This is a genomic window from Streptomyces sp. NBC_01296 (assembly GCF_035984415.1).
GTDB lineage: Bacteria > Actinomycetota > Actinomycetes > Streptomycetales > Streptomycetaceae > Streptomyces.
Genome location: NZ_CP130720.1, coordinates 8,298,234 through 8,355,904, shown reverse-complemented (window position 1 = coordinate 8,355,904; position 57,671 = coordinate 8,298,234). Strand labels below are relative to the sequence as shown.

Annotated in this window: 45 protein-coding genes, 1 tRNA gene and 1 pseudogene (2 of these 47 cut by a window edge); 21 read left to right on the top strand and 26 right to left on the bottom strand. The window is 71.3% G+C overall.

Annotated elements, in window-relative coordinates:
* On the bottom strand, window positions 1-1,297 hold the 5' portion of the coding sequence (locus OG299_RS37940) for a S53 family peptidase (RefSeq protein WP_266636938.1). Its footprint begins 101 nt before the window's first position; 1,297 of the gene's 1,398 nt are visible here — the first part of the coding sequence; the start codon lies at window positions 1,295-1,297; the stop codon falls past the left edge of the window.
* Window positions 1,298-1,749: 452 nt separating this feature from the next.
* Between OG299_RS37940 and OG299_RS37935 the strand changes: the two genes are divergently transcribed.
* Window positions 1,750-3,789 carry a M4 family metallopeptidase gene (locus OG299_RS37935; protein ID WP_266636939.1) on the top strand — a complete coding sequence of 680 codons (2,040 nt, stop codon included), beginning with the start codon at window positions 1,750-1,752 and terminating at the stop codon, window positions 3,787-3,789.
* 597 nt (window positions 3,790-4,386) lie between these two features.
* Here the strand turns inward: OG299_RS37935 and OG299_RS37930 are convergent.
* The 8 genes from OG299_RS37930 to OG299_RS37895 form a co-directional block, all read right to left on the bottom strand.
* Complete coding sequence (locus OG299_RS37930) at window positions 4,387-15,663, bottom strand: hypothetical protein (RefSeq protein WP_327364073.1); 11,277 nt, start codon at window positions 15,661-15,663, stop codon at window positions 4,387-4,389.
* The gene (locus tag OG299_RS37925; RefSeq protein ID WP_327364072.1) at window positions 15,660-17,105 is read right to left on the bottom strand and encodes a ComEC/Rec2 family competence protein; all 1,446 of its coding nucleotides are present in this window, start codon (window positions 17,103-17,105) and stop codon (window positions 15,660-15,662) included. The genes OG299_RS37930 and OG299_RS37925 overlap by 4 nt, the downstream gene beginning before the upstream one ends.
* Window positions 17,102-20,605, bottom strand: coding sequence for a hypothetical protein (locus OG299_RS37920; protein ID WP_327364071.1), 3,504 nt, complete (start codon window positions 20,603-20,605; stop codon window positions 17,102-17,104). Before OG299_RS37920 ends, OG299_RS37925 begins: the two co-directional genes overlap by 4 nt.
* On the bottom strand, window positions 20,602-23,727 hold the full coding sequence (locus OG299_RS37915; RefSeq protein WP_327364070.1) for an RHS repeat domain-containing protein: 3,126 nt from the start codon (window positions 23,725-23,727) through the stop codon (window positions 20,602-20,604). The genes OG299_RS37920 and OG299_RS37915 overlap by 4 nt, the downstream gene beginning before the upstream one ends.
* A gap of 75 nt (window positions 23,728-23,802) precedes the next feature.
* Complete coding sequence (locus OG299_RS37910) at window positions 23,803-23,940, bottom strand: hypothetical protein (RefSeq protein WP_327364069.1); 138 nt, start codon at window positions 23,938-23,940, stop codon at window positions 23,803-23,805.
* 37 nt (window positions 23,941-23,977) lie between these two features.
* A complete protein-coding gene (locus OG299_RS37905; protein ID WP_327364068.1) occupies window positions 23,978-24,433 on the bottom strand; it encodes a hypothetical protein in 456 nt (151 codons plus the stop codon).
* Between the two features lie 639 nt (window positions 24,434-25,072).
* Entirely contained in the window at window positions 25,073-25,420 is a 348-nt protein-coding gene (locus tag OG299_RS37900) for a nuclear transport factor 2 family protein (RefSeq protein ID WP_327364067.1), read from the bottom strand.
* Window positions 25,417-26,013 (bottom strand): TetR/AcrR family transcriptional regulator, encoded by a 597-nt coding sequence (locus tag OG299_RS37895; protein WP_266633191.1) that lies wholly within the window; start codon window positions 26,011-26,013, stop codon window positions 25,417-25,419. The genes OG299_RS37900 and OG299_RS37895 overlap by 4 nt, the downstream gene beginning before the upstream one ends.
* A 258-nt stretch (window positions 26,014-26,271) precedes the next feature.
* Between OG299_RS37895 and OG299_RS37890 the strand changes: the two genes are divergently transcribed.
* Window positions 26,272-26,979 carry a hypothetical protein gene (locus tag OG299_RS37890; protein ID WP_327364697.1) on the top strand — a complete coding sequence of 236 codons (708 nt, stop codon included), beginning with the start codon at window positions 26,272-26,274 and terminating at the stop codon, window positions 26,977-26,979.
* 42 nt (window positions 26,980-27,021) lie between these two features.
* On the opposite strand, the pseudogene OG299_RS37885 reads toward OG299_RS37890, so the two are convergent.
* Window positions 27,022-27,210, bottom strand: a pseudogene (locus tag OG299_RS37885) (HNH endonuclease); the annotation flags it as partial.
* A 332-nt stretch (window positions 27,211-27,542) separates the two neighbouring features.
* Between OG299_RS37885 and OG299_RS37880 the strand changes: the two are divergent.
* Together OG299_RS37880 and OG299_RS37875 are read left to right on the top strand one after the other, a co-directional pair.
* Window positions 27,543-27,839 (top strand): hypothetical protein, encoded by a 297-nt coding sequence (locus tag OG299_RS37880; RefSeq protein ID WP_327364066.1) that lies wholly within the window; start codon window positions 27,543-27,545, stop codon window positions 27,837-27,839.
* Window positions 27,840-27,851: 12 nt separating this feature from the next.
* Window positions 27,852-28,391 carry a transposase gene (locus OG299_RS37875; RefSeq protein WP_327364673.1) on the top strand — a complete coding sequence of 180 codons (540 nt, stop codon included), beginning with the start codon at window positions 27,852-27,854 and terminating at the stop codon, window positions 28,389-28,391.
* A gap of 154 nt (window positions 28,392-28,545) precedes the next feature.
* Here the strand turns inward: OG299_RS37875 and OG299_RS37870 are convergent, their stop codons facing one another.
* The 5 genes from OG299_RS37870 to OG299_RS37850 all read right to left on the bottom strand — a co-directional run bounded on the left by OG299_RS37870 (window position 28,546) and on the right by OG299_RS37850 (window position 32,787).
* Entirely contained in the window at window positions 28,546-29,832 is a 1,287-nt protein-coding gene (locus OG299_RS37870) for an MFS transporter (RefSeq protein WP_327364065.1), read from the bottom strand.
* Window positions 29,829-30,368 (bottom strand): ArsR/SmtB family transcription factor, encoded by a 540-nt coding sequence (locus OG299_RS37865; protein WP_327364064.1) that lies wholly within the window; start codon window positions 30,366-30,368, stop codon window positions 29,829-29,831. The genes OG299_RS37870 and OG299_RS37865 overlap by 4 nt, the downstream gene beginning before the upstream one ends.
* Window positions 30,369-30,808: 440 nt before the next feature.
* The gene (locus OG299_RS37860; protein ID WP_327364063.1) at window positions 30,809-31,273 is read right to left on the bottom strand and encodes a nuclear transport factor 2 family protein; all 465 of its coding nucleotides are present in this window, start codon (window positions 31,271-31,273) and stop codon (window positions 30,809-30,811) included.
* A 38-nt stretch (window positions 31,274-31,311) separates the two neighbouring features.
* Window positions 31,312-32,040 (bottom strand): helix-turn-helix transcriptional regulator, encoded by a 729-nt coding sequence (locus OG299_RS37855; protein ID WP_266633181.1) that lies wholly within the window; start codon window positions 32,038-32,040, stop codon window positions 31,312-31,314.
* Between the two features lie 285 nt (window positions 32,041-32,325).
* Window positions 32,326-32,787, bottom strand: coding sequence for a hypothetical protein (locus OG299_RS37850; RefSeq protein WP_327364062.1), 462 nt, complete (start codon window positions 32,785-32,787; stop codon window positions 32,326-32,328).
* 271 nt (window positions 32,788-33,058) lie between these two features.
* Between OG299_RS37850 and OG299_RS37845 the strand changes: the two genes are divergently transcribed.
* A complete protein-coding gene (locus tag OG299_RS37845) occupies window positions 33,059-33,700 on the top strand; it encodes a GNAT family N-acetyltransferase (protein ID WP_327364061.1) in 642 nt (213 codons plus the stop codon).
* 573 nt (window positions 33,701-34,273) lie between these two features.
* Here OG299_RS37845 and OG299_RS37835 read toward each other — a convergent pair.
* On the bottom strand, window positions 34,274-34,882 hold the full coding sequence (locus OG299_RS37835) for a TetR/AcrR family transcriptional regulator (protein ID WP_327364060.1): 609 nt from the start codon (window positions 34,880-34,882) through the stop codon (window positions 34,274-34,276).
* Window positions 34,883-34,964: 82 nt separating this feature from the next.
* Between OG299_RS37835 and OG299_RS37830 the strand changes: the two genes are divergently transcribed.
* A complete protein-coding gene (locus tag OG299_RS37830; RefSeq protein WP_327364059.1) occupies window positions 34,965-35,483 on the top strand; it encodes a cupin domain-containing protein in 519 nt (172 codons plus the stop codon).
* A 290-nt stretch (window positions 35,484-35,773) separates the two neighbouring features.
* On the opposite strand, the gene OG299_RS37825 is transcribed toward OG299_RS37830, so the two are convergent.
* Window positions 35,774-36,136, bottom strand: coding sequence for a hypothetical protein (locus OG299_RS37825; RefSeq protein WP_327364058.1), 363 nt, complete (start codon window positions 36,134-36,136; stop codon window positions 35,774-35,776).
* Window positions 36,137-36,663: 527 nt separating this feature from the next.
* Between OG299_RS37825 and OG299_RS37820 the strand changes: the two genes are divergently transcribed.
* The 3 genes from OG299_RS37820 (at window position 36,664) to OG299_RS37810 (ending at window position 38,216) form a co-directional block, all read left to right on the top strand.
* Complete coding sequence (locus tag OG299_RS37820) at window positions 36,664-37,230, top strand: excalibur calcium-binding domain-containing protein (protein WP_327364057.1); 567 nt, start codon at window positions 36,664-36,666, stop codon at window positions 37,228-37,230.
* A gap of 8 nt (window positions 37,231-37,238) precedes the next feature.
* Window positions 37,239-37,589 (top strand): hypothetical protein, encoded by a 351-nt coding sequence (locus OG299_RS37815; RefSeq protein ID WP_266633167.1) that lies wholly within the window; start codon window positions 37,239-37,241, stop codon window positions 37,587-37,589.
* A gap of 228 nt (window positions 37,590-37,817) precedes the next feature.
* Window positions 37,818-38,216: a hypothetical protein gene (locus OG299_RS37810; RefSeq protein ID WP_266633165.1), complete on the top strand. Its 399-nt coding sequence runs from the start codon at window positions 37,818-37,820 to the stop codon at window positions 38,214-38,216.
* A gap of 115 nt (window positions 38,217-38,331) precedes the next feature.
* Here the strand turns inward: OG299_RS37810 and OG299_RS37805 are convergent, their stop codons facing one another.
* The gene (locus tag OG299_RS37805) at window positions 38,332-38,697 is read right to left on the bottom strand and encodes an arsenate reductase ArsC (RefSeq protein ID WP_327364672.1); all 366 of its coding nucleotides are present in this window, start codon (window positions 38,695-38,697) and stop codon (window positions 38,332-38,334) included.
* Window positions 38,698-38,958: 261 nt separating this feature from the next.
* Here OG299_RS37805 and OG299_RS37800 point away from each other — a divergent pair, with 261 nt between their 5' ends.
* Window positions 38,959-39,363, top strand: a complete 405-nt coding sequence (locus tag OG299_RS37800; protein ID WP_266633161.1) for a hypothetical protein — start codon at window positions 38,959-38,961, stop codon at window positions 39,361-39,363.
* Here the strand turns inward: OG299_RS37800 and OG299_RS37795 are convergent.
* Window positions 39,351-39,488, bottom strand: coding sequence for a hypothetical protein (locus OG299_RS37795; protein ID WP_327364056.1), 138 nt, complete (start codon window positions 39,486-39,488; stop codon window positions 39,351-39,353). The genes OG299_RS37800 and OG299_RS37795 overlap by 13 nt on opposite strands.
* Window positions 39,489-39,581: 93 nt before the next feature.
* Here OG299_RS37795 and OG299_RS37790 point away from each other — a divergent pair, with 93 nt between their 5' ends.
* Entirely contained in the window at window positions 39,582-40,256 is a 675-nt protein-coding gene (locus tag OG299_RS37790) for a class I SAM-dependent methyltransferase (protein ID WP_266633159.1), read from the top strand.
* On the opposite strand, the gene OG299_RS37785 is transcribed toward OG299_RS37790, so the two are convergent.
* A complete protein-coding gene (locus tag OG299_RS37785) occupies window positions 40,226-40,744 on the bottom strand; it encodes a hypothetical protein (protein WP_266633157.1) in 519 nt (172 codons plus the stop codon). The genes OG299_RS37790 and OG299_RS37785 overlap by 31 nt on opposite strands.
* Window positions 40,741-41,994 carry a molybdopterin-dependent oxidoreductase gene (locus OG299_RS37780; RefSeq protein WP_266633155.1) on the bottom strand — a complete coding sequence of 418 codons (1,254 nt, stop codon included), beginning with the start codon at window positions 41,992-41,994 and terminating at the stop codon, window positions 40,741-40,743. The genes OG299_RS37785 and OG299_RS37780 overlap by 4 nt, the downstream gene beginning before the upstream one ends.
* 390 nt (window positions 41,995-42,384) lie before the next feature.
* Here OG299_RS37780 and OG299_RS37775 point away from each other — a divergent pair, with 390 nt between their 5' ends.
* Window positions 42,385-42,669 (top strand): hypothetical protein, encoded by a 285-nt coding sequence (locus OG299_RS37775; protein ID WP_327364055.1) that lies wholly within the window; start codon window positions 42,385-42,387, stop codon window positions 42,667-42,669.
* Between the two features lie 117 nt (window positions 42,670-42,786).
* Here the strand turns inward: OG299_RS37775 and OG299_RS37770 are convergent.
* Window positions 42,787-42,863: transfer RNA gene (locus OG299_RS37770), tRNA-Met, on the bottom strand.
* Between the two features lie 121 nt (window positions 42,864-42,984).
* Between OG299_RS37770 and OG299_RS37765 the strand changes: the two genes are divergently transcribed.
* Both OG299_RS37765 and OG299_RS37760 read left to right on the top strand, forming a co-directional pair.
* On the top strand, window positions 42,985-43,527 hold the full coding sequence (locus OG299_RS37765) for a hypothetical protein (RefSeq protein WP_327364054.1): 543 nt from the start codon (window positions 42,985-42,987) through the stop codon (window positions 43,525-43,527).
* Window positions 43,528-44,005: 478 nt separating this feature from the next.
* The gene (locus tag OG299_RS37760) at window positions 44,006-44,263 is read left to right on the top strand and encodes an early set domain-containing protein (RefSeq protein ID WP_327364053.1); all 258 of its coding nucleotides are present in this window, start codon (window positions 44,006-44,008) and stop codon (window positions 44,261-44,263) included.
* Window positions 44,264-44,695: 432 nt separating this feature from the next.
* Here OG299_RS37760 and OG299_RS37755 read toward each other — a convergent pair whose 3' ends face one another.
* Window positions 44,696-45,217, bottom strand: coding sequence for an NUDIX domain-containing protein (locus OG299_RS37755; protein ID WP_323179098.1), 522 nt, complete (start codon window positions 45,215-45,217; stop codon window positions 44,696-44,698).
* Window positions 45,218-45,635: 418 nt separating this feature from the next.
* Between OG299_RS37755 and OG299_RS37750 the strand changes: the two genes are divergently transcribed.
* The 5 genes from OG299_RS37750 to OG299_RS37730 all read left to right on the top strand — a co-directional run bounded on the left by OG299_RS37750 (window position 45,636) and on the right by OG299_RS37730 (window position 54,539).
* Entirely contained in the window at window positions 45,636-46,538 is a 903-nt protein-coding gene (locus OG299_RS37750; RefSeq protein WP_327364052.1) for an ADP-ribosylglycohydrolase family protein, read from the top strand.
* A gap of 1,312 nt (window positions 46,539-47,850) precedes the next feature.
* Window positions 47,851-49,338, top strand: coding sequence for a xanthine dehydrogenase small subunit (locus tag OG299_RS37745; protein WP_327364671.1), 1,488 nt, complete (start codon window positions 47,851-47,853; stop codon window positions 49,336-49,338).
* Complete coding sequence (gene xdhB / locus OG299_RS37740) at window positions 49,335-51,734, top strand: xanthine dehydrogenase molybdopterin binding subunit (protein ID WP_327364051.1); 2,400 nt, start codon at window positions 49,335-49,337, stop codon at window positions 51,732-51,734. Before OG299_RS37745 ends, xdhB begins: the two co-directional genes overlap by 4 nt.
* Window position 51,735: 1 nt before the next feature.
* Window positions 51,736-52,614 (top strand): xanthine dehydrogenase accessory protein XdhC, encoded by an 879-nt coding sequence (gene xdhC, locus OG299_RS37735; RefSeq protein WP_327364050.1) that lies wholly within the window; start codon window positions 51,736-51,738, stop codon window positions 52,612-52,614.
* A 392-nt stretch (window positions 52,615-53,006) separates the two neighbouring features.
* Window positions 53,007-54,539, top strand: coding sequence for a serine/threonine-protein kinase (locus OG299_RS37730; protein ID WP_405705267.1), 1,533 nt, complete (start codon window positions 53,007-53,009; stop codon window positions 54,537-54,539).
* A gap of 629 nt (window positions 54,540-55,168) precedes the next feature.
* Here OG299_RS37730 and OG299_RS37725 read toward each other — a convergent pair.
* Entirely contained in the window at window positions 55,169-55,663 is a 495-nt protein-coding gene (locus OG299_RS37725) for a hypothetical protein (protein WP_327364048.1), read from the bottom strand.
* A 183-nt stretch (window positions 55,664-55,846) separates the two neighbouring features.
* Here OG299_RS37725 and OG299_RS37720 point away from each other — a divergent pair, with 183 nt between their 5' ends.
* Window positions 55,847-56,395, top strand: coding sequence for a YcxB family protein (locus OG299_RS37720; RefSeq protein WP_327364047.1), 549 nt, complete (start codon window positions 55,847-55,849; stop codon window positions 56,393-56,395).
* A 176-nt stretch (window positions 56,396-56,571) separates the two neighbouring features.
* Here the strand turns inward: OG299_RS37720 and OG299_RS37715 are convergent, their stop codons facing one another.
* Window positions 56,572-56,889 carry a hypothetical protein gene (locus OG299_RS37715; protein WP_327364046.1) on the bottom strand — a complete coding sequence of 106 codons (318 nt, stop codon included), beginning with the start codon at window positions 56,887-56,889 and terminating at the stop codon, window positions 56,572-56,574.
* Between the two features lie 287 nt (window positions 56,890-57,176).
* A complete protein-coding gene (locus tag OG299_RS37710) occupies window positions 57,177-57,548 on the bottom strand; it encodes a winged helix-turn-helix transcriptional regulator (RefSeq protein ID WP_266633135.1) in 372 nt (123 codons plus the stop codon).
* 91 nt (window positions 57,549-57,639) lie between these two features.
* Here OG299_RS37710 and OG299_RS37705 point away from each other — a divergent pair, with 91 nt between their 5' ends.
* Window positions 57,640-57,671 carry the beginning of an SDR family oxidoreductase gene (locus OG299_RS37705; protein WP_266633133.1) on the top strand. Its footprint extends 808 nt past the window's final position, so 32 of the gene's 840 nt are visible here — the first part of the coding sequence; the start codon lies at window positions 57,640-57,642; its stop codon lies off the right edge, out of view.

Below are 57,671 nucleotides of genomic sequence, written 5' to 3'. Positions count from 1 at the left end.
CGGTGACGCCCGCGTAGCTGTTGTTCGTACCGTCGTTGACGTCGACGATGCCGGTGGAGCGGTCGTAGGCGGAGCGCCCGTACAGGCAGTACAGCGCCTCGTTGATGTTCCCCAGGCGCTTGCCCGCGGCCTGGTCGGCCAGGGCCACGATGCCGGAGAACAGCGGGCTGGACTCGCTCGTGCCGCCGGAGACGTCCCAGCCGGTGGCAGTCGGGTCGTAGCTGGTGTAGATCCACGCACCGCCGTCGACCGCGGCGGCCATCGAGATGTCCGGGGTGCCGCGCTGCGCCCCGACGATGTTCTTGACGCCGTTCTGGAAGGCCGGACGCTTGAACACGTGCGACTGGCCTCCGCCGCCCGCGCCGTTGTCGTTGTAGACGCTTTCGGGGGCGGTCCGCTTGCCCGCGTCGTTCAGGTGCAGCTGGGTGCCGCCGATGGAGGTCACCAACGGGTCGGAGGAGGGCCAGGAGTTGACGGGGTGGTCGTAGTAGGCGCTGCCGTCGGCGTTGTAGTCGGTGGCTCCGCCGTCGCCGGAGGAGGCGAGCACCGTGACGTGGTTGCGCGCCGCGGCCTCGAAGGCGTAGCGCAGGTTCTTGATGCTCGAGAAGTCGCCCTTGTCGAAGCCGGGGAAGGTGTTCTCGGTCGCGCCGAAGCTCTGCGTGATCACATCGCCGATGCCGCGGTCGATCAGGGACTTCTCGGCGTCCATCATCTCCGGCAGGCCGGTGGTGCCTTCGGTCTCCGCGACCGCCGTCTCGACCAGGACGATCTTCGCGTCCGGCGCCACCGCGTGCGCCATCTCCACGTCGAGGGTCGTCTCGCCGGCCCAGCCCAGCATGTCGGCGTTCTTCGGGTCCCACGCGGGGACGTTGCCCCACTTGACCACGTCCACCTTGGTGCTGGGTATCCCGAACTGCTTGCTGTAGACGTCCAGGTCGTGCTGGACGGTCGGCGAGCCGAAGGAGTCCACGATGACGATCGTGCGGCCCTTACCGGTGATGCCCGCCTTGTACAGCGGATTCAGGTGGTACGCCTCGCGGTACTGCAGCGGGGTGTAGCAGGCGATCTTCCACTTGGTCCGGCATTCCTCGATGGAGAGAGGGCTGCCCACGGAGCGGATCAACTGGTGTCCCGCGACGGCCGGACGGGCCACGGTGCGCGGAACCGCTGAGGTGTGCGGCGCGGAGGCGCTCGCGGTACCGGTCAGTGGGGCGGCCGCCATCGCGGTGAGCGCGAGGCCGGCGGCAGCGGCCGTTGCGGCTGCGGCACGCGGCCACGTACGACGAACTGGATGCATGGGTGACTCCCTGGGGGGGGGTGGCGCCGCGCAGAGCGGCTTCCGAGATCACACCCGGCAAGTCATGTGCAGGACAAGGGTATTTGACGCTTGATGCCGAACGCTTTACCTGAATGCGCAGTACGCCGCCTCCACGGCAGCCTCCACCGCCACTCCCCGGCCACCGGCGTGCGCCCGCAGCGGATCCGCCCCCGGCCGGAACAAGTGCCGCCCCAGGTCAGCCCGGTCGGGTATGCCCGAGCCGGCCGATTACCCACCCGAAACGTCCGGTCAGCGGACACCGAACAGCGAAATTCGGACTCGATGCGGCTGATTCATGACACGCTCCTGACAAAGATCGCGATGGCTGGCACTCTCTCCCCATCCCCGCACGGACCAGCTCCGCAACGCTCTGCCCGGCCGGCCTCATCCCAGCCGTCCGGTTTAACCCCCCACAGGCAGAAGGAGTCAGCGTGAAGTCCACGCATCGTCGCAACACCACGGCCACTGGTGCCCTGCTCGCCGCAGCCGCCCTGCTCACCGTAGGTGTCCAGGCCGGGAGCGCCAGCGCGCAGCCCGAGCCGTCCGCGAACGCCGCCGCCCCCAAGGGCCAGCCGGTGCGCAACCCGGGCGCGCTGCCCGCGCAGCTCTCCCCGTCCCAGCGCGCCGAGCTCATAGCGAAGGCCCAGAGCACCACGGCCGCGACGGCCAAGGAGCTCGGCCTCACCTCCCAGGAGAAGCTCCTCGTCCACGATGTGGTCAAGGACCAGGACGGTACCACCCACACCCGGTACGAGCGCACGTACGAGGGACTCCCGGTCCTCGGTGGCGACTTGGTCGTCAGCCGTACGGCGGCCAACACGACGCAGAGCGTCAGCAAGGCGTCCGGCGCCCAGCTGGCGGGCATCTCCACCTCCGCCCCGGCCGACGCTCCGGCGGCCGCCTCCACTCAGGCCCTCGACGCCGCGAAGGCGGTCGGCTCCAAGGCCACCAAGGCCGACGCCGCCCCGCGCAAGGTCGTGTGGATGGCCCAGGGCGTGCCGACCCTCGCCTACGAGACCGTCATCGGCGGACTCCAGGACGACGGAACCCCCAACCAGCTCCACGTCATCACCGATGCCAAGACCGGCGCCAAGCTCCACCAGTGGCAGGGCATCGAGACCGGTGTCGGCAACACCCACTACAGCGGCCAGGTCACCCTCGGCAGCTCGCAGTCCGGTTCGAACTTCACGCTGAACGACGCCGCCCGCGGCGGCCACAAGACGTACAACCTGAACCGCGGTACGTCCGGCACCGGATCCCTTTTCAGCCAGACCACCGACACCTGGGGCAACGGAGCCAACTCCAACGCCGCCACCGCGGGCGCCGACGCCGCCTACGGCGCCGGGGTCACCTGGGACTTCTACAAGAACGTCCTGGGCCGATCCGGCATCCGCGGCGACGGTGTCGCCGCCTACTCCCGGGTCCACTACGGCAACGCGTACGTCAACGCGTTCTGGGACGACGACTGCTTCTGCATGACCTACGGCGACGGAACGGGCAACAACGACCCGCTGACCTCGCTGGACGTCGCCGGTCACGAGATGACGCACGGCGTCACCGCCGCCACCGCCGGTCTCAACTACAGCGGCGAGTCGGGTGGCCTGAACGAGGCGACCTCCGACATCATGGGCACCTCCGTCGAGTTCTACGCCAACAACCCCAGCGCGCCGGGCAACTACCTCATCGGCGAGCAGATCAACATCAACGGCGACGGCACCCCGCTGCGCTACATGGACAAGCCGAGCAAGGACGGCGGCTCCAAGGACAGCTGGTACTCCGGCGTCGGCAGCCTCGACGTCCACTACTCCTCGGGTCCGGCGAACCACTGGTTCTACCTGGCCTCCGAGGGCTCCGGTGCCAAGACGGTCAACGGCGTCAGCTACAACTCGCCGACCTCCGACGGCCAGCCCGTCACCGGCATCGGCCGGGACAAGGCGCAGCTGATCTGGTACAAGGCGCTCACCACCAAGTTCAACTCCAGCACCGACTACAAGGGCGCCCGCGACGGCACGATCGCCGCGGCAACCGAGCTGTACGGCGCCGGCAGCGCCGAGGTCAAGAACGTCACCGACGCCTGGGCAGCCGTCAACGTGGGCGCCCGTTCGACCGGCACCACCACCCCGGGCAACGTCTTCGACAGCACCACCCAGGTCGCCATCCCGGACTCCCCGGGCCCCGCGGTCACCTCGTCGGTCAACGTCACCGGTATCACCGGCAACGCGCCGAGCGCCCTCAAGGTCGGCGTGAAGATCACCCACACCTACATCGGTGACCTCCAGATCGACCTCGTGGCGCCCAACGGGACCTCGTACCGCCTGCAGAACTCCTCCTCGGACTCCACGGCGAACCTCGACAAGACGTACACCGTCAACGCCTCGGCCGTCGCGGCCAACGGCACCTGGAAGCTGAAGGTCCAGGACAAGGGCGCCGCGGACGTCGGCACCATCACCGACTTCAAGCTCACCTTCTGACCGCGCTGACTGCGCATAACCTGAAGCGGTAAAAGGCCTGTTCCCACGTACGCCGACACCCCCGCCTCCACAACACAGGAGGACGGGGGTGTCGTGCCGTGGGTGGAGCGATGCCCCACGCGTTCGGCCTGGCCACGTCAGAGGAACTGGCCCGCCGGCCGCTTCTTCCCCGGGATGACCGGGGAGCTCGTGTACAGCCACGCCCTCGCGCCGGAGGAGTCGGCCGCCCTGCTCGCCCGAGTGCGCGAGCCCATCGGCTGACGCGGGGCGGGGTGAACTCCGCCTGTGTGCCGCCGCGGTCGGCCGCGATGTCCAGTAGCCGCTCGCGCTCCGGCCCGTCCGCAGCGAGGCCCCTGCGGAGCTTGGTCGGGGTCCACTCTGCGCCGGGTCCTTGTCGCCCTGAAGCGGTTCATGGCCGCCGTCATCGCCACCAAAGGTGACAACTGCCCTGGTCGTTCGCGTACGCCTCGCGCCACCACACATCAGCCTCGGCCCCGGGAGAGCAGGCCCGTGGTTCTCATGCCAACCAATCAACGCCGGGTGAGCTGGATGCTGTCCACCACCCGTGCCGCGCCGTGCGGGAGGGAGCTCCGCCTGTTACAGGATGCGGTGGGTGAGATGCGGCATCGTCAGCAGCGGCTGTACGGCGTTCGGGTCGAGCTGTGAGAACAGCGTGAGCGAGAACGTGAACAAGCGTGCGCGGGTGGCGGGCGGGTCGTTTTCCGTGAGCCAGTCGGTCGCGACCTGCCCGACCGTCGCGCCGGTCGACCGATCCATGACGACATGGGCCAGCGCGATCGGCAGCCGGCTCACGAGGCCCGTCGACCCGTCGATTCCGGGAAGGATCTCGAAGCCGTAGCCGACGCCCACCGCGGCGCCGGCGTCGGTGGACCCGCCGGTGAGCGTGGTGAATGCCGCGGTGAGTGCGTCCTCGAGCGGGCCCAGTGCGGTGAGGTCGACCGGTTCGTCCCAGACGTTCAGCGGTGTCACGACATCGGGTGCGACGGCCGGGGCGGTGCGGAACACGAACTGCTCGTCGGTGGGCGGCCCGTCGGGGACCAGGCGGGTGTTGCGGCGGACTGTGAGCGTGGCGCGGGCGTTCTGGTACGCCATGACGTGCAGCCCCGGCCAGCACAGCCGGAACTGCGGCCACCCGGTTGCGGGCAACGGCGGGTCGAACCGGTACGTGCGCGAGGTGCCGACCGGTGCGTCGGGGACGAGCGAAACGGTGTTGCCCGCGGCATCGACGTAGGCGACCTCGGGCCACGCGCCGCCGGGGCCGGGCGACGCCGTCACCGGGGTGAGCTCGACGGCGGCGAGGTACGTGGCGTCGTCCTCGACGGTGTAGCCGACCCGCACGCCGAGGGTGACCTCGACCAGGTCGGGACCGGGCGTCACCGAGGGCGGACCGAGGGTTGCCGGGGCGGCGGCCGGCTCGGCGGCGGGCCATCTGCGGTCCCACGCGTCGGCGACGAGGCGGACGAGGTCGCCGAAGGTCCTCGCGGCGTTGGCGCAGGCCGCGCCGTCGCCCGAGTCCGAGACGTACCCGGCGAGCAGTGACCACAGGCCGTCGGCGACCGAGACGTAGCGGGCCAGCGCGCTCATGACGTCGTCGGTGCCCGCGTCGGCGGGCCCGGCCCCGACGGTGACGTTGAAGGCCGCGGTCACGCGTACTTCGTCCTGCGCCGCGTGCTCGTGCGCGTAGCTGACGGCGTACGTCCACAGCGGCGCGCCGGCGAGTGTCGGCGGCTCCTGCGCGAACGTCGCGCCGGCCGTCTGCCCGAGCAGTACGGGCGATGCCGGGTACGCGCGCAGCGGCACCGGCACGTCGGCGCGTCCGAGCGAGGTCCGCAGCGCCGATGGTTTGGCGTCGCCGGTCAGCGGCGGGTAGAAGGCGAGCCACCGGGACGCCTCGTAGCCGCCGATCTGCGGCTCGGCCGCGACGTCGTACTCCAGGTCCAGGAACCCGTAGTCGAGGTCGACGGGGACGTACGCCTGCCAGCGCGGATCGGGCAGGCGCAGGAGGAACCCGACGTACGACGAGGCGGCGGACAGGTCCGTTTTCGCCGAAGACAGGGTGTACGAGGCCCCCGGCGGTGTGGCGAGGGTGCCGTAGAGCCGGGCCGGGCGTCCCCCCACGGTGTTCTCCGGCGGCTCGACGGTGGCGTCGTACTGCACGAGCGCGGCCGCGTCGTAGGCGCGGGACAGGTTCACCGAGAGCTCGTCGGCAAGCCGCGCGACGGCGGCGGCCTGCGCGGGAACGGCGTGGAGGTCGGCGACGTCGAGGACGGGCCAGAGGCCGCGGGCGACGGCGCGGGAGAGCGTGCGTTTCGCGGCGAGTACCCGGGCCAGCGCGTCGCCGGTCGCGGGGTCTGCGTGTACGGCGGTGGCGTACGCCGCGGTGAGGAACAGGTCGATGTCGGCGAGCAGGCGCCGCGCCCACACCTCGGCGTCGACGCTGTCGAAGTCGGTCGGTGTCGCGTCGGGGGCGAGGTTGCCGTCGGGGCCGAGGGCGTGAACCGGGACGCCGCTGCGGCTGACGAGCTCGTTGGACAGCGGCCGCAGGGCGAAGACGCGCGGCATCGTCCTCACTGTACCGTCCGGTTCCTGCCAGGTCAGGCCGGGCGCGACCTGTACGTCGGTGATGCCGCCCTCCGTGAACGCCACCACGGACAGATCGGTTCCGCCGTCCGGGGCGCGCCCGGTGGCGAGCCGCAGCAGGGGGAACGCCGCCCTGAAGGATGTCTCGAACGCCGCGAGTGTCAGCGATTCCTCCCCCGGCTCGCCGCTGTCCGTGACGTGCGGCGGCACCGGCGCGTCCGCACGCTCGGCGGCCCCCGCGCCGTCCCCGGTCCGGAACACGGGGTCGACGAGGACGTCGGGCCGCGCCAGCCGCAGCGCGACGGATAGGGGGAACGGCACGGTGGTGTCCGCCAGTGGCAGTTCGGCGGGCAGCACCGCGGCGACGGAGACCCGCGCCTGCGGCAGCAGCGCCCTTGCACCGCGCCGCAGGAACGCGACGTCCGCCAGGGCCGCCACCAGGCCGGCCGATGTCAGCGCTGCGCCGGCCGCGGCGAAGCGCGTGAGGACGGTGTTGAGGCTGTCGTGCGCTCCCGTGGTGACGCTCACGCCGTCGGCGGTCAGGGTCACGCCGTCCGCGACCAGCCCGGTGACACCGGCGTTCGCCTGAGCGAACGCCACCGGGTCCAGGCCGTACGCCGCCGCCGCGCCCGCAGGGGTCACCGCCGGGCCCTTGCCGGCCAGCACGGCCGGCCCGCAGACGAGCAGTGCACCGTCGGCTAGGTACGACGCGTCGCTGGCGACGGCGGCCACCGTCTGCTCGAACGTCACCTCCCCCTGCGCCGCGAGCCGTTGCCACACCGCGTCGAGGGTGTCGTCGACGGTCGTCTCGGTGGCCACCGGTCCCTCCGAGGTGTCGACGGAGACGGTCCGGTACGGGGCGAGGACGCCCGGCATCGCGGCGTTGCGGCCTCCCAGCCCGAGCCCTGTCGTCCCGAACGCCGGGCCGAGCGCGTCGAGCGTGTCGTCGGACCTCAGCGTGTAGGGCACCCGCACCGCATCGGGCACGGTGACGCAGCCGGGCAGCACGGCGTCGGCGAGCGGGTGGGCGGCGTTCGCGGCCAGGAGCAGGGCTGGGGGGCAGGCGTAGCGGTCGGCCAGCTCGTGCAGCGTCTGCCCGGACGGCACCGTCACCCCCGCGAAGTCGCCGGCGTAGAGCAGCGTGCCCGCTTCGAACAGGTCGTCGGTGTCGCCGTTCACTTCGGCGAGCCTGGCTCTCGTCGCGCCGGAGGCGTTGGCGGCGAGTGTGTCGCCTTCGCCGGCGATGTAGTGCCGGGAGGTGAGCACGGCGGCAGGGTCGAGGATGCCGGGGCGCGTGGCATTGGCGGCGGCGAGCGTTGCGACGTCCACGTCGTGGCCGAGCGCGGCGTAGGCGGCTGCCGCGTCGGCGAAGGAGTACGGCGGCTCCTGCGGCACCTCGAGCGGCGCGTCCTCCCACAGGAAGACGAACCCCGGGCACAGTACGCCCGGCGTCGTCGCGTTGTCCGCGGCGAGCAGCCCCGGGAGGGTGTGCGCGGCGGCGGCGACCTCGTCGAGCGGCGCGTCGGGGTCGGCGACGGCGACGGACGCCGCCGGGATCGTCAGCGCGGTGGCGGGTCGCAGCGGGAGGTCCGCGTTCTCCTCGAGCGCGAGGAGCGCCGCACCGCTCGCCGGGTGGGGCCAGCCGGGGGCGAGTCCGTGGACGAGGTCGTCGGCGCTGCGGCCCTCGGCGAAGACGCCGTAGGCGGGGACGGCGGGCACGTCCGGGCCGAAGAGCGCGGCGGCCTCGGCGGTCGCGTTCGCGGTCGCGAGGCCTTCCAGCGAGACGCCGTACGCCGCGACGAGGTGGGCGACGGTCGCCGAGGCGGTGGCCGGTGCGGTGGCCGCGGCGGCGGCCGACGCGAGGAAACTCGCCGCGGCGTAGCGCCACAGCGGCGTCACGTCCACGGCCAGGGGGTCGGGCGCGCCGTCGGCGCCGGGCATCAGCGTCGTCACCAGGGATGCCGCGGTCCGGCCACCGGCGAGCTGGTAGTACGCGGTCGCGTAGCGCTCGGCCTGTCGCGCTGCGGCCTCGATCGCGCCGGCCGCCGAGTCGCCCGGCTCCGGCGCCGCGGCGCCGGCCTGCGGAGCGATCGCGACCGTGAGCAGCGGACCCGCGGAGCTTGGTTCCACGGTGTACGAGAGCGACACCGCGGGCCACTGCGTCACGGCGAGCAGCGCGTCGGTGTAGCCGGCCGGCGCGTCGACGACGTACGGCGTCGCCCCGTCCGCTCCGGTCGAGACGCCCGTGTTGCCGAGTACGTCGCACAGGCCGAGCGTGATCGCCGCGACCGGTGTCGTCTCGCCGACGATGCCGCGATACGGGTCCGCGGCAGTGTCCGGCAGGCCCGGTACCGCCGGGGCCGTCTCCGGGGTCGCGGTGCGCGCGTAGGGGATGACCTGCTGGAACCTCCAGTACACCGGTGCGGCCTCGGTGACGGCGCGTCCGAAGCGCCGGGCCCTTGCGAGGCGGTCGCGGTGCCATGCGGGCAGGCCGGTGCCGTCGCTGTCCGCCGGTGGGACCGGCAGGCCGCACGCGCCGAGCGGCGTCGCGGCGTCGTACGTCAGGAGGCTGAACAGCCGCGCGACTCGAGCCTCGGGCGTGTCGTCGTCCGGCGGCTGCGGCAGCGTGGTCGTGAAACCGGTGAGCCCCTGCGGTACGACGGGCACGATGACGGTCTCGTCGCCCGGCTCGGCCGCCTCGACGTACAGTGCCGTGGCCGACGGGTCGAGGCCGGGCGCCAGGACCGCGCAGGTGTCGAAGGGCAGCAGTGTGCGGCCGCCGGGCGCGGGCTCCGCGCGGTCGTCGAGGACGACGAGCAGCGACAGGCGGGCCAGTCCGTCGGGGTCGAACGCGCCGGGCGGGAGGTCGTCGTCGGTCGCCGACCGGTAGCGGAGGTAGTAGCCCGTACCGCCGACGACGCTGCCCTGCCAGAGCAGGACGAGGAAGTCCGCGACGTCGGCCAGCGAAGCCGCAGAGGGCTGCGAGCCGGTGTCGGCCGGCGCCGCGGAGGGAGGTTTGGACTCGGTGGACTCGTTCGTCTTGAGGATGAAGGTCTGCGAGGTGTCCGCCGCGAGTACCGCGAGCCCCGAGGTGTTGGACGCGTCGGGCGGCGGCGCGACGGCGAGGAAGGCGTCGGCGCCGTGGCCGTCGGCCAGGTGCGCCCAGAGCGCGAGCAGTACGTCGCGGTCGGTGGTGTCCACGCCGGCGAGCTCGTAGACGTGCGGGAGCGTGCCGACTTTCCGGACTCCGAAGGTCACCGTCGTCGCGAACGTGGAGTCCCCGACGATGTCGCCCGGCTTGGGGGTGAGACCGGGCGCGGCGGTGCGCACCACGTCGTACGGCGTCGTCGGGCTCAGCGCCGCGCGGGCACGCAGCGCTGCCGGGAACGGCCACAGGCTCGCGTTGCCGGTGGCGGTCGTGTCCCGGCCGGGGACGGGGACGGGAATCGGGGACTGGAGCTCGACGCGGTGGTCGAGGCCGTAGGTGACGGGTGCCGACTCGCCCAGGGGCAGTGGCGCGGGCGGGCTGACCGGCTCGAGCGTCATGACCGTCGGCGGGTAGAGCCGCAGCAGGTCCGCGTTGGTGAACTCCAACGTGAGCCGGGTGATGACGTCGCCGCGGACGACCGCACCGTTCGCGGTGGCGGACTCGCGCAGCACGAGCCAGCCGGCCGCCGACGTGAGGGCGATGCGCAGGGCGACGGCGTCCGGTTCGGACGGGTCGGGCGCGGGGCTGTCGAACTGCTGGCCGGTCAGATCGTGCAGCGGTGTGAGGGCGCCGGTGGCGGCCCGGTGCCCGCCGCCGGCGTCGACCGGCGCAGGGACCCGCTGACCGCTGAGGAGTTGGCGCGACACCAGCCCGGCGATCCGCCCGATCGCCTCGCCGGTGGTGACACGGGCGACGACCTGGTCGATGGACACGGCGGGCACGTGCGGGACACGCAGCTCCGTTCGGTCGCCGGTCCGTGCGAACACCGGCCGGGTCGCGATCCGCTCGGCGAGGTCGGCCACCGGCAGCGCGTAGTACGCCGCGAGGGCGGCCAGCGTGTCACGGCCGGCGGTCACGGTCGCGGCCACGTCGGGCACCGGCACCAGCGCGAGCGGCGCCAGGATGTCGGCGGTCGCGACCAGTTGCCCGACGGTTGCGGGGGTGTAGGCGACCATGCGCGCGGCGAGCGCGGCGAGTGTCTCCCGCGGCTGGATCCGGGTCGTCGCCGCGGGGATGGCGAACGTGCCGTCGGGCGTCAAGGTCACCGCGTCGCGGAATGCCGGCCAGCCGGGCGGCCCGCCCGCGCCGGTGGCGGCGCCCTGTGCGAGCGCGAGCGATGCCGCGACGGAGCGCACGGTGTCGCCGGACAGTGTCGTGTACGTCGTCCGGCGCGACCAGTCGCCGAACTCGGCCGGGACCTGCAGCTCGGTTCCGCCGCCGGCGGTGTAGCCGGGGTCGAGGTGGTGGAGTGCCTGGAGGTACCACTCGAGGGATGCGACCTCGGCGTCGGGGACGTAGTGCATGAACATCGCCGCCGCCGCCTCGACGGTGGAGGTGAACGAGCCCTGCGTCAGCCGGAAGGCCGGAACCTCCAGTACGGCGCCGGCGCGCAGCAGCGCGGCGTCGTCGAGCACCTGCGCGATCACGTCGGGATCCGCGACACCGAAGCGGAGGGCCACGGCCTCGAGCGTTTCCTTCGCCTCGACCTGGTGGTCCACGGTGCCCAGCGGCAGCGGTTCGGTCACGGTCAGCGGGAAGTCCGCGTTGGCCAGCGCCACCGACTCTACGCAGACACCGAGCTCGACCTGGAGCACGGTACCGGCGGGGGCGTGCTCGAGTTCATGGGCCAGTCCGGGGTCGAGGAAGGCGAGTTCGGCCGCGGTGGTTCCGAGCACCTCGGCGACGCTGTCCAGCGTGTCGCCGGCGCGTACTGCGTAGGGGACGGTGGCACGGGGGAGCTGCGAGGCGATGTCCGCGAGCGACACCGCCGCCTTCGGCGCGGGCACAGTCCAGTCGGCCAGCAGGCCGGCCGCCTCCTGGACGGCAGCACGCGCCAGTCCGAGGCACCAGTCGCGGAAGACGTACGAGGCGAACGATTCGTACGCGGCGAGCGGGTCGTCGGGCTTCCCCGGGAGCGGGGCCGGCGTCGCGGCGAAGCGTGCGGCGTACTCGGCGATCCCCCACTCGTAGAGCGGGCCGACCTTCTGGTAGGCCGCCAGGTCGCGCCCCGGCGCCTGCGGTGAGGTCCAGGCGACGAACGGCGGGACCCCGACGACCATGCCCTCCACGTCGGCCGGATCCTCACCCGCCGGGCGCCCGGTGACGTCGAGGTGGAGGTTGGTCGCAAGGAACGTCGCCAGGTCCTCGACGCCGAAGGGCGTGTCGGTCTGCCCGGGGTCGCGCAGCGTCCTCGCCAGTACGTCGAGTTGGCCGGCCGTCACGGTCGCGGGTCCGTGGCCGGGCGAGCCGGTGACCGCGGCGAGACACCAGCGCAGGAACGCCTCGACGAGCCGTTCGGCACCCGGCGTCGCGCCCGCCGGCGCGTGGAGCGGTGCGAACAGGAGCAGCGCGGCGCGGTAGGTCGGCGCCGCAGGAGCGGGCGGGGTGACGCCCCAGCCGACGGCGAGTCCGTTGACGGAGAACGCCGGCAGGAGCGTCAGTTCGGCGGTCCGCGGAGCGTCGGGGAACACCTTCGTCGTCGGATCCCAGGTCACCGTGGTGCCGCGCGGTGCGGCGAGGGCGGCGGCCTTGCGCGCGGGGCTGCGCAGGGGCGGGAGGACGAAGGAGCGCAGCAGGGCCGCGGTCGGCGCCGACTGCCCGCCGGTGACGATCCACGGTGTGGGCCGGTCGTGTCCGATCGTGAAGCCGACGTCGATGCGCGCGCTGAACGAGAACGACACCGTGATGAAGAGGACCTTCACCGACGCCTTGACGCTGACGCCGACGTTCAGCCGGAACACCGAGGTGCGGTACGCCGCGAGCGCGACGCTCGCCTCGGCCCACGCCTCGATCGTGACATTGACCTGGACGATCTTGAAGTCGATGCGGCCGTAGACCTTGCCGTGGATGCCGACGACCGCCTGTGCCCAGTAGTACGTCGCGGGTGCGGCGCCGCTGCTCGTCGGGTTGAACCACGCCAGCACGCCCTGGAAGAGGGCGAGCACCTCGACGTAGGCACCCCCCGACAGCGGTCCGAACGACACCTCCTTGCCGACGCCGACGGCCAGGCCGACACCCAGCTCCAGCACCGGCGCGAACGTGCCGTTGGAGACGCGCGGCACGCGGCTGGAGGTCGCTCCGCTCAGGACGCCGAAGTAGACGCCGCCGCGGCCGACGAACGGCAGCACTTCGACGGAGAACGACCGGCTGAAGTCGCGGCCGTGGGGGAAGCCGAGGTCCACGAGGAAGTCGCCGTTCGTGTAGACCTCGACCACCACGATCCCGACGGTCACCGACACCGCGCCGAAGTCGATGCGGCGGAACGCGTCGGGCAGCCGCAGCTCGACCCGGAACATGCCGATGTCATCGCTGATCTTCTTGTAGAGGATCTCGAACTGCAGGCCCGCCAGCGAGCCGGCGCGCTCACCGCGCAGCCCGACGGCGAGGCCGTACAGACGGGGGTCGTTGAAGACGAACGACAGGTCCAGCGTGTCGAGGAAGGCAGCCTGGAACCCGATCAGCCACTCGCTGTCGGGCGAGAACTCGAGCTCCGGCATCTTGCCGACGGGGTTGCCGTCGGGCTTGACCGGCTTCATGTCCGCGCGCAGCCGTGCGACCGTGTCCCGGATCGTGTCGGGGTAGCTTCCGCGCAGCACCACGCGCTGCCCGATGCCGAGGTAGCGGAGGTCGAGCAGCGACTTCCCCTGGCCGGGGACCGCGGGCGGCGACCCGCCGAGCAGATCCCACGACAGCGGTCGCTGGGCAGGGTAGTCCTGCCCGAGGAAGCTGCCGGTGAGGACCATCTCGACCGTCGCGCGGCCGTCCGGCTGCCGCTTCCAGCGCACACCGACGGTGTCCGCGGACATCACCCCGAGGTTCGCCGTCGTCGCGTACGTGAACTCCACCGTCGACTCGGTCGGGTCGACCGTCAGCACGAACGACGAAAGGTCGATCCTGGACAGGATGTCCCAGGGCGGGTCGAGCGTGACCTTCACCGTCGGCGCCGCGAGCCCGATCAGGTACTCGATGATCTCGCCGAGGGTCACGCCGCCGAGCCGGACGGAGACGACCTGGTGGTTGTCCTCTCCTCGCCGCGAGGTGGCAGCGGAGACCCACAGGTCGCCGAACTGGATCTTCAGCAGATAGGCGAGCTGCTTGGCGGCGAAGTCCACGCCGGCCGAGACCGCGAGCTTGTTCACCGAGAAGGTGCCCGCCACCGAGCCGCTCACGCCGCCCTCCGCGTCGCGGGAGACCGCGACGCGGGCGCCGACGGAGAGGTCCCGTGGCTGACCGAGGATGACGGGCCGCCAGACACCGACCACCGCCCCGGCGAGGTCGTAGGTTCCCGGCGTGGGCGCGAAGTGGAGCGACAGCTCGGTGAGCGTGACCGAGGGCAGCTCGTTGTCGGATGCCTCGCCCATGAACTTCCGCACCAGCGTGACCAGGTCGAGCTGGTCCCCCGCCCCCAGCTCGGCCTGGAACTCCCACGCGGTCGACGGCGCGTAGGACGCCCCGACCGCGAACGCCGCGTCGCCGCTGCCGGCGGGCCCGACGCCGGGCAGCACGAACGTCGCGATGATGCCGCCGGCGACACCGCTCTGGAGCGCATCGACCTGGAGGAACACGTCGCTGAGCATGATCTCCACGTCACCGACCCAGACGGAGAAGTCGGTCGTGACGAGGGCGGAACCGGCGAAGGTCTGCGCCTGCAGGTCGGCTTCGAACTCGAACTCCGTGATGTCGAGCGCATAAGGGAACGTCACGCCGAACAGCCAGCCGAGCGCCTGGTCGAGCGGGATCTCGCCCTGCGAGAGCGCCCCCGTGACGACGAACTGGGGGAAGGAGGCCGTCACGTCGAGCGAGAACACCGGCTCCTGCGGATTCGCGAGGGCGGACGGCCCGGCGGCACCGCCGATCGCGACGCGTGGCCGTCCCGCGGCGAGCGCACGGCGGTCGAGGTCGCTCTGGCCGACCTTGAGCGTGCCGAACACCGTCCCCGACACGCTCGGTGTGCCGTCGCCCCACAGCGAGAGCCAGCGCATGCCCACGTCGCTCACGGTGAGGTAGGGCACCGGCGGCGTCCAGCGTTTCGCCGACCGCAGCACGACCGCGACGTAGTCCAGCGCCGGAAGGCCGCCCGTGGCTGACGGGGCCAGGAGCGAGAGGTCGATCTCACTGATCCGGAAGCCGCCGAAGTCGTCCAGGCCGCGCGGCGCCGCCAGGAGGTCGGCCGGCACGCCGAGCATCGACGCGATGCCCGCCAGGCCCCCGCCGAGCCCGGGAGCGTCGTCCGGGGGGAAGGTGACGTTCAGGAGCCAGGTCGTCGCCATCGCGAGGAGCGGGGTGCTGACGGTCCCCGTCACCGGCTCGTTGCTTCCGAGGCGGAGCGTCGCCTCGCCGTAGACGGTCGAGTACGACGTCTGGGTGCTGAACGCCGGGTCGAGGTCGAGTTCGGTCGCGATGCGCAGGCCGAAGTCCTCCAGGGTGACCGGTCCGAGAACGATCGGCTGACGCGTCGACGCCGCGAACAGCGACAGGCCCGGTGGGTCCGTGGCGTCCGCGGGAATCGACACGGGCCCGTCGAAGCGCAGCGGGAACGGCCCGTAGAAGTCCGCGAACGCGTCGAACAGCGGTGGCGCGCCCACTGCGCCGGTGAGGCGCAGCGCGGCCGTGCCTCCGGTCGTGGCCGTCGCGGCGAACACGACGCCGGACACCGGGAGGTCGGCGAGGAACGACGGGCGGTAGCCCACCGCCCCGCCTTCCTGGACCGGCGTCGGCGGGAGGGTGGGGAACGCGGCGCCGAACGTCCACCCGGGGACCGTCGCGAGCCGCAGCGCGAAGACGCCTCCGTCGTCGCCGGTGGCATACGCGAGGGCGACGCCGACCGTGAAGGCCGTCCCACCGGGGACGGCGTACGACGCGTCTCCGGTCAAGTCCACCGAGCGGGCACTCCAGGTGAGTCCGCCGACCAGTACCGGCCACGTCGGACCCGCGTGCAGCAAGTCGAGCGCCGGCCCGAGCGCGGCGAGGTCGGGCTCGGCCGCGACCGCGGCGGGCAGGTCGATCGTGCCGTCACGGCGCTGGCGGACGAGCGCGTCGTAGACCTGCTGCGGCGAGGGAGTCACGGCAGTTCCCGCAGTCGGGGCAGCGGCCGCCGCGACGTGGGAGCAGGGCGCCGGGGCGGCGCGGGCTCGGGCGCCGCGGCGGCGGGGCCCGCTGCACCGGCTTCGGCCGCGGCGGAGGTGTCAGCCGCCGGCAGCGAGACCCAGAGTGCGTCCCCCAGCGTCGCGGGGTCGGGCCACCCGGCCGGCACGAAGCCGCGTGCGGCGACCATCCGCTCGTAGTCCTTGCGGTTGACCACGGGCTGGAGCGTGACGGTGTTCTTCTGCACGGTGTACTGCCACGCCACGCCGAGAGCGCGCGGCGTCGAGGGGGTGTTCGGTGTATGGCGCGCCGACGAGTCGGGGGGCAGCACGATGTCCTGCTGGCCGGTCACCCGGTCGACGTACATGTTGGTGTAGATGTCGGACGCGGTCTGTACCGAGTACCAGTTCGCGTCGGCCGGCCAGGGGTACTTGGTCCCCGCGTCGTCGTAGTTGAAGTGGTCGTCCGGGGCGAAGTACGCCGTGTAGAAGTGCCGGCCGCCGATGGCCGGATCCCCCCAGAACGGCCCTCCCACCGTGACGTACGGCCAGAAGTACTGCAGGACCCTCGCCGACGGCTGCTTGTACGTGCCGACCTTGTCCGCGCTGCCGATCACGGAGACGGGCTCGATCTTCTCGGCGAAGGTCTTGAGGGTGGCTTCGCCGCCGCCACGGACGTCGAAGCTCGTTGAGGTGCTGCCGTGGTGGGGCACCGTCATCATGACAACATGTTGTAGGTACTTCTTCTTGACGGAGTCGTTCACCACCTCGTTGACCTGGTACATGGTCGTGGCGGTCGCGTCGCCCGTGACGACGAACCAGGCTTTGGAGAGGGGGAATCCCAGCAGGACGACGACGGAATCGGTGTTGATGTCGTAGCCGCCGTCGACCCTCTGCCTTTTGGAGCCGTCACTCGACGAGCTGGACTTCGCGTCCGATGTCGCGGCGTTGGCCTTGAGGATCCACACCTCCAGTTCGCCGAACGTGTCGAACGGCTCAGGAGGATCGGTCGCGGTGAACGAGCTGAACCCCGGGGACAGCGGCTCGGTGGTGACTCCGCTGGGCATGTGGGCCTCGAGCCGGCTGAGGACGCTGTTGCTGCCCCCCTTGTAGCGGATCCGGCTGCCGCCGTAGCAGACCCTGTTGACCGTCAGCTTCGTGGATTTGAGCTCGTCCAGCAGCTCGGGGATCAGGTTGATGTGGTCGCCGTCGCCGTGCGACAGCACGACCAGGTTGAGCGTGGCGGGGTCGCCGAGCAGCCCGGCGACGGTCTTGACCGAGGGGCCGCCGGCCGCTTTCTTGCTCTTCTTCGACCCGATGTCGATGAGCACCGAGCCGACGAGCTTGTCACTGTCGTCGAAGACCTGGATGAAGTTGCCGCTGCCCTGGCCGACGTCGAGTACCCAGAACACCATCTTGCTCATGCCTGAAACCCGTTCTCTTCGGGGAAGGCCAGGCGGCGGCCGGCCGCGAGCCTGCGCCGTGCGGCCTTCGCCTGCGTTCCGGAGTCGTACGCGCCGTACCAGCCGACCGCGGAGCTCCTGCCCTCCGGGTCGCCGAAGACCAGCACGTCGAGGTCGCCGGGCGGGAAGGAAAACGCGAAGACCGACAGCGCGAGGTGGCGCAGCCGCATCAGGTACTCGCGCCTGCCGCCCTCCTCGTACGTCGTCAGTTCGAAGCCGCGGAACCCCAGCTTGAGCACGCCCTGCAGCGGCCAGGTCGCTGTTGTCGCGTCGGCGCCGGACAGCCGCAGACCGAAGTACACCGGCCGTTCGTCGCGTGTCCCGGGCGACCAGCCGACGAGGAGCGTGGCGTGCATGCCTGCGCTGCCGGCCAACGCGCCGAGGGTGCCGAGGTCGAGGGTGAACACCAGCCCGAACCACGGCGGGGACAGCAGCACGGCGTCGACGGGCGAGAGGACTCCGGTGTAACCGAGGTCCTCCGGGGTCCGCCCGCGCGGCCCGCCGGGAGGGTCGGGCACCGGGTTGGCCACGGCGCCGGTGACACGGACGGGGAAGCCCCTGGTGAGCGACTGCACGCGGGCCTCGCTGTTCGCGGGGTCGAACGACATCCGGTCATAGGCCGTCGTGAACGTCTGCGCGCCGGGATCGGCGGCGGGGAAGGCCATCGTCACGACGAGGTTCCCGAACCGCAGGTACCCGTCGAACGCCGGCGTGCCGGGCGGCGGGAGCGCCGCGTTCGGGCCGTAGGAGAACAGGTCGGCGTGCGGCAGCTCGGCGAACCGCAGGTTGCCGGTGAGGACGAAGTCGACGGCCAGCGTCCCGGCGTCGATCGACCCCGTGGCCGTCTGCACCTGTACGCCGAGCACCTCGACGCCGAGCAGCACCGCATTCCCGGCGGCGAAGTCGGCGCCGCCGGCGAGCGTGAACGCGTACGACGGCCTGTCGTTCTGCCGCTGGTACGACCCGAGGAGGACGAGGTTGTTGCCGCTCTCCGGCGCACGCTTGGTGAGCAGGGACCCGAACAGCCGGTTGGTCATCAGCTCGACGCGGGCGGAGAAGTCGGCCAGGGCGGCGTTGGCGAAGCGCGCCGACAGCTGCTGTGTCTTGAACGCGAAGTCCAGCTGCCCCGGCTCGACATAGAGGTCGGCCGGGTCGTCGTATGAGATCAGGCCGAACGCCGCGGTCTGCCCGAGCGTGATGCCGCCGTCGGCCGTGCGCTCGAACGGCGTGACGCCGAACCCGACGTGGTGGGCGTAGAACCGGCCGGTGTCGATGCCCGCAGTGACGAACTGCAGCTCGCGCGGCAGCTCGGCTACGGCGACCGGGGCGCCCAGGACGAGGACGCCGTTCCACGCCGGGTTGTCGGCGACCTCGCGAAGGAAGCGCGCGTAGGGTCCGCCCGGGTCGACGCCCGCGCGTTCTCGGGCGTCCTCGATGACGCCGAGCACCAGCTCCTGCGTGGGCCGCGGGTCGCCGTGCTCGTCGTACGCGGCCTCCGGCCAGCCCCAGGCGGGCAGGTCCGCGGCGAGGTCGGTGAGCGAGCGGGAGGCGAACTTCACCAGCAGCACCGTCCTGCCCTCCCCGCCGGTGCGCCACGAGCGCGGAGAGAGCTGGAACGTCCAGTCCTGGAGCACCGCCTTCAGCAGCCCGGCGACGGACAGCAGCGTGTCGAGGTAGGCGCCGGCCGCTACCGCGACCTGCGCGGTGAACGCCTCCTCGGTGTCGTAGGTGTCCGGCCCGGCCGCGTCGGCGACCGCCTGGACGACCGGGGCGGGGACACCCCGCGCGAGGAGCAGGGCGCGCACGACCTCGTCGACGCGGTAGCGCACCGAGGACTGCCGGAAGAACTCCGTGACGTCCGAGACGACGGCGAACGCCTCGGTGGACTGGAGCAGCGCCTGCAGGCGCGGGCCCACGGCGGTCAGCACCAGCTCGTCGACGGGCGCGCCGGGCAGGCCGGCGAGGACGGCCTGCCGCCACGCCGTGCCGTCGGCCGACAGCCTGGCGAGCAGGCCGTTCGGTGTGACGGCGAGCGCCGTGTCCTCGCCGGTCGGCCCCTTGGCCGCGTCGCGGACCGGCAGGTTCGCGCGGCGCACCGGCGCGAGGGCCGCCTGCTCGATCGTGGCGGCGTACGGTGCCAGCGCCGGGTCGACGCCGAGATACGCGCCGAGCGGGACGACGGGTGGGTCTCCGTCGGCGAAGTCGCCGAGCGTCGCCGCGGGCATCTCGTGGAACCGGAGGAACTCGGTGTCGTCCGCCCGCGCGTACAGCGGTGACTGCCACGGCTGCGCGTAGTACGTGAGGTCCGCGGCGGTGTCGGGGAGCAGGGCGACGTACGCCGTGGTTCCGAGCGGCTCCAGCGCCGCGTCACCCGTGCCGGGCAGATACGCCGGGTGGCCCGACTGGAACAGTGCGATGACGCCGTCGCCGACGTCCACGTACTCGAGGCCGGACAGGCCGAGCGAGAGCCGTGTGCTGCCCTCGGCCTCGACGGCGAGCCGGAACGCTCCGTCCGGGGTCAGGTACACGTGCGGGTCGGACGGGGCGTCGACGACGCGCGGGCTGGTGGCGAACACCAGCCGCGCGGGCCACTGCGGCGGCGTCCCGGGGACCGGAGCCAGCGTCACCTCGGCGCCGAGCGTCGTGGCGAGCCGGGACCGCAACGCGGGCAGGTCCGGCGGGTCGGGCGCGTCGGGCGGGTCTGGTGCGAAGAACCCGAGCGCCGAGCGGTCGGGCACCAGCGGGAACAGCGGGTCGAACGAGAGGTACACCGTCAGCGCCCTGCCGTCCTGTGCGAGCAGCGGCATGGGAACGGCGAGCACTGCGGCGTGGCTCGGGTCGTTCGGGTCGGGCATGGAGTAGCGCAGGCCGACGTCGAGGCGCGCCATGTCGTCGGGGTCGGCGTGCTCCAGTGTCAGCGTGCCGGTCAGGCAGCCGACGGCGGGGCCGGAGAACGGGATGCCCGCGCTTCCGGGCGCCGTGTGGTACACCGTGCCGTCCGGCCCGTCGAACGATGCCGCGGCCAACGCGACGCCCGCCGTCGCCCGGGTCAGCGCCGTGCCGCGCGGCACCGTGACGGCGTAGCCCCCGCAGCCGAAGGACGCGCCCTGCCGGACCGTCCACACGATGGCCGGGCCGCTCCCCGTCGACGTGGCGGTGAGGTTCCACAGCTGCCAATAGGCGGGGTCACCGTCCGGATCGGCGATCCACACGAACCGTGTGTACGGCAGCTGGGCGAGCACCTGGTCGACCCCGGCCAGGAACGGGGGGTAGGCCGCGGGCTTCGCCGTGCAGAAGACGTACGCGCCACCGGCGTCGCGCCACACGTCGTCGAGCGTCGCGGGGTCGGGCAGGTCTCCCTTCGCGCGGTAGCCGGCCCAGTACCCGGCCACGGGCGAGTCTGCGTCCGAGGAGAGCTCGTAGAGGCCGTCGGCGACGCGGACGAACGCGGGGGCGGTCATCGCGTGGTCACTCTGTCGCCGGCGAGCAGCGGGAGCGAGAACGCGTCGAGGCCGGGGCCGTACTCCGCCAGTCCCTCCCAGTCGAAGCGGACGCGGCGGGAGGCGGCGACGTCGTAGCCGCCGTTCACGGGGATCGGACCGGTCGCGCGGTCGAGGGCGACGCCGGTGGCGCGGCCGGCGCCGTGCGGTGGGCGGCGGCCGTGGCGCGCGAGCATGTCGCCCACCGTCGTGCCGATCGGCACGACGGCCTCGGCCCCGTCCACGAACACGCGCACGCACGCGCGCAGAACGGCGCGGCCGCGGAAGTCCACGGCGGGGCAGCCAGGGCCCGGGTCACGCCCCGCGGCCTCGATGGCCGCCCACGAGCCGGCGGCGGCGATCGCGAACCCGGAGCTCGTCCTCGCCGTCCCGACGGCGTCCGCCGCGGCCAGCCGCTCCGGGGCGAACAGCCGCAAGTACCGTGCGGGCGCGACGACGCCGAACAGGTCCGCCGCGTCGGCGAGCCCGCTCACGACGTTGCCGCTGCCGGCCGGAGCGCCGACCGAGAACGCGCCGGTCGCGACGAGCTGCGCGAGGAAGGCGTCAAGGGCGAGCCGCCTGCCGTCGGCCGCGGTCCACGGCGTGACGTCGTAATCGGCGTGGCCGGTGCCGACCCAGCCGTTGACGTAGAGCGGCGGTGCGGACTGGCCGGCATTGACGTAGTCGGCGAACGCCACACGGAGCACGACGCCGGGGCGCAGGTCGACGTACCCGGCGTCGGCGTCGAGGCCGTAGGCGTAATAAAGCGTTTCGGCGAACGTCTGGGGCATCGCACGGGACACCGCCTGCTGGAGCAGCGCGACTCCGACCGCGTCCGCGCCCTTCTCCTCCACGGCGGTGAGGAACGCGGCGTACGCCTCGCGCAGCGTGGTGCGCACCGCCTCGGGTGTGAAGGGCACCGCACGGACGGTCAGTGTGCGTCCGCTCGCGTCCACCCGGAACGCGTCCTTCTCCACCGGCCCGGTGAACGACGTCCCGAGGCCGGGCAGGGCCACGGTCACATCGCCTGCTGCGGGGGCGACGCCGGCGGAGGTGTAGACGTACGGGTACGCCGTCGTGGCCGGCCCGGCCGAGAGGAACCAGCTCTCGGGCACGAGCGGCACCGGGGGCGACGGCGGTCCCGCGTCCGCCCCGCGCAGCGCCTGGACGACGACGGTGTAGTCGCCGCCGGCCATGGTGTCGACCGCGAACGTCACCTCGGTGGCGCCCACCGGCGCCCTGCCGGAGCCGGCCGACCGGGCGGCGAGCGCGGTGGCGCGGTAGCCGGTGGCGCCCTCGACCGGGAGCCACGAGACCGTTGCGTCGGCGCCGTCGAACGCCACCCGTGAGACCACCGGCTGCGCCGTCGGCAGCGGGTACGGGTCGCCGAAGGGGCCGGCGACCGTCGTCGTGGTGGTGCTCACGACGGCCGCGACCGCGATCGCGGCGTCCGCTCCCGGGGTGAGGGTGACATCGCAGCACGGCGTGGTGACGGTGCGCGGCTCGCCGTCACGGAGCCCGTCGCGGAACGCCTGTACGAGGTAGGAGGTGGCGCCGGTGGTCGCCTGCCAGGCGACGGCCGTCGTCCCGGTCGCAGGGTCGGTGGCCGCGGCCGTGACCCGCGGGGCCCGGGTGACGAGGGGCAGCGGCCCGGACGCAGGCCCGACAACCGGTCCGGTCACGCCCGTTACGTCGACGACGAGCCGGCCGTCGGCGAGCTCGCCGTCGACCCGGACGTCGACGGCGCCGGAGGTACTGCCTGCCGGCGCCGTGGCGACCACGACGCCACCCGACAGGACACGGAGCCGGTAGGCGGCGGGTGACCCGGCGGGCTCGGTCCACCGCGCGGTGACGGTCGTGCCGTCGTACGCGGCGGACACCAGCACCGGATGCGCGGTGAGCAGCGGCACCGGAGCACCCGGTACGCCGGTCGCCGCCCCGGCCACGGCGGCTGCGGTGACGGCGTAGGGTCCGGTGCCGGCGGGGACGTCGATCCGGCCTGTCCTGCCTTCGACGACGGCAGTGGCGACCGGTACCTCGGCCTCCGTGACGGTGACGAACGTGGCGCCCGTCGGGGAACGGAGCAGCAGCTCGACCGTGCCCGGGACTGCGCAGACCGCTTCCTCGACCGACGGCGCGACGGCCAGGAGCGGAAACGGCGCCGACGCCGGACCCGTTGCGACCTGGTCGGCCGCGGCGACGACGAGCGCGAGCGGCGAGCCGCTCGGCACGCGGGGTACCACCACGTTGAGCACGGCGGTGTCGCCGTCCGGTGTGGCGGTGACGAGCGTTGGCCCGGCCAGGCGTGCGCGTCCGTCGAGGAGGGTGACCGCGTACTGGAGGCCGGTGTTGCCCGCCGGGGCGACCTCGGCGGCGTAGCTGAGACCGGTCACGGCGCTGCCCGAGGCGTAGGCCGTCGTCAGGACGACGGGCGGGTGCGTGTACGCCGTGGCGACCGCGGCGGGCCCGGTGGAGACGGCGTGCGCGTCGGTCGCGGTCGGACGCAGCGTCAGCGTCAGCGTGCCGGGTGCGAGCGCGAGCGGCGCGCCGGCCACGTCGAAGCGCGATGCCACCGCGGCGGCCGATGGCGCGGCCGGAGCCGCGGAGCCGCGCCACACCTCGGCGCCCCCCGCGGTGAGCGTCGCGACCGCCCCGGTCGCGCCCGCGCCGCCCGGTGCCCAGGCAACGTCGAGCGCGGTGCCGTCGCACGTGACGGAGACGAAGGACGGCGGCTGCCAGAGGACCGCGACGGTGTTGGAGGCCATCGACGGCGGGTTGCCGACGACCGCGATCCAGTACTGGCTGCCGGGCTTGAGCGTGTAGCCGGCCCGCTTCTGGTCCCATGTCCCGCTGGTGTCGCCGTCGGCGGCGACCGGTTTACCGACGGCGTACCGGGGTTCCGCAACCGCGGACGAGAAGAGCTGCGTGGCGTACGGGAAGTTGCCCGGGGCGCCCGTCCCGCCCCGTTCGCGGTAGGCGGGTGCGGGGGTGCCGTCGCCTGCCTGCCAGCGGAGTCCGAGGAACCAGGGATCGCCGGGCACGTACGCGACACCGGTCAGCACGACGTCGAACGGGTTCACGACGGTCTCCTCGCGGGTACGCACATCCCGACCGTAAGCCGCGCCGCAGACGGGAGGGCCGCGACGCGGAGCGACTGGGGGCCCATCGGGTGTGTCCGTTCACCCGCTCTGGTTACTGCGGCGCCCGGCAGCGGCCACCAGGTCGAGGAAACCGCCCCGGCCCAGTGACCCGCGGCGGGTCCACATCGGCGGCCGGTGCCCGTCGTTCTCCAGACCGCGCCATGTCTCACGAGACACGCGCCCAGTGGTCATCCAGCCCCGAGTCCGCTCTTCCTCAATCCGCCCGGGCACGTGGTCGTCGTCGGCCCTCCCCAACTCGACGTCCCCATGGGGCGCTTGCGACGGTCGACGGGGAGGTGAGCCCCAGCGCACGGTTGTCCTTGCCGGCCTGCATGTGGTTGAGCCAGCGTTCGTACCAGCTGAGAAAGTCCCTCGCCGAGGAGACATTCGGAGGCCGGAATCCGTCCGCGTTGCCGGTGACCACGCGGCCGGCAAGGGGACCGGTGACTGCGATGAGGCACAGATCGCTGCAGCCCATCTCGACGATGTGCAGGAACAGGTCGCCTTCCAGCGCGTCCGGGTGGCTCACGTGTGTGAATCCTCGCGGGCTGCCATCCGGTGGCTTCCGGTTCATGGTGAACAGCAGCCTGCACTCCTCCAGCGGCAGGAGCCCGTAGAAGGGGCCGGCACCACTGCCCCCGAGTTCGGTGAGGAACTCTCGGTAGGCCACCGGTCGATGCGGGCACAGCCTGCGAGGCTGTGCGGGTGACTGAGACGACCCCATACGACGCCGACCGTGCCCGATTCACCCGCCAAGCGCTGGCACGCCTGGTCCTCTGCGATCACGCCGTGGACGTCGCCGATGGCGCCGCGGGTCTGGTCGCCACCGAGAACGACCCTGACGCCGGTCCCGGGGGCCGGGTCAGCCAGGCATTCCAGGGGTGCTACTCATTGGCAGAGCCATGACCAGACCCGAGCTGACGGGACGCTTGTCGTTGACAAGAATGAGCCGGTTCCCGGCCCAGGTGTCGAGCCGGTCGCATGCCCAAGCGGGGTCATACGCTGCCGTTGGCAGCTGGGGTATGCGCTTTCGACCGGTGTCGTCGAGCCGGTAGGGAACACCGAAGGCCGTGTTCCAACCGTCCAGGCTCGCGGCAAAACGCCCTTCCGCTTCTGCTGAACCGATACCCAGGTACTGGGCGATCTCCGTCCAGGAGCCCTGCCCTGCGGGGAAGCGCCCTGGCCCACCACCCTCTCGAACTGGATGCCGTGACCGCGCAGTACCCGCTGACGCAGTGTCGGTGAGATGGTGCCTCGCCGAGCGGCGCCAGCTGATCGGCGACGTGCTCGGCGAGGCTGCGGGATCCGTTTAGGCGGGCAGGAAGAACCCGGTGATGTCGGCGAGCCGGCCGTCGCGGTGGAGCGCGGTGCTCACGCCCGCCATGGCCGGTTCGCCCTGCTCGCCGAGCTGGGTCCACCGTGCGAGCGACCGGTCGTGGTGCTCGAGTACTTCGTCGATGCGGAACCGGTGACCCGGGAAGGCTCCGGCGAACCCGGCCATGTACGCGGCCAGCTCGGTCCGCCCGCCGACCTCCGTGCCCGGGTCCCGGTACGCGACGTCGTCGACCGCGACCGCGCCGAGTGCGGCGAGCCGCTCGCCGGGATCGGCCGACCAGCACGCGGCATAGTTCTCCCAGAGCTGCTGTGAGTCACTCATCGCTGTCCCTCTTTCTTGGGGCCGATCGACGCCATCGCGCCGTCGGTGATCGTGTGCAGTTTCGTGAGGGGCGTGCCGGCCCGGACCAGCACCAGCAGGCCCTGATAGAGCGCCAGCAGGTGGGCTGCCGAGACCTCGACGTCCAGATCTGCGGACAGCAGGCCCAGGGCACGGGCGCGCGTCAGGGCATCGGCGAAGCCCGACTCGATCGTCTCCAGCCCTCGGCGGACCGCATCGGCGGCCTGGGTGACGGTGAAGGACTCCACGGCGGTGTTGGTGAGCAGACAGCCCGGATCGGGACCGGGGCCGGTCTCGAACGCCGAAGTGAAGAACGACCGGATGCCCGCCACGGGGTCTGCCGGCTCCAGGAGGTGCTCCCGGACCCGACCCCGGACAACCTGATCGTTGTAGGCGTCCAGGGCGGCGCGGAACAAGCCGTCCTTGCTTTCGAAGTTCCGGTACAGGCTGCCCGGGTGCAGCCCGGTCGCCGCCTCGATGTCCCGCAGCGAGGAGCCGACGTAGCCCTGGCGCCGGAACAGCCGCATGGCAGAAGCCAGGACCTCTGCCTGGTCCCAGAGCTGTCTGCGCCCCACGAGCACCTCCATAGTTGAACGATTGCTCACAAAAAATAGCACGCGCGACAGCCCAGCTCAACGATCACCAGCGGCCGAACGAACCGGGCGGCAACCCTCTCGAAAAGTCGCACGCCATACGGGAACCGGGTCAGCGCCGGGGCTCTACTTCCTGGCCACCCAGCGGCCCTGGCACGAGCAAGGCGGCGGCTCACTCCCGGTGATGTAGTTCGGCTGTTCTCAGCCCGGGCCTCCGCATGCTGCTCCTACGGTGGCGGGATGGACTACATCCCCAGGCAGGCGCCCCGCGCACTGCCCTTCGAGGCCGCCGACATCGTGCTGCGCTACAGCTTCGAGCACCCCGCGCTCCCCTACGAGTTCGAGGACACCCTCGAAGTGTGGTCAGTGGGGATCCTGCAGTACCACGGCGAGGACGGCTGCCCGGAGTGCCCGCCCGGCCAGAGCCCTTGCCGCTTCGAGGACGGGACCCCGATCGGCGGCATGGAGTTCGTCAAGGTTCGCGGGTTCACCCGGGATCCCGGGTGGGAGGCGGCGGACGCCCACACCGGTGACATCGAGAAGATCGTCTCGGTCTGCACCGACCCCGCCTATGCGATGACGCCGGGACTTCACTGGTCACCCGCGTTCGAGGGGCGCATCGAATGCCCGGTCGGAGACCTCCTGATCATGGACCGGGTACGGATCGAACCGCAGTGGCGCGGCTACGGGATCGGCGCCCTCGCCGCCGCCGAAGCCATCCGCCGCCTCGCCCCCGGATGCTGCGCGGTCGCCTGTGAGCCGGCACCCACCGACGGCGAGTTCGAGGACGACGAGCCCGGATACAAGGCCGCCCAGACCAAGATCGCAAAGGTGTGGGAGTCCGTCGGGTTCACGGAGTTCAGCAACGGGATCTACCTCCTCGACACCGCCCTCCAACACCCCATCGACTGCCGCACCAGCTGGCAGAGGCACTTCGGACGACGGTAGAACGCCGTGTGCCGACAAGGAAGCCGCCCGGCCCCGACCCCGGCGGAGCTTCGTCGCTGTCCACTCCGCGCCGTACCGGCACAGCGCATACGGCGCCGGCGGCAACCACTGCGCCGGATCCTTGTCACCCCTGAAACGGTTCGTGGCCGCCGTCACCGCCACCAGCGAAGCGGGCCGGACCTGGTCGTTGGCGTACGCCTCACACCTCTGCACGGTCCACGAACTGGCACCAACCGGCGGGGAGCGCCATTGCAATCTTGCGATATTCCGTGACGCCGGCAAGACCTCGATCGCAGGGATGCAGGACACCTACAAGAATGCCCGGCTGACCCACCTGTCGATCCACGCCTCGCGGCCGAACCAGGTCGAGATCCACTTATCGATCGTGCATCCGAGTCGATGTTCACGCACGCAAAGCTCGACGCGCTCCCGGCCCGCAGTGCCGACCGCGTGCCGCACCTCCGACTCGCTGCCTAACGACCAGAATTCCCGGCCGTGTGTACTAGGATCCGCCGCTAGCATCACTCGATCGACCGTTGCTCACCCAATCGATAGGAGGCCCGATGATCGGCGTGCTCGTGACATTCACGCAGACCGACAAGTTCGATCGTTCATCTATCGCAAAGATTGCCGACGAACTCCGAGGACCGTTCGAAGGCATGGCCGGCCTTCGCTTCAAGAGCTTCATGCTCGGCGAAGACGGCGTTCAGGCGAAGAACTTCTACGCGTGGGACGACGAGGAGAAAGCCCGCGCCTTCTTCACGCCGGAGCTCGTCGAGAAGGTGACGGGGGTTTATGGGGCCCCGCCCAAAATCGAATACCTCGATATCGTGGGGTTCGTCGACAACTCTGGCACCTGATTCTCAAGGAGGCTGTCGCACAAACCCCTGTCGTCCGGGTCGTTTTGGACCATCGGGGAATGCCACAGAACTTCCTCACATGCGATCGAGCAGCTCCACCTCGAGCCCTTCTACGGCGCCGATCGTTGCGCCGGGCACGGCCGAGCTGCCCACGAGCCGAAGATGATGCTCACCCTGCTCGCCTACTCCCACTGCATCGGCGAGCGAAGCTCGCGCGGGATCGAGCGCCACTGCCGAGAGAACGTCACCCTCCGGGCGATCTGCGCAGACCAGGCCCCCGACCACACGACGATTGCCGGCTTCCGGGTCCGCCACCAGGAGGCCCTCGCCGACCTCTTCGGCCAGGTGCTCGGCCTCTGTGCCGAGGCTGGCCTGGTCGAGGTGGCGGTGCTCGCCGTCGACGGCTCGAAGTTCGAGGCCTCGGCCACCAACCAGACCAACCGAAGCTACGAGCAGATCGCAAGGGAGATCCTCGCCGAGGCGGCCGGATCGACGCCGCCGAAGACGAGCTCTACGGCGATGCCCGCGGCGGCGAGCTGCCCGAACAGCTGACCACCCGGGAGGGCCGCCGCCGGGCCTGGTTTCGGGCGGCGAAGGGGCAGGCTCGAGCAAGAGCGAGCCGCCAAGGAGGAGCCCGTTCCGAAGGATCGCCACAAGCGCCTCGAGCTCTGCCGCGAGCGCACCGGCTCAGCGACCTCGCGGAGCCCTAAAGGGCACCCGCCTGAACGGGATCCCGGTATTCCGGGTGCTCTGAATCATCGGCCGGGGCGGCGCCGCGCAGCGCCGCCTCGACCCGGCGGTTGCTGGTCATGGTCGCCGTGACGGCGGTCATGGCGAGGAGGAGGCCGGCAGCGGTGTAGAGCGGGGTGCGTACGTCGTAGGTGGTGGCCAGCCAGCCGCCGAGGAAGGCGCCGAACGGGGCGGCGCACATGCCGAGCATGCGGGAGGTGGCGGCGACCCGGCCCATCAGGTGGGCGGGGACGATCGACTGTCGGAGGGAGGGGGCGAGCACCATCGTGGCGCCCATGCCCGCTCCGCAGACGGCGAGCGCGAGGCCGGCGACGTACGGGTTCGGGGCGGCGGCAAGGCCCAGGATGGCGAGTCCCTCGACTGCAGCCGTGCAGGTCAGCGCGGTGCCGGTGCCGAGTCGTCGGCCGAGGAACGAGGCGATGCCCGCGCCGAGCAGGCCGCCGGTGGCCTCCGCCGTGAGGAGCAGGCCGAAGCCGAAGGTGTCGATGCCGAGACGATCGTGCGCGAAGAGGGCGAGTACGGTCTCCACGGCGAGGAAGGCGATGTTCCCGACCGCCGGACGCAGCGCGAGCCCGAGCAGCAACTGATCCCGGAATACGTACGAGGCGCCGGCCCGCGCCTGCCGCAGCAGCGACTCGCGGGCCTGCGGTACGGGCCGGGGCGCGGCAGGCAGCGACCGTACGAGCAGTGCGGAGAGCGCGAACGACACGGCGTCGGCGAGCAGCGGAACCGCCCGCCCGAGCGCGAGCAGGGCGCTGCCTGCAGGCGGACCCGCGAAGCCGGACGCGGCGGTCTGGGTGCCGCGCAGGCGGGAGTTGGCGCGCTCCAGGAGCGCGGGGTCGCGGCCGAGCAGATCCGGCAGATAGGCCGTGGCGGCCGTGTCGAAGAAGAGTCCGCCGAGGCCGAGCAGGAAGGCGACGGCCGCGAGCAGTGGGATGCTCAGCACGTCGAGCGCGGCTGCTGCCGCCGGTATCGCGAGCAGCGCCGCACGCGCCGCGTCCGTGACCCACATCGTGCGCCGACGGTCCCAGCGGTCCACCAGCGCACCGCCGAGCACGCCGAACAGCAGCCACGGCAGCGTTCCGGCGGCCGTGACGACGGCGAGCGCCATCGGATCCCGCGTCAGCGTCAGCGCGAGAAGGGGCAGTGCGGCATGCGTTACCCCGTCACCGAGCGAGGAGATCGTCTGCGCGGTCCACAGCCGCCCGAACCCGGTCGGCAGCTTCCGTACGTCTGAGGTCACTGGGCGTCTCCTTCGTTCTGCTTGCGCGATGCCGGGTGGAACAGCGCGAAGACGAGTGACGCGTCCGGCAGCGACGCATCGGACAGCTCCCGGTACTCGTCCGCCAGTGCCTGCAGCCGCGCCCCCAGTTCCGCGAACTGCTCGTCGGTGAGCCGCAGATGCGCCATCCGTACGTGCCGCTCGCTTTCCGCGGGCGCTGCTTCAAGATCCGCCACCGCGTGCCGCATGAGCACATCCGGCCCGCCTTCGCCCGGATCCGGCAGCTCAATGGACCGTGCGGCCATCGCGTAGTACCGCTCGGTGACCCCCCGGACCTTCCGCGTTCGCACCACCTTCACCAGGCCGGCCCGCTCCAGCAGCCGTACGTGGTAGCTGGAACTCCCCTTCGCCAGGCCCACTCGCTCGGCGATCTGCGTAATCGTCGCGGGCTCGAAGCGGAGCACGGCCATGATCCGGTGACGCGTGAGATTGGAGACGGCGCGCAGCTGCTCGTCAGTGGTGACGTGGAACGTCTCGGGAAGTTCATCAGTGGGCATGTCTCCAATGGTCAACGATTCTTGACCATTGGGCAAGGGGATTTCGTTCGCGGTTCCGGAATCGGCCGTTCAGCACGGCCGGCGGCGGCTACTCGGCCGGATCGTCGTCTCCGACCACGATCTCGTCGTACGGGCTCGGCCACTGACCGAGCGTCAGCTCGCAGCCAGCCGTCCCACTCGGCGCCACCGCACCCTGCGCGGGGATCACCTGCTTGCGGGTGGTCGCACTCGCCTTGGAGGCGCAGGCGGATCCGGTGCGACGGCGCGGGCCCGTATCGGATGCCCGGCAAGCCGACTTCCTGCCTTCCGCGGCAGCGGGGTTGGGTGCGTGCCGGGCGGCTTCAGCCCGGCACGCACTGGCTCCCCCAGACGGGCCGCAACTACCCCTTCGCGGGCAACCGGCCCCAACCCGCGTTCAGCGGTGGCGGCGGCCCGGCGAGTCACGGCGCGAAGCGGCGGTCTCCGGTCAGCGACCAGACGGCCGCGATGCGGCCGTCGGCGATCGCCAGCAGGTCGATGCCGCTCTTGGTGACGGGATCGCCAGAGCCGTCGGTGTACGTGGCGGTCCAGCGGGCGGCCACTTCCGCACGGGCGCCGTCGACCACCGGCGGACCGTCGACCGCGTACGTGAGCCCCAGGCGTTCCTGGCGGTGGGCACCGATGAACGCGGTCAGGTCCGGGCGGTCGAGCGTGGCGTCGGGGCCGGTGCCGGGGGCTGTGTTGGCGAACCGGAGCCGGAAGTCGGGCGCGATGAGTTCCTCGGCGAGGGGAAGGTCGCCGTTCCAGAGCCGCGTCCATCCGTCCAGCAGTGCGGTGCCCTGTGCCCGGGTCAGTGGGTCCGTTCCGGTCGAGGTGCTGGTCGGCGCGGCGGTCGGAGCGGCGGCGGCGGTGGGCATGCGCGTCATGGGGAAGTGCCTTCCTGTTGTCGGTCGGGCACCAGCCTCTACGCCTCGGGCGACAACCCCCTGTCGGACTTTACGAGTTCGTCAAGGCCGACGAACTCCCAGCCCAGCGTGTCGAGCTCGGCGAGGTCGAGTACGCGCGGCGGGACGGTCTCGGCCAGTGTCTCGACGTGCTGGATGCGGTCCAGCCGGAAGCCGCGTACCGCGGAGCGCAGCCGGCACCAGCCGATGAGGTACCAGTGGTCGCCGCCGAGGAAGCCGTGGGGTTCCACGCAGCGGTCGGTGGCGGCGCCTTGCGCGTCGGAGTAGGACAGGCGCAGGACCCGGCGCATCGAGAGCGCCTCGCGCAGTGCTTGGGGCACGGCGGCGGGTTGCCGGGCGGGCGCGGCGAGTCGGACCCGGCCGGCCAGTTCGTCCGCGCCGTGCCGCTCGCGCTGCGGCATGACGGCGAGGACTTTCTGCAGGGCGGATCGGGCGTCCCGGGCGAAGGGCGTGCCGGCCAGGGCGTGCAGGGCCACCGCGAGCGCAGTCGCCTCCGCCGAGGTGATCGTCAGCGGCGGGAGGGTCTGGTCCTTGGCGAGCACGTAGCCTCCGGTGCGGCCGGTCTCGGCGTAGAGGGGGACTCCTGCCTGCTGCAGGGCGGCGAGGTCGCGCTCGATGGTCCGGGTGCTGACCTCGAACCGGCCCGCGAGCCAGCGTGCGCTGCGCGGCCGGGGGGACGCTGCTCGCAGTTCTTCCACCAGGGCGTACAGACGATCGGTTCGGTTCACAGGGACCGACCGTAACCCAGTCCCCCGGCACGTTGATCGCACTCGTTGAATGTGGCCGTGACCGCGCTTCCGTGATGACTACGGCTGGACGGCGCCAGGCCGCCGCAGTGGTGCCGCTCGAACCTGTACGCCTCCCCCGGGCCGACCTGCGGCACCCCGTGACGGACCACTCACGGCTCCGGGCGCGGTCAGCCGGCGCTCGGAGGCCCCGAACTCCCCGGCCGCGAGGGCGGCCGGCCTTCGGCGTCTGTCTCGGCGGTCCAGCCGGACAACCGGTCCGTCCCCCTAGGCGTCGTCGACGGCCGGCGCCGGCTCGGGGAAGTCGGCGTGCCGGCAGCGCCGGTTCACCACCGCGGACCGGCCCACCCGGGCGATCCGCCCCACCTTCGCCGGCAGCACCCGGTCCTGGCCCAGGACGACCGGGGCGAGGGCGGCAAGCGGGGAGCACGGGATCATGTCGCTGAGGCCGTCGCCGTCGACGTCGTGCCGTCGCTCGGCGCTGGCGACCCGCGCCGGCTCCGTGGCGCGGCCGGGCAGGACGACGCTCGGGTACTGGCGGTCGCTGCCCAGTGCGGCCGCGGAGACCGAATCCGCCGCCGGGCCGGCCGCAGGCCGGGCGGTGGCGGAGCCGGGTATGCGGTGCTGCTCGGCTGCGCTGCTCGGGGCGGCGGCCAAGGCGCCTGCAGCCAGGGCGAGTACGCCGCCGGCGGCCAGGGCACGTAATCGTCCGCGGTGCGATGAAGCCAAGATCCCCCCTGAGGATCGAGCCGGGCCAGCCCGGACACGTCTTGCTGTGTGCTCGGAGACAGGCATTCGTGCTTGGCGGTTCCCCCTTCCGTCCGTGCAACGTGTCGCGCCTCTGACAACGCCTCAGGAAGCCCTGCGCCGACCCCTGGCGGCTGACCCGCTCCTGGCGCTCCCCGTCGACCCTCACCGCAGGACACCCTCGCGCGGTGATGCCGGACCCGATGATGTAATGATCCTTATGGGAAGCAGCTCATTACATACAGGGGGAATCGTGTCCGAGGACAGGCTCACCGGCTGGGTAAAGCAGTGGATCGACGGCTGGACCGTCTCACGCGGCGCGGCCGACCCGGTCGAGGAACCGTGGGGGTGGACCATCGCCGTGGGGCTGCCGAAGGAAGTCGCCCGGCACGTGGTGCCCGTGCCCGCGGAAGCCGACGTCCGCAAACTGGCCGCCACCGCCCCGCAGGGCACCTGGCTCAAGCTCTTCGCCCCGGACGAGGTGGTGCGACCCTGGGCTGGGGACGAGTGGAAGACGGACATCGCCGGCTTCCTGATGACCCTCCCGCTCGCCCCGGCGCCGGCCGGGCCTCCGCCGGCCGGCTACACCGTGACGACGTGGACGCGGGGTTGGGTGATCAAGGCCCTGATCCGCGCCGGGGACGGGCGGCTGGCCGCGAGGGGACAGGTGGGCCTGGCCGACCGCACCGCGGTGGTGGACCAGATCGAGACCGCCCCGGACCAGCGGCGCCGGGGCCTGGGCGCCCTGGTGATGCGTACGCTGCAGGACGCCGCGTGGGAGGCGGGGGCACGGGACGGGGTACTGGTGGCCACGCCCGACGGCAGGGCCCTGTACGAGGCTCTGGGCTGGACCCTCCGCTCCCCAATGGCCAGCCTGACCCGCCGGGCGGACTGACGGCAAGCGGGGGTGGCCGGCGTCGGCCGGAGCGAGGCGGCGGAGATCGCGACCCTGACCGACGACCCGGACGGCACGTACGGCTGCTGCAGACGGCGCTCCTCGAGCACGAGGCAGCGTAAACCTGCGTAGTCACCAGCGGAAGCGCAAGGTGCACCTCCAGCGCGACGAGGACGGGCGGATCGTTCGGGGCCCGCAGCGAGGGTGACGACGAGGACCAGGAAGACGGCGCCGACGCCGCGGCCGAGTCGGCCCCGCTCCACTTCTCCGCCCCGCGCGACGCCCCCACCGTCGCGTCGTTCCTGCACTCCGGTGGCGGGCGCAGAACGGGATCACCGGCCTGTACGCCGTCCGTACCGCACCGAGACCGAGGTCGGCGCCACCAAGGACGTCCCCTCGGGCGGTGGGTGCGCCAGCAGCGCAAGGCTCTGCGGGCCCGGGCTCAGCTGCTCGCCGGCCTGACGGGACACGCCCCACGCGAACACCGACGACGCAAGACCGCCGCGAAGCAGGCCCCGAAAGCAACGTCGGACACGGCGCAGGGGCCGAGGCACCGGCCCGCCAGAAGATCCTTCACACCCTTGCGTCGACCGCTTCCACCAGCGTGACCATGACCTCGACCGCCTCGTCGTCGGTGAGCCCTTGCTCCCGACACAGAGAGCGCCACGTCGAGAACGCAGCGGCATGCCCGATCACCGCCCGCCGGACCGGGGCGTCGGCCTCAGGCCAGGCACCGGCCAGTGCCTCGACGTACTTTCGGCTCGTCTCCTCTCGAGCCTCGCGGACCTGCTTGGGTACGGCGTGCTGGTCGCGGATGACGAGCGTCAGCATCTGCTCACCCGCGCGATAGAAGCGGTAGAGGTCGGCGAGCCCGGCCGTCAGCCGCTCGACGGGGCTCGCGAACGCACTCCACCTTTCGGGCCGAGGCAGCTTCTGCCGCGACAGCCAGTGTCCCGAACACGCCTCGAACAAGGCGTTCTCATCCGGAAAATGCCGGTACACGGTCAGCCGAGTGACGCCCGCACGCTCGGCGATCGCTGCGATGCTCGTCGACGCCGGCCCGGCGGTGCCGTGCAGATGCACGGCGGCTTCGATGATGCGCTGCCGCGTCCGGCCCACATCCTCGGCACGTTTGCGCATCTCATAGCCACGCGGTGTCGTCGAACGCTGCTGATCACTCAATTCTTGACGTCCTGGCGTATGCGGCGGAGACTTTTTAAGAGAACACCAGTGTATCTCCAAATCCTGTCGAGGAGTGATCGCCATGACAGAGCCGCTGGCCCCTCCGCTCACCATCGTTCGCCCCGGCGAGGGCTCCGAGGGCTTCCTCGGCTCGATCGGGGTCGCCTTCAAGCTGTGGGGAGAAGACACCGACGGCGCAGTCTCCGTCGTTGAGCATCCCTTCCCGGTCGGGGCCTTGGTGCCGCCGCACCTGCACACCCGCGAGGACGAGTACTCGATCGTCACCGAAGGCGAGATCGGGTTCCGTTCCGGTGACCGTGAAACCGTTCTGGGTGCCGGCGGCTACATCACCAAGCCGCGCGGGGAGCTGCACACGATGTGGAACGCCGGGCCCGTCCCCGCCCGAATGATCGAGATCATCAGTCCGGCCGGATTCGAGCACTTCTTCCGCGAGCTGGCCGAGATGCTCGCCGACGGACAGCCGCCGGCCGAGGACGCGATACCGGAGCTCGCCGCCAAGTACGGGCTCGTGCTCGGGCGGCCCGCCTGGCTGCCCGACGTCATCTCCAGGTTCGGCCTGACGCCCCCGCCCGACCTCTGACTGAGCCACGGGCCCCATCGGCAGCGGCCACCAGGTCCGGGAAACGATCCTGGATCGGGGCGCCGTGCCGGGCCTGGAGCAACGCCCGCCCACCCGGGGGCAGTCGGGGTGAAGCGCCAGCAGCCCGGTCATTCCATGACAGCAGCTGGGGACAACTGCGGGCCTCGCTGGAGCATGCCACCGGTCGGCGCGGGGGCGGCGGTGGAGAGGGAGCAGGCCGCTATCGGGCAGACGCGGGGCCCGGCCGAGCCGGTGCCGCCGTGGACGGACGGCGACATGGGCTGACTTCCTCAGGATGCGGTGGCGTACCGCTTGACCTTGCCCACCAGGAAGTAGGGCACGGTCTGGGAGCCGCCGATAGTCGTCTGGTACGTGGTCGATCCCATGCAGGTCACCCACAGCTCCACCACGTCGTCTTGGACGACGTCTTCGAGGTCGGTGGAGACACCGAGGAAGATTGCGTTGGCGTCGTAGTCAACGTAGCCGTAGCTCGCAGGCCACTTCTTGTCGTAACCGATGCTCGCGCGGAAGGTATTGGTCCCGGTCGCGGAGTCGAACTGGGTGATCTTCCCGAAGAGCCGGTACGACTCGCCCAGGTGGGCGCCGGGGTCCCGAACCGTGGGATGGCTCGAGCAAGTGAAAATCCGTCTCACAGGCCGGTCCCGCAGTCGTCAGGCTGCGCCGTAGCCGAGGTTGGCCTCCTCGCACCCCGGGCCTCGCGGCTCCGCACCATCCCGCAGGGTGCCGCACCGTCCGCTGCGGCCAAGTCCGAACTCACCGCAGCCGCCGCCCCCTTCCGACCAGGTGGTGAGAGGCCGGACCAAGGGGGCCGAATCAGCCGGACGACCCTCAGCGCTCAAGCCCCGTAAGTTCAGCTGCCCGTCCAGGCCGCCGGGACCATCCGCCGACCAGCCCTAGTCGGGGGGCGGGAAGGTCCCGGCGGCGGCCGTGCCGCGCCACCTTGTCCGGATGCACCTCGGGGAACTCGAGGTCCCCGCCGAACCGGGGCTGCGGCCGACCCTGTCTCACTCCTCGCACAGGCCAGTACAGTCCTTCAACAAAATGTGTAACCTCTGCCGGTCGGTGACATCTTTTGCCTGAGAGGCATCGCGTGTACCCATCTCCGGACCAGCCCTACCCTCAGACCCCCGCCAGACGTGCATGGCCTGCGGCGATCGCCGTGATCGCGGTCGTCGCAGCCACCCTGTTCGTGCCCCCGCTCGGCTCCGCGCTGGCGTTCATGGCCCGCTGGGGCAAGGCCGGGAAGGCCGTGGCCGTCTCCGCGGCATCGCTGTGGTTCGTCATCCTGATCGTGGCGGCCTCCGGGCCGGCGCCCAAGTCCCCTGCCGCGAAGCCGCTTCCCGCGCCGACCGTCACCGTCACCGCGACGGCAACGGTCACCGCGACGCCTCAACCAAGCCCGACGCCCACCCCGACCGCGACTGCGACCCCGACGCCGACACCGACACCGACACGAGCCGCGGAGCCAGCCCCCGCCCCGCCCGCCGACCACGGCAACGACGGTTCCTCCTCGGCCAGTGGGCCGAACTCCTCCGGTGACTCAACCTCCGGCGGGTCGTCTTCGGACGGGTCCTCCTCCAACTCCTCATCGTCCGAAGAGGACGGGAGCGCCTACTACAAGAACTGCGCTGCGGCCCGCGCAGCGGGAGCGGCGCCGGTGCGGCGCGGTGAGCCCGGCTACGGCCCCCACCTCGACCGCGACGGCGACGGCGTGGCGTGCGAGTAGGAGCGGACATGAGCGAGAAGACTCCCCTGCCCCCGCCAGGCCTGCCCGGACGCCAACTCGGCAGCTCCTACTTGGGCTTTCCTGCCAGGCCCGCCCCTCCGGCCTGGACCAGCCACCTCGTTCGCGTCGTCCTGGCCCTCCTCGCCATCGGCGTGACGGCGACCGCCGTCGACGGCTACGTACAAGGCGCGGATGCCGGCGAGAACGGGAAAGGAGAATCCTGGTGCCTGACGGCCGGAGCCCTCGAAGACCCCCAATTCGGGATCGCCTGGCGATGGGGATGCTGGGCCGGCGCGGACGATGACGGGGAGTCCGGGATACCCGCCCCGATCCCCTCCATCACCCCGATGAACCCGTAGAGGTATTCGAGAAACGTCGAGTTGAGCACAAGGCCCCCGCCTCCGGCGTATCCGGGGCAAGCAGCCCCGGCTGGGACCCGGTGTGCCGTGTCCCGCGCCTGCGCCGGACAGGCTGAGGGGTCGTCACCGGTGCGGCGACCCCACCCCCATCCGCTTCCACCCATCAGTCGCCCCCTGTCGCCCGCCTCGTCGAGACGCACCCACACCAGAAACAGGATTCAGCCCAGCATGAGCACCAGCGCCATACCCGACGCCGTCACCGCCCACCTCACCGCCGGAGCCACCGACGCCGAGCACCTGCGCAGCGCCCTCGCCGTCCTCGACCGCGTCCTCGCCGACAGCAGCGTTACCGCCGTCACCCCCGCCACCGGCGACGGCCGAGGCGAGAAGTACGTCCGCGTCCGCGGCGTCGATGCCACCGCCTCGGCCGCGTACATCTACCCGTCCGGACGCGTAGAGCTCCGTCTCGACCACGAGGACGCCTCCGAGTACGTCCACCTGGAATGTCTCCGCCTGATCGACACGCAGAACAGCCCCCTGCGCGTCGAGGTCACCGCCACCGACCCCGTCGCGATCCTCGTCGCGACCGAGCTCACCCGCATCGCGCTGGCCAAGCTCGGCAGCTAGCCGACCGCACGCGACCGTGGCCCCCGCAGACAGACACCATTGCCGTGCCGATGGTGTTCGCGTGATCGGTGGGCCGACCACCGGCGTCAGGGCCGACGGCGTCGCCGCAGGGGCGTCAGGCGGTCAGTTCATCCAGCAGTCGCCGGACGCGGTCCTCGATCTGGTCCCGGATCGGACGGACGGCCTCCAGGCCCTGCCCGGCGGGGTCGTCGAGCTTCCAGTCGAGGTACCTCTTGCCGGGGAAGACAGGGCAAGCGTCGCCGCAGCCCATGGTGATCACGACGTCGGATGCCTGGACGGCCTCGACCGTCAGCACCTTCGGGGTCTGGGCGGAGATGTCGATACCGACCTCGGCCATCGCTTCGACGGCAGCCGGGTTCACGGCGTCGGCAGGCGCCGATCCGGCGGAGCGGACCTCGACCATCGCGACGGCCGGGCCCGCAGCGACGGCCGGGACGGCGGAGACCTGCTGCGGAGCCACCGCCTGCTGCACGCCTGCCGAGGAGGCCGCCGACCCCCACACCACGCTCAGCGAGGCAAAGGCAACCGCAGGCTGCGGCTGCCAGGACTGAACAACCCGGACGCCGCACTGACGGTGGCGTCGCGCGGCCCGGCTCGGCCGTTCCGCCCTCGAGGCCAACGCAGCGGCCTCGGGGGCGCGAGCCGCCGACGCCACACGTGAAAGGGCGCACCGTCGCTCCGCTCGACGGGCACGGTGCCGCGACGGAGGATGAGAACTGTGATGACGGTTCTGGTGGTCGGCGTACCGGAAGGCGAGGAGCTGGAGCGGTTGCGGTCGCGGATCCAGCGCAACCCCCACTTCCAGGTCATCTCCCATGCCCACACGCCCGACATCGCCCTGGCGCACGCCCGGATCCTGCTCCCCGACATCACCGTGCTCACCCTGTCCGGCGGCTTCCGCGACAACCCGGCCGCACTCGGCATCTTCCACGGGGTACGCGCCCTGGACCCGCCGAGCGGGGTCGTGCTCCGTACGAAGGCCGGCTCGGCCCCCGGAGACCTCGACGTCCTCACCGTGGACGGGGCCGTCCACCTGGTCCGCGCGGGCGACGAGGACGGACTGATGCGCGCCCTGCGCACGATCGGCCTGCGCCGCGCAACCTGCGACCCGGATCAAATGCCCTGACGCTGACGCTCGGGCATCTGCTCGCCCATGACCCAGGCAAGGACGACCGGCGCGTCTTCCGCCTCGACCGGATATCCGACCCCGCCGCCGTCCGGAGAGAGCCGTTCGATGGAATCGGCCGCCACGGCCCGTCCCATCCCGGCGTTTGTGGCGATGCATGGAGGGTAGCCGCCGCCTGCCCCGGAGTACGCGGCCCCTGTCGCTCGTAGGGAGCCTGTGTGAGCACCTCTGGTTCTGGGTCGGCCGATACCGCTGAGGACTGGAACAACGGCTCCTACGCGGCGGCGATGCATGCCCGGCGGGGCGATCTGTCGCTGCGCGACGCGGATGGTTGGTGCTGCCCCCTGGATGTCGAGAGGTGGTGTGCGCGAGCGGATGCCGGTGATCACGCCGTGCTGCGCCGCTGCAAGGGGCGCGTACTGGACATCGGGTGCGGGGCCGGCCGACTGGTCGAGGCGCTGCTCCACCGCGGGCACTGCGCACTCGGGATCGACGTGTCGCCGTCCGCCGTGATCACTACGGTGCGCCGGGGTGGCGCCGCACTGCGCCGTTCGGTGTTCGACCCGATCCCTGACGAGGGCACGTGGGGAACGGCCCTGCTCATCGACGGGAACATCGGCATCGGCGGCGACCCCTGCAGGCTCCTGCGGCGGATCAGGGACCTTGTCCACGGCCATGGGCTGCTGATCGTGGAGACCGCTTCCGGCGATGCAGACGAGCGCCGTCGCGTCCGGATCCACGCGGGACAGCATGCTGTGAGCGGCGTCTTCCCCTGGGCGGTAGTGGGCGCTGCGGCTCTGGGCCGGTACGCCCAGGTATCGGGTTGGAGGACGGTCGAGCGGTGGACGGCCGGTGAGCGGCGTCACTTCGTGGCGCTGCGTGCTCGCCGCTGACGTCGTTCCGCTCGTCGCCGGGGCCTCGATTCATTCCACCTGCGGACGAGGAAGGTCGCTGCCGAGGCGGCGAAGAGGGCAGCGGTGATCAGCAGCCAGCGCCCCAGGAACACGTCCGCCGGGAGTGCCGTGGCCGCCGTGTAGTGGCCGACCCGGCGCAGGATCAGCGGCCACCAGACCAGCAGCAGAAGCCCCGAAACGAAGGCCGGAACCCGCACGTAGTTGACGCTTGGCCTCGGCACCCCCTCCTCAGGGCCCGTCCGACCCGCGAACAGGAGCTGCGCCGCCCGGTCGGTCACCGAGTACAAGGGGAGGAGCACGAGGTCGTGGAGGAGCGCCGCCCCGACGAACCACAAGGCAACGCCCACGGTGTCGCCCTTGAGCAGCCGCACGCCGGCGTAGGCGGCGAGGGCGAAGGAGGCCAGCACGAGCAGCAGGTGGAGGGGGGAGGCTCCGTAACGTCGACGAAAGGCGTTCGTACTGCTCACTCCGGCCCTCCGAAGGTGAGGCGCGTGACCCACTTGGTGTTGTGGACGCCGGGTGCGCCGGGGACGATCACGCGGGCCGGGTAGCCGTGGTCCGCGGACAGGACCGCCCCGTTGACGCGAACGGCCAGCAATGAGCGGTGGTCGCGTACCTGGTTGTCTCGCAGGACGACCGAGCTGAACGACCCTCCGCGCTGCACCGATTCCACCAGTGCCTGTGGGGTGTCCGTACCTTGTCCGACGAGGGCTGCCAGATCGGTCAGGCGCACGCCGCTCCACAGCTGGTCGGGGGTCGACCAGCCCTCCACGCAGGCGATGGGCAGGGCCGCCTCGTGCTGTTCCATGGCCAGCAGCTCCTTGCGGGTGAGGATGACCTGGCGGCCTGGCGCCCGTACGGTCAGCCGCCAGGCGGGGCCGGTGTCGCTCGCCCGGATACCGACGGACGCCGCGGTCTTGTTGATCTGGAAGCCGTTCGGCCCGGAACCGGGGTCCTGGCCGTGCGGGGCGAGCAGCGCGGTCCGGCGCCACCAGCCGCCCACGCTCTGCCCCGCCGTCACCACGAACAGCGCCAGGGACCCGAGCCCGACCATGCCCAGGGCGCCCCGGCGGGAGATGGTCGGCGGCGCCGGCCGGGGCGAGACCAGCCCGGCCGCCTCGTCCGTGCCGGCCTCGGGCCGGACCGGACCGGCCCTGACAGCGCGGAGTGCTCGCGGCAGACGGGAGGCCACGTGCACGACGAAGGCGCCGATGAACACCCACGCCCCGTAGAAGTGCAGGACGTAGAAGGATCCCGGGAAGATGTAGTGCAGCTGCACGTTGAGGATGCCGGTGACGAACTCGAAGCCGGCGCCGCCCACCAGGAGCAGCAGGGACAGGCGCTCGATGCCGTGACTGACCGACCGCACCGGCGGCCACTCGAACAGCTTGGGGATGACCGACCACAGCTTCGCCAGCAGCACCGGCACGAGGACGATGCCCAGGACCACGTGGACGCCCTGGTTCACCCGGTAGAGCCAATACGGCGAGGTCGGCCAAGAGAACAGGTAGAAGCCGAGCCACCCCTTGTCGGGCGTCTGGTCATTGACCCGCGCCAGGTCCGGGTTGTAGGCGGCGTAAGACAGCAGCCCGGTCACGAACAGGACCGTCACGCCGACGAGCAGGATCAGGCCGAAGACCGCGGTCAGCCACGGCCCCCTCAGCGGGCTGCGCCAGAACTCCGGACGCGTCGGCCCCGGCGGAGGCCCTGGCGGCACGACAGAACGCAGAACCTCACGCACCCGCTTCCGGCCGTTCCGCCCCTCTTCGCCAGCGGCTGAGGCGGTGGCCGGAGCGCTTGCCACCGGACGCGGCTCCCCCTGTTGCTGTGGCTTCCGACCACCCGACGCCGACGGGCGTGACATGCCACCAGGCTCATCCCGACCGCCATCGTTCGGACTCACTGGGACACCTCCGCGCACACCCGAGCTATCGGACACCCTTCACTGAGCAGAACATGCCGTACGTGGGACGACGACCAGTCGTGCGACACGCCATACGGTTCCGTCGGCCGGAGGACAGGGGGCGGTCCTGCCGCAGTGGGGCGGCGGCTGGCCAACCACATCCCGATCCCCCAAGGCACTTGGCCCCTTCCAGAGGATCGAAGCGTGCAGACTGGTGCGCAGGCCTTGGGGCCGGATGACGTCGAGCGCGGTGATCCCGAGGCGTGTCTCCGTGGCACGTGGACCGTGGGCGGCTGCATCCGGCGCGCCGGTGTCCCGGCGCCGTGCCAGCCACAGTCGCAGCAGGCGGTGGCCCACATCGCGGACTACGACGCCGTGCACGACCACATCCTGGTCATGTCCGACTTCCTCTCGTGCGGCGTCATCAAGCGCTACCCCACGAAATTCGGAGGGAACGCGCACACCAAGTGGGACGCACTCTGCCCGTAACGGCTCCCGGGACCACCGCTCCGCTCCCCGCCGGAGCGACGGCTCCGCGTCGTGGCACTGGCGGGCCTTGGATGCGACAGGCCCCCTCGACCTGCTGGTCGAGGGGGCCTGTCGTGTTGGTAGCGGGGACAGGATTTGAACCTGCGACCTCTGGGTTATGAGCCCAGCGAGCTACCGAGCTGCTCCACCCCGCGTCGGTAGGACAAGCGTACGGCATGCGAGCGGCGCCGCCCGACGCTTTCCCGCCCGGCCTGCCCGGCCTGCCCAGGCCGGCGCGGCGCCCGCACCGGACAACTCAGCTGCCAGGATGGCCGGGTGAACCGAAACAGCGGGGCGATCTTCTCGGACGACGCCATCCGTCTCCCGCAAGACGGATGGCCGTCGGACTGCCTGCTCACCGCGACGGCCATCCGGGACGCCGACCCCGATGCGGCCCCGCCTGAGATACGCACGGTGTCGGGGGACACGGTCTTCGTCCCGTCCTTGCAGCGCGCCGAACTGGAGCGGTTCTGCGCGACTCACGAGATCCGGCTGACGCGCCGGCCGGACGTGTGGGGCTCCTTGCTCGAACCGTTTCTGGACACCTCGTTCACCGCCGAACAGCAGGCGGGGACCATAGAACGGCTGGCCCGGGCCGGCCTGGCGGCGGCCGAGGTGGCCCGCATCCGGGGCCAGGTCGGGCCGCTCATGCTGGCCTACAACTCCGTGCACTGGGACTGGCACCACCTCGGGCTTGCCGACCTCCTCGACGCCGCCTGCGGCAGCGTGGTTCCCGAGCACTTGAGGATCGGTCCGACGGACAGGGCAGCGTTCCACGCCTGGGCCATGGAGATCGCCGACCGCCCGAACAGCGCCTGACGCGGACCGCGATGCTGTACGACGCCCTGCATCCGAGATCACCCAGCCGGGCAGCCCGGGCAGCCCGGGGAAGATCCTCGTCGGCCTCGCCCGAGCTGGCCCTTTGCGACGCCTGCGGCCTCGACGCGCTCTTCCCGACCACGGACCCTGCCCCCAGGACGCGGTGCCTGACCTTTCGGCCGCGGCCACACCAGGCGGCGTGCAGCGGAGTCCCCCGAACGGCCTAGCACCCCCGCCCCGCACGGGCGGTGCGGGCTGGTCCGTGTCACGGTGGCAGGGCGATGAGAGGTCCACTCACGTGGAGCCCGGCCGGTCGAGGATGCCCCGGCCGGGCCCCACAACGGACCAGGAGCGCACTCCCCCTTCCGGCCCGGATGACCCATCCCCGTTGCCCTCTCCCATCGGCGGGGATCGGACAGATGACCGACATCCAGACCACCGGCACGTCCCATCGCGACCAGCCGCCGCACACGCGAAGATGCCCGGACCCACCCCCGACGACCCACGGCTGGAGAACACCGTGCTGGAACGCAAGCAGCTCAAGGACCGAACCCCAGTCGCCTTCGTCCTGCCCGAAAGCACCCCCGAAGGGCCAGTCAGCATGGTCCGAGACTTCAACCACAGGAACCCCGCCCACAGCACGCACTCCTTCCGCTACCTCGCTGCCGGCGACTACTGGTTCGACGACCCGAGTGCCGACGGACACGACGGCGCCACCAGCCACATCCACATCTGAACCACCCCGGGCCAGCGCGAGACGACGCTTCGAGCACTGCGACCGCCCGGTCAGGCGCCCGGGGATCACTGACTCCGGTTCGAGACATGGCGGCACGACAACGCTGCCGCCCGCGTCAGCGGCACGTACCCCGTACCCGTAGGGCCGCGCCCGATCGCATCTCTGCCGGGATTCGTCAGACGCCGCGGGACCGTGCAGCCAACCGCACGCAGCCGGCCGTGTTCGTCCGGGCGGCCGAGGACGAGGAGTCGCGGCTGGATATGCGTGCGGGCGACGGCGCCGGTGATCGCTTCGGTGGTGTACCGCTTGGCCCTTCGAGGCGCGGCTACGGGGCGGGGGTGTGCTCCACCTCGGTACCGCCGCTGTCGGCCGCGATGTCCGGCAGCCGCTGCCGCTCGGGTGCGTCCCCCGCCAGGCCCAGGGCGTTTCGTATCAGCGGCAGGAGACCTCACCAAGCCATCGCGCATGCTGACGGACGCGCGCTGCGTCCTCGGGGAAGTAGCTCGCCCAGTCCTCGTTCAGGGACGTCCAGGCCGCCGGCTGTCCGCTCTCGGTCACCAAGGGCGTTGACGCACTCACGATCGCAACGAACGACAGTCCAAGAGTTGCCGGCCACTCGGCGCGGTAGGAACGCACCGTCGCCGCGGCAGGTTCGGGCAGCAGTTCCACCTCGATGCCGGTCTCCTCGAAGAGCTCGCGGCGCGCTCCTTCCCGGGGTGTTTCACCCGGCTCGACGCGCCCGCCCGGCGGAACCCAGCCACGCCAACGGTGATGAACCAGCAGCACCCGAGCGAGATCCTCGTCGAAGACCCACACTTCTGCGGCGAGCGGCCCCGAGGGCCCCTGGCCGACGGTCGTCAGCCACTGGCCGGCACCGTCGAACTCCATTTTCGCCAGCCGGACATCAGCGGCCGCGGCCTCTGCCACCCGGTGGTCAAACGCATCACGAATCACCGGGTCACCGTAGAGCGAGGGTCTGACAACGCGTCTGACAACGCGATGCCTTCGGACAACGTCCCAGGCTCCGACGCGACACTCAGACGCAGGTCACCGACGAGCCGAACACCGCGAGGTCAGTAAACGGGCCGATGCAGCCCACCCTTGAGTACGATCGGGCTCGAGCGGCGGGCCGTGCGCCGGCAGGCCGGCGCGCTCATCGCACGCCCCCTGAGGCCGGAGAAGGCACGGGTTCAGCCCGCGCAGACGCCAAGGCGGCGCTCGGCGCCCTGTCCGGCTTCGTGCCTTGTCGGCCGGGGCTGGTCCTGGGGGCTGTCGTACCGCTGGCCCCCGGCAGCGTGGCTGCCGGGCAGGGCCGCACCAAAATCGGAATGCCGGAGCGCCGTCACTTTGTGACACTAGCCCGGTGATCAATATGCCTGCAGCTGCACTGGACTCGTTGTCCGGGCTCGCCTTCGGTGATGCCTTCGGTGACCGCTGGTTCGGCATCCTGCGCCGCGAAGGCCCCGCAGCCCTGGAGGCACGGATCCTGCCCCCGGAGCCGGTGTGGCAGTGGAGCGACGACACCGCCCAGGCGCTCGTTCTCGTCCGTGAACTCGCCGATGGCGGCGGCACCGTCGACCAGGACCGCCTCGCCCTGCGCCTCGCCGAGGCTTACGCCGACGACACGCACCGCGGCTACGGAGCCTCGATGCACGACGTGCTCCGCCGGATCGGCACGGGCGAGCCCTGGCGGGAGGTCGTCGCCGGACAGTTCGGCGGCCAGGGCTCCTGGGGCAACGGCGCGGCCATGCGCGTCGCCCCGCTCGGCGCCTGGCACGCCGCCGACCTCGACACCGTCGCCGAACAGGCCGCCCGCCAGAGCAAGGTCTCGCATCACCACCCGGAAGCGGTCGTTGCAGCCGTGGCGGTAGCCCTCGCCGCGGCGCTGGCAACGCGCAGCCGGGGCGGACCCGCGCCGGCACGTCCGGACTTCCTCCAAGCGGTCGCAGCACGGCTGCCCGACAGCGACGTCCGGTCGGCAGTGCGGGTCGCGGCCCGCATGTCGGCACACACCTCGGTTCGGCACGCCGCCAGCGTCCTGGGCTCCGGATACCGAATGTCAGGGCCTGACACCGTCCCCTACGCCCTCTGGTGCGCGGCAGCTCACCTCGACGACCTGCACGAGGGCCTGTGGTCCACCGTCACCGGGCGCGGCGACATCGACACCACCTGCGCCATCGTGGGCGGGGTGATCGCCGCTCGCACGGGCGTCGCCACGCTTCCGCCCGCCTGGCACGCAGCCCGTGAACCGCTGCCGCCATGCGTGCCGGAGTAGAAGCTGAGCTGGTACAGCCATCAGCCGGCCCGGTAGTTCGGGGACGCGACGGCCTGGCCCGCGCCGGCAGCGCCGTTCAACAGGTTCTGGGCGCAGCACAGGACAGCACCCGGCACGCTCGTTTCCCGGGGCGCAGACCTGATCGCCTTCTCCGTCGCTGAAGGACTTTCCGTGGCCTGGCTCGACCTTTCAGAGAGGCCAGCTCCACCGTCGTCATGGGCAACATGGGGGTGGGAGGGCTGGCCTGAGGACCGTTCAGCATGGTTCCCGGCAACGGCAGTTGCTCTCGGTGTCTGCCGCAGCTGCACGGAGCCCCCGGCTTCCGTTCGCGGTTCCGCCACGGTGACGTCCTCGCGAACGGGGCGGTTCTCCTATGCTCCGGCTGATCGCACTGACTTACACCGTCAGGTCCGGAAACAGGCGCACAACAGCGCGGGCCGCCGGAACAGGACCAGCATCCCGGCAGGGCACCCGGGAAGCTGTGACCAGTCGACATCGGTGCAGCCCAGCAGTGCGGGATGGTCGCATGTTGCTCGCTCCATGTGCGGATATTCGCGGAGGAACCGATCGACGGCAGCCTCTTTGGCCGCCGCATCCATCACACACAGCTCTCTGCCCCTGCCCCCACGGCACCTCCCCGAACGACGTCCTCAGGACGGAACTCTTCCCGGGTCGGGTATCGAACGCAAACGCCAAGACCAGCAGCTGACACCTCCCACCCAGGGAGTAGCGGCTTACCAGGCCGGCACCGGATTCCGGGACAACCCTGAGCGGGGTCCGAAGGCGAATCTGAAGCCCTGCAGCACCTCCAACGGTTTGCGGACGGCGGCGGCCCTGACCCGCTGGATCCGTTGCCCGGCCCCGCGTGGAAGTCAGTGGACCAACGGATCAGGTCGGGACACGACTGGTTTCGCGTACGAAAATCCGTCACCCGAAGTGGCCTGGGTTCATGGAATCGACCGACATCTGCTTGACCGATGAACCTGCGGCAACGTAGCTTCGACCGCACCGACTCGAGAGCTACGACTGGAAGGGGGCGAAACCGGATGTCGACCGTCTCCGAGCTGCTTCGCCTCGCACACCAGATCGCCTGGGCTCCCGGTCGTGTAGCACACGGCTGCTAAGCAGCCCCCTTCCCGGCGTGCCTGATTACGGCCCCGGCACCTTCCTCTCTCCGTCACCATCTGCGGCACGTCGTTGCGTGCCGATTTGTCGCGCTCGGCGTTATCGAGCTGCGACCACTGAAAGAGAAAGCTCCTGAAATGGCGACTTGGACAGTCACATCGACCGCGCGCCGAAATGCGAGTGCGCCATGGTAGCGGCGCGGATCACGGTCAACGGGAAAGAAACACCGATTTCACCGGCTGCACCCCACACCACCGCGCTGGATTTTCTGCGCGAGCGTGGCCTCACCGGCACCAAGGAGGGCTGCGCCGAGGGTGAATGCGGCGCCTGTTCCGTCCTGGTGGCCCGTCCCGGGGTGAACAAACCCACTGACTGGGTGGCGGTCAACGCCTGCCTGGTCCCGGTCGCGGCGCTCGACGGTCAGGAGGTCATCACCTCCGAAGGTCTCGCCACCGCCGGTGAGTCCGGCGCGCCTGCAGCGTTGCACCCCGTGCAGGAGGAGATGGCCGTCCGCGGCGGCTCCCAATGCGGTTACTGCACACCGGGATTCATCTGCAGCATGGCCTCCGAGTACTACCGGCCCGACCGCTGCGCGCACCCGGACTCGGCCGACGGCCCTGACACCGGTACCGGCACCGGCACCGATACCGAGCACGGTCCGAACGGCTTCGATCTGCACGCGCTGAGCGGAAACCTGTGCCGCTGCACCGGCTACCGCCCGATTCGCGACGCCGCGTTCGCCGTCGGTACACCCACGGCGAACGACCCTCTGGCCCAGCGTCGCGAGCAGTCCCCGCCCGAACCGGTCTGCACCGAGTACACCCGGGACGACAGCACGTTCCTGCGGCCCGACACCCTGGCCGAGGCCCTGCAGCTGCTGCGCGAGCGGACCGACGCGGTGGTCGTCGCCGGCAGCACCGACTGGGGTGTGGAGGTGAACATCCGCTCCCGCCGGGCGAATTGCGTGATCGCGGTCGACCGCCTGCCCGAACTGCGGGAGATGCGGGTCGAATCCGACCACATCGAGATCGGTGCGGCGCAGACGCTCACAGAGATCGAACGCCGCCTCGACGGCAGCGTCCCGCTGCTGGCAGGGCTGTTCCCCCAGTTCGCATCCCGGCTCATCCGCAACAGTGCGACCCTCGGCGGCAATCTGGGTACCGGGTCCCCCATCGGTGACAGCCCGCCGGTACTGCTCGCGCTGGAGGCATCGGTGGTACTCGCCGACGCCGACGGTGAGCGCGAGGTCCCCCTCTGCGACTATTTCACCGGTTACCGGCAGAGCGTGCGCCGTCCCGGCGAGCTGATCCGCGCGGTGCGCATCCCCCTGCCGCTGTCACCCCTCACGGCCTTCCACAAGATCGCCAAACGGCGCTTCGACGACATCTCCAGCGTGGCGATCGCTTTCGCGCTCGACATCGAGGACGGGATCGTGCGCAAGGCACGCATCGGCCTGGGCGGCGTGGCCGCCACCCCGATCCGCGCCCTCGCCACCGAGGCGGCCCTGGAGGGCAAGCCGTGGGCGGCGAAGACCGTCGAGGCCGCGTCCCAGGTGCTGCAGGCCCAGGGCACGCCCATGGACGATCACCGCGCCAGCGCCGGATACCGCTCCGCGATGCTCGGCCAGAGCCTGCTGAAGCTGTACGCGCAAACCACCGAGGCGGTGTCGTCATGAGCCATTTGTCCGAACGCCCCGAAATGCCCGTCGTCGGCGTTTCCATGCCGCACGAGAGCGCCAACCTGCACGTCACCGGCGCCGCGCTGTACACCGATGACCTGGTCCATCGCACCAAGGACGTACTGCACGCCTACCCGGTCCAGGTCATGAAGGCCCATGGCAGGATCACCGCGCTGCGCACCGAGCCCGCGCTCGCCGTGCCCGGTGTGGTCCGTGTGCTGACCGGTGCCGACGTACCGGGCGTCAACGACGCCGGCATGAAGCACGACGAACCGCTGTTCCCCGATGAGGTCATGTTCCACGGCCACGCCGTCGCTTGGGTGCTCGCCGAGACCCTGGAGGCGGGCCGGCTCGGTGCGGCGGCCGTCGAGGTGGAACTCGACGAACAGCCCTCCGTGATCACGTTGCAGGAAGCGATCGCGACGAACAGTTTTCACGGCGCCCGACCCTTGATGCTGACCGGCGACGTCGATGCCGGCTTCGACGACTCCGCGCACGTGTTCACCGGCGAGTTCCAGTTCTCCGATCAGGAACACTTCTATCTCGAGACGCACGCCGCGCTGGCCCACGTCGACGAGGGCGGGCAGATGTTCGTCCAGAGCAGCACCCAGCATCCCTCGGAGACGCAGGAGATCGTCGCGCACGTGCTCGGCCTGCACAGCCACGAGGTGACCGTGCAGTGTCTGCGGATGGGCGGCGGCTTCGGCGGCAAGGAGATGCAGCCCCACGGATTCGCGGCCGTCGCCGCGCTCGGCGCCAGGCTCACCGGCCGGCCGGTCCGGGTGCGGCTCAACCGGACCCAGGACCTGACCATGTCCGGCAAGCGCCACGGCTTCCACGCCACGTGGAAGATCGGCTTCGACGCCGAGGGCCGCATCCAGGCCCTGGACGCCACCTTGACCGCGGACGGCGGCTGGAGCCTGGACCTGTCCGAGCCCGTCGTGGCCCGCGCCCTTTGCCACATCGACAACACCTACTGGATCCCCAACGCGCGCATCGCCGGCCGCATCGCCAGGACCAACAAGGTCTCCAACACCGCCTTCCGCGGCTTCGGCGGACCGCAGGGCATGCTGGTGATCGAGGACATCATGGGCCGGTGCGCGCCGCTGCTCGGCCTGGATCCGATGGAGTTGCGCGAACGCAACTTCTACCAGCAGGGCCACTCGACACCGTACGGACAGCGGGTTCTGCACCCCGAACGGATCTCCACCGTCTGGCGCCAGGTGAAGGACGACGCCCGCATCGCCGACCGCAGGGCCGAGATCGGTGCCTTCAATGCCGCGCACCCGCACACCAAGCGGGCGCTCGCGATCACCGGGATCAAGTTCGGCATCTCGTTCAACCTCACCGCCTTCAACCAGGCCGGCGCGCTGGTGCTGATCTACAAGGACGGCTCGGTCCTGATCAACCACGGCGGCACCGAAATGGGGCAGGGCCTCCACACCAAGATGCTGCAGGTGGCCGCGACCACACTGGGCATTCCGCTGCACAAGGTGCGGCTGGCCCCGACGCGCACCGACAAGGTGCCCAACACCTCCGCAACCGCCGCCAGTGCCGGGGCGGACCTCAACGGTGCGGCGGTGAAGAACGCCTGCGAGCAGTTGCGCGGGCGGCTGCTGCAGGTGGCCGGAACCCAGCTGGGTGCGAACGCCTCGGACGTGCGCATCGTCGAAGGCTTCGCACGCGTCCTCGGCAACGACAGTGCGCTGGCGTGGGACGACCTGGTGCGCACGGCGTACTTCCAGCGGGTCCAGTTGTCGGCGGCCGGTTTCTACCAGACCGAGGGCCTGCACTGGGACGCGAAGGCGTTCCAGGGCTCGCCGTTCAAGTACTTCTCCTACGGTGCCGCCGCGACCGAGGTGGAGGTGGACGGCTTCACCGGCGCATACCGGATCCGGCGCGTGGACATCGTGCACGACGTCGGCGACAGCCTCTCCCCCATGATCGACATCGGTCAGGTCGAGGGCGGTTTCGTGCAGGGCGCGGGCTGGCTCACGCTCGAGGACCTGCGGTGGGACGCAGGCGACGGGCCGAACCGCGGTCGGCTGCTGACCCAGGCCGCGAGCACCTACAAACTGCCGAGTTTCTCGGAGATGCCCGAGGAGTTCAACGTCAGGCTGCTGGAGAACGCCACCGAGGAGGGGGCGGTGTACGGCTCCAAAGCGGTGGGTGAGCCTCCGCTGATGCTGGCCTTCTCGGTGCGAGAAGCGCTGCGGCAAGCGGCCGGGGAGTTCGGGCCCTGCGGAGCCAGCGTGGAGCTCGCCTCCCCCGCGACACCGGAGGCGGTGTACTGGGCGATCGAAGCAGCCCGCAAGGGGGGCGTGCGGCACGAGGGCCGCGCCCCCGGCGGCAGCGAGGTCCCCGTCGACGCAAGTGCTTTGAGCAATGCCTGACATGAGCTGGGTGGCCGCGGTCGCGCGGTTGCGTGCACGCCGGGAACCCGGCGTGCTCGTGACCGTCGCGACCGTGCGCGGCCACGCACCCCGCCGGGCCGGTGCCAAACTCGTCGTCGGACGGACCGAGACCTGGGGGTCGATCGGCGGCGGCAACATCGAGGCCGTGGCCATCGATCGGGCGCGCGAGCTGTACGGCACAGCCGGTCCGGAGCCGGAGCCGGAGCCGGAGCTGATGGAATTCGCCCTCAACGACAAGGTCACCGGCCGGCACGGCGTGCAGTGCTGCGGCGGAGCCGTCACCGTACTGCTCGAACCGCTGCCGGTGGTCCAAGCGGTGGCGGTCTTCGGCGTCGGGCACGTGGGACTGGAACTGGCCCGCATCCTGGCCCGCCACCACCTCGACCTGCACCTGATCGACACCCGACCCGACATGCTCACCGCCGAACGACTCGGCGTACTCGCGGACGCGGTGGCGCAGATCCACGTGCACCACACCCCACTGCTTCCGGAGGAGGTGCTCGCGGAGCTACCCCCCGGCACCCACGTCCTGATCATGACCCACGATCACGCCGAGGACGCCGCACTGTGCGACGCCGCACTGCGCACCGCCGGGCTCGGCTCGATCGGATTGATCGGCTCGTCCGCCAAATGGGCGCGGTTCCGGCAACGCCTGGCCACCGAGGGCGGCCACGACGCCGCCACCATCGACCGGATCAAGACCCCGATCGGAATCGCCGAGATCACCGGCAAGGAACCCGCCACGATCGCGGTGAGCGTCGCGGCAGACCTACTCCGGTCCTTCGAACAGGCCCGCCACCGGGCCGTGCCGAACCCGGTCGCGGCGGTGCCGTACGCTCCGGTCGCCGGAAGCGCGTGAGACGGTAAGTACCTCGCGCTGATGCTGCTCCTCCTCGCCACCACCGGATTCCACGCCCGGGCCATGGCAGCCGCCGAGGAGTACGAGAACGACTCTGTCGGGACCCGGAGTTCCTCCCCTGCCGCCGCCGGCCGCCCCGTTCGTTGTGGGTGCGGCGGTTGTCACCGACCGCTGCGCCGGCAGGGTCATCGCCACCTCTGTTCTACGCCCCGGCCGAGCGGCGCGGCAGCGCCGGCTGCGAAGACGCGAAATCGCATCTGCCGCGATGCGGAGGGGCCCGGGGGCGCGCGCGGGCGTCGGCCGCGCAGCCTGCCCGCCGATCATGCATCTACGCTTGTGCCCCGTCAGATCGTCGATCGAGACGACTGACCGGTCGTGGAACGGAGCATGTGGTGCCAGCGGGCAAAGAGGCGCAAGAGAACGACGGAGACCTGGTCGGCAAGGTACTCGGGGGGCGCTACCGGGTGTCCTCCGTGATCGGCCGCGGCGGCATGGGAGTGGTCGCGCGGGCCGTCGACGAACTGCTCGCACGGGAGGTCGCCGTCAAGGTCCTGCGGGCCTACACCGACGCGAGCGAGTCCGAACTGGCCCACCTGCGCACCCGGATGGAGCGCGAGGCGCAGGCAGCCGCCCGCATCCGGCACAGCGGGGTGGTCACCGTGCACGACGTGACCCAAGAACAGGGCCTGCCGGTCATCGTCATGGAACTCGTCGACGGACCCTCGCTCGACGACGTGGTGGCGCAGCGCGGCGCGCTCGACCCGTACGAGGCCGCCGCGATCGGCGCCCAGCTCATGGGCGCGCTCGACGCCGCGCACCAAGCAGGTGTCCTGCACCGGGACGTGAAGCCGGGCAACGTGCTGCTCGAGCGGGGTGGCCGGGTCGTACTCACCGACTTCGGCATCGCCACCATGGAAGCCTCCGACGACGCGGCCATGGCGAAACTGACCCGCAGCGGTCAGCTGGTCGGCTCGCTCGACTACTTGCCGCCGGAGCGCGCGCAGGGCAGGGAGCCCGGCCCGGCCTCGGACATCTGGTCCCTCGGGATGACCCTGTACGCGGCGGTGGAGGGCGTCTCGCCGTTCCGCCGCACCTCGGTGTGGTCCACGCTGGCCGCGATCGTCGCCGAACCGCTGCCCGAGCCCCGGCGGGCAGGGCCGCTCGCCCCGGTGCTGCTGGCGCTGATGGCGAAGGAGCCGGCGAGCCGGCCCACCGCCGACCAGGCCCGCGCGATGCTGGAGCGGGTGGCGGCGGGCGGGGCCGGAGCGCACCCCGCGCAGCCGGTTCCCGCATCCGGGATACCGGCCCCGACGGCGCCGTCCGTCGTGGCGCCGCCTCTCGGCTTCGGGCCGCCGCCGGTCTTCGGTGATGGGGGCGATGGCGGTGGCGCCGTATCGTCTGTGCAGCCCCATGTCCCGGCTCCCCACAGCGGATTCCCCCCGCCGGGCCATCCGCCGACCGCCGCGCAAGGCTCCGAGGTCGCGGACCGGGCGCGCCGCCGCAGCCGTATCACGATAGCCGCGGCGGCCGTCGCAGTACTCGCCGCCGGCGGTGTCACCTATGCCGTGACTGCGGGGGGCGGCGGCGACCCGGTGCGGGCGGTGGCGCCGACGCCCGTGTCCGGTAGCGACTCCCCGGCCCAGCCGAGCCCCGTACCGACGGGCTGTGCCGGCTGGACCCACAAGGACTCCAAGCCGGGCACCTACGGCTACATTTCCGGCGATCATCACCTGCTGGCCGCGCCGTACCAAAACTGCCCCGCCGGTGCCCTCGTCAAGGACGGCACGAAGCTCTGGTACCAGTGCTACATCGTCAACTCGCACGGGAACCAATGGACGTACGTACGCGTGGACGGCACGAACACCACCGGCTGGCTGTACAACCGCGACCTCACCGGCCAGAAGGGCTCGTCCCCCGCGTGCTAGCCTGCCGCGTCAGCCCCCTCTTCAGCGCGATCAGCCAGTGGACGGTGATGGTGTTCGGGCCGTCTTCCGCGACCCCGAGCACGGCCTGCCGCTCCGCCTCGTCGGCGGCCAAGTGCCGGCGCGGCTTGGTGCAGACCCAGGTCGCGACGTAAGTGCGGTGGCAGGAAGGGTCGCGTCGTTCGCGTACCGCCGACCCAAACGGGCCCTACGCCCTGCATCCCGTCCGGCCCCTTCGCTGCCACGGGTACGACACGAGACGCCGGCCGGGCCCCGTCCGCCGAAGGCCGATGACGGCAAGGCCAAGACCTCCGGCAGCACGCCGGTGGGCGGGGGCCTCCACCAGCAGTTCAAATGACCTCTTCATCGGTTGCCGCCGGCGCGCCCAAGCTGGGTTGGAGCATCCGTTCGACGTGCCGTCCGCTGCCCAGCGTCAGGAGCGGGTGTGGAGGCCGGCCCAGGAGCCGTACCGCTCGAGCACGTCCCGCCAGGCGACCCCTGCGCGGGCCTGGGCAGCAGCGGCGCTGGATGAGTTCCCACTCGGCATCGGACCATTTCATGGCGGCGGATCACCACGCCGTGATCCGCGCAATCCAAGATCACTTTGACGGCAGACCGCGGGACATGGACCCTCAGACCCCGGCCGTGCAGAACACGCACGCCTCCCAGAACGGCAGCGCGTCCAGCACCCGGTGACGCACGCACGAGGCCATCGCGGCCTCCTGCGGCCCGGGCAGGACGCATGAGCCGGCCCTCGCGGTCGCAGGGTCGAACTCCTCCACCATCGACCGGTACGTGCGCAGGTACCCCTCGACCCGGGGCGGCTCGTACGTCAGTTCCTCCCAACGGTGGCGGGTCAGCGCCAGATCGAGGACGCGCAGCAGGAAATCCTTGGCCGCGGCCGCCTCCTGCGGAGTGTCCCCCCAGTCGAGCTCCGCCAGGCCGAAGCCGACCACCCCACGCCCCATCACGTTCTGGTCCTGGAGCGTCAGCAGTGCGGCGAAGCGGAAGTCCCACGTCTCGTGGGCCAGCGCGGACACGGCGAGCATCAGCACGTCCAAGAACACCGCCGTGCCGCCGTTGGTCATCTCCAGGTACTTGCCGTCACCGCCGTCAAACACGTTCATGTCTCGAGAGTAAACAGAGGAGGAGACCACACCCCGCTTCGCCTTCTGACAGAAAGGGTCCAGCAGCGGGATGAGGTGGGTGACGTCGTACCCGCGAGCCAAGTGGCAACCGGCAGAACCCCGGAGTTGGCCCCTCGTACGTAGTTGTCGGCTTGCGGAGAGGGTGTCGTACTCTCCGCTGTCATGGATATGGAACACGCCAGACAGGCCGAAACCTCTGCCCCGGTCCGCGTTGCGCGATTCGACTACACCCCCGCCGCCGCGGACTACGACAAGGCTCTGTGGCGCTACACCTTCCACTCCTGGCCCGGGCGCACCAGGTACCTGCTGCCGCTCTACGCGGCCGCGGCCGCCGCGTTCGCCATCCGGGTGTGGAAGTGGCACTTCGACCAGACGGAGATCATAGTCACGGGCACGATCTGCGCGATCGCGGTGCTCGTCGTACGGCAGTGGTTCCGCAGGCACCGGACGCGGGATCAGTACGCCACCCACGCGGGGCACGGCGCCTGTCTCACCACGCTCAGCGAGGACGGGCTGACCACCACCGGCGCATCCGGACAGACCGTCACCGCCGACTGGAGCTCCTACCCCTGGTGGTTCGAGACGCCCGACCTGTTCGTCCTCACCGGCAGCATGGAGTTCTTCTTCGTACTGCCCAAGCGCGGCGCGGCCTGCCCTGAGGACCTCGACCAGACGCGCGCTCTGTTCACCCAGCGTCTGCGACGCATCTGACCGGCGGCGAAGGGCCGGATGAGCTCCGCTTTCCCCCACCCCTGGCACACGATCCGGGGTCGGGGCCGCGGGTGCCCTCGATGTTCTGCGGCAGCAGGTCATGGTCGAGGGCTTCGCCGGCGGGGCAGGACCGCCCGCGGCGCGGCGGATCCAAACCCGCCGGGCCGCGCTGACGGTCAGTCCAGCCGCTCGGGCATCACGATCCGGCTCGCCCGCTCTCCCGGGCCCGAGATCAAGCACCACGTCCCGCGGTCCAGGATTCCGTCCCTCTCGGGGCCGGCGTCCACCGTTTCGGGGAAGGTCACCTCGGATGCCAGCAGGTCGAAGTCCAGCGGCAGTTCCAGCTCGCAGGCCGCACCGCCGCGAGGGTCCACGATGAAGCCCTCGCGGCCCGGCACGTACCGGTTGCCGTGGGCGAGCAGCAGCTCGACCACGGGCAGCAGGTTGCGCCAGGGCCCTGTGCTTCCCGGATCGCCGGGGGCGATCTCCATCATCGTGTGGCTCTCTCTTTCTCGGTCGCTCTCCGCCGCCGCCCCAGTTCTGCATGGGGTGGTCCCGTGCGGGCGACAGCACCTGCTGCCAGTTCGGCAGTTACGCCTGCGGCAGTGCTCCGGCAGCTCGGGGGTGCGATCCGTCACGAGTACGGAGAGGCCCTGTTGTCGTTGTTGCACCCGGTCGCCTGGAGGGTCCAATGTCGTGACGGCCGCGCGACTGTCGAGATCTTCGACGCCCTCGGGTGCTCGGTCATGCTGGATGCGCTGCATGGCCGGCCAGCACCATGCTAGCTCGGACTGTGTGCCGACAGCCGCCGTGTGATCCGGTCGAACAGTTCCGTCAGCGGCTCGCCGATGTCCCGGCCGAACTCGGTCAGCCCGTAGGTGACCTGAGGCGGCGTCGTCGGCTCGACCTTCCGCCAGACCAGGCCGTCCTGGACCAGCGCGCGCAGGGTCTGGGCGAGCATCTTCTCGCTGATGCCCCGGATGCCATCGCGCAGCTCGTAGAACCGGAGGTCGTTGCTCCGCAAGGAGATCAACACCCAGATACCCCACCTGCTGGTCACATGGTCGACCACATCACGCGCGGGGCAGTCGGTGTGAAACACCTCATACCGTTGCCCCGTCTCGGCCTCGATGAGCTGCGCGCCTTCCATCATGTGAGGAGCTTACCCCCATGTATGTCCTTACCAAAAGTTAGCCCGCCTCCTAGCGTGAATACCACAGCGGACATCGAACAAGGAGCTGATCATGATCGTGGTGACCGGGGCTACCGGGAACGT

Coding starts and splice junctions, on each gene's coding strand:
- OG299_RS37925 (WP_327364072.1), bottom strand. CDS start 17,105: ATGAGCAAGATGGTGTTCTGGGTACTCGACGTCGGCCAGGGCAGCGGC.
- OG299_RS37920 (WP_327364071.1), bottom strand. CDS start 20,605: ATGACCGCCCCCGCGTTCGTCCGCGTCGCCGACGGCCTCTACGAGCTC.
- OG299_RS37900 (WP_327364067.1), bottom strand. CDS start 25,420: ATGAGTGACTCACAGCAGCTCTGGGAGAACTATGCCGCGTGCTGGTCG.
- OG299_RS37890 (WP_327364697.1), top strand. CDS start 26,272: ATGGACTACATCCCCAGGCAGGCGCCCCGCGCACTGCCCTTCGAGGCC.
- OG299_RS37880 (WP_327364066.1), top strand. CDS start 27,543: ATGATCGGCGTGCTCGTGACATTCACGCAGACCGACAAGTTCGATCGT.
- OG299_RS37865 (WP_327364064.1), bottom strand. CDS start 30,368: ATGCCCACTGATGAACTTCCCGAGACGTTCCACGTCACCACTGACGAG.
- OG299_RS37860 (WP_327364063.1), bottom strand. CDS start 31,273: ATGACGCGCATGCCCACCGCCGCCGCCGCTCCGACCGCCGCGCCGACC.
- OG299_RS37830 (WP_327364059.1), top strand. CDS start 34,965: ATGACAGAGCCGCTGGCCCCTCCGCTCACCATCGTTCGCCCCGGCGAG.
- OG299_RS37815 (WP_266633167.1), top strand. CDS start 37,239: ATGAGCGAGAAGACTCCCCTGCCCCCGCCAGGCCTGCCCGGACGCCAA.
- OG299_RS37810 (WP_266633165.1), top strand. CDS start 37,818: ATGAGCACCAGCGCCATACCCGACGCCGTCACCGCCCACCTCACCGCC.
- OG299_RS37800 (WP_266633161.1), top strand. CDS start 38,959: ATGACGGTTCTGGTGGTCGGCGTACCGGAAGGCGAGGAGCTGGAGCGG.
- OG299_RS37760 (WP_327364053.1), top strand. CDS start 44,006: ATGCCCGGACCCACCCCCGACGACCCACGGCTGGAGAACACCGTGCTG.
- OG299_RS37750 (WP_327364052.1), top strand. CDS start 45,636: ATGCCTGCAGCTGCACTGGACTCGTTGTCCGGGCTCGCCTTCGGTGAT.
- OG299_RS37745 (WP_327364671.1), top strand. CDS start 47,851: ATGGTAGCGGCGCGGATCACGGTCAACGGGAAAGAAACACCGATTTCA.
- xdhB (WP_327364051.1), top strand. CDS start 49,335: ATGAGCCATTTGTCCGAACGCCCCGAAATGCCCGTCGTCGGCGTTTCC.
- xdhC (WP_327364050.1), top strand. CDS start 51,736: ATGAGCTGGGTGGCCGCGGTCGCGCGGTTGCGTGCACGCCGGGAACCC.
- OG299_RS37725 (WP_327364048.1), bottom strand. CDS start 55,663: ATGAACGTGTTTGACGGCGGTGACGGCAAGTACCTGGAGATGACCAAC.
- OG299_RS37720 (WP_327364047.1), top strand. CDS start 55,847: ATGGATATGGAACACGCCAGACAGGCCGAAACCTCTGCCCCGGTCCGC.
- OG299_RS37715 (WP_327364046.1), bottom strand. CDS start 56,889: ATGATGGAGATCGCCCCCGGCGATCCGGGAAGCACAGGGCCCTGGCGC.
- OG299_RS37710 (WP_266633135.1), bottom strand. CDS start 57,548: ATGATGGAAGGCGCGCAGCTCATCGAGGCCGAGACGGGGCAACGGTAT.